45 protein-coding genes, 1 tRNA gene and 1 pseudogene are annotated in these 41109 nt (G+C 69.3%); 20 read left to right on the top strand and 27 right to left on the bottom strand.

From position 1 onward, the window contains the following. Positions 1-402: pseudogene (locus FHR97_RS19425) on the top strand (hypothetical protein); the annotation flags it as partial. Positions 403-476: 74 nt separating this feature from the next. Here the strand turns inward: FHR97_RS19425 and FHR97_RS20780 are convergent. From FHR97_RS20780 to ffh, 12 genes are all read right to left on the bottom strand, one after another. After that, complete coding sequence (locus FHR97_RS20780) at positions 477-626, bottom strand: hypothetical protein (RefSeq protein ID WP_425486109.1); 150 nt, start codon at positions 624-626, stop codon at positions 477-479. Continuing rightward, the gene (locus FHR97_RS20775) at positions 627-746 is read right to left on the bottom strand and encodes a YitT family protein (protein ID WP_425486108.1); all 120 of its coding nucleotides are present in this window, start codon (positions 744-746) and stop codon (positions 627-629) included. Between the two features lie 389 nt (positions 747-1135). After that, on the bottom strand, positions 1136-2941 hold the full coding sequence (locus FHR97_RS19415; RefSeq protein ID WP_183385443.1) for a DHH family phosphoesterase: 1806 nt from the start codon (positions 2939-2941) through the stop codon (positions 1136-1138). A gap of 66 nt (positions 2942-3007) precedes the next feature. Continuing rightward, entirely contained in the window at positions 3008-4396 is a 1389-nt protein-coding gene (gene thrC, locus FHR97_RS19410) for a threonine synthase (RefSeq protein ID WP_183385442.1), read from the bottom strand. Positions 4397-4551: 155 nt separating this feature from the next. Further along, complete coding sequence (locus FHR97_RS19405) at positions 4552-5868, bottom strand: homoserine dehydrogenase (protein ID WP_183385446.1); 1317 nt, start codon at positions 5866-5868, stop codon at positions 4552-4554. 162 nt (positions 5869-6030) lie between these two features. Then, positions 6031-6756: a DsbC family protein gene (locus FHR97_RS19400; protein WP_183385441.1), complete on the bottom strand. Its 726-nt coding sequence runs from the start codon at positions 6754-6756 to the stop codon at positions 6031-6033. 3 nt (positions 6757-6759) lie between these two features. Next, positions 6760-7662 (bottom strand): site-specific tyrosine recombinase XerD, encoded by a 903-nt coding sequence (gene xerD, locus FHR97_RS19395; RefSeq protein ID WP_183385440.1) that lies wholly within the window; start codon positions 7660-7662, stop codon positions 6760-6762. Between the two features lie 119 nt (positions 7663-7781). Next, positions 7782-8138: a 50S ribosomal protein L19 gene (rplS, locus tag FHR97_RS19390; RefSeq protein WP_023005502.1), complete on the bottom strand. Its 357-nt coding sequence runs from the start codon at positions 8136-8138 to the stop codon at positions 7782-7784. A gap of 154 nt (positions 8139-8292) precedes the next feature. Continuing rightward, positions 8293-9054 (bottom strand): tRNA (guanosine(37)-N1)-methyltransferase TrmD, encoded by a 762-nt coding sequence (trmD, locus tag FHR97_RS19385; protein WP_183385445.1) that lies wholly within the window; start codon positions 9052-9054, stop codon positions 8293-8295. Positions 9055-9071: 17 nt separating this feature from the next. Further along, complete coding sequence (gene rimM / locus FHR97_RS19380; RefSeq protein WP_183385439.1) at positions 9072-9623, bottom strand: ribosome maturation factor RimM; 552 nt, start codon at positions 9621-9623, stop codon at positions 9072-9074. A 38-nt stretch (positions 9624-9661) separates the two neighbouring features. Next, a complete protein-coding gene (rpsP, locus tag FHR97_RS19375; protein WP_126483793.1) occupies positions 9662-9910 on the bottom strand; it encodes a 30S ribosomal protein S16 in 249 nt (82 codons plus the stop codon). Positions 9911-10126: 216 nt separating this feature from the next. Further along, positions 10127-11545: a signal recognition particle protein gene (gene ffh, locus FHR97_RS19370; protein ID WP_183385438.1), complete on the bottom strand. Its 1419-nt coding sequence runs from the start codon at positions 11543-11545 to the stop codon at positions 10127-10129. Between the two features lie 220 nt (positions 11546-11765). On the opposite strand from ffh, the gene FHR97_RS19365 reads away from it, so the two are divergent. Together FHR97_RS19365 and FHR97_RS19360 are read left to right on the top strand one after the other, a co-directional pair. Beyond that, a complete protein-coding gene (locus tag FHR97_RS19365) occupies positions 11766-12566 on the top strand; it encodes a cytochrome C assembly family protein (protein ID WP_183385437.1) in 801 nt (266 codons plus the stop codon). Positions 12567-12640: 74 nt separating this feature from the next. Further along, the gene (locus FHR97_RS19360) at positions 12641-13930 is read left to right on the top strand and encodes an HlyC/CorC family transporter (protein WP_183385436.1); all 1290 of its coding nucleotides are present in this window, start codon (positions 12641-12643) and stop codon (positions 13928-13930) included. Positions 13931-13932: 2 nt separating this feature from the next. Here the strand turns inward: FHR97_RS19360 and FHR97_RS19355 are convergent, their stop codons facing one another. Next, the gene (locus FHR97_RS19355) at positions 13933-14631 is read right to left on the bottom strand and encodes a 1-acyl-sn-glycerol-3-phosphate acyltransferase (protein WP_246404138.1); all 699 of its coding nucleotides are present in this window, start codon (positions 14629-14631) and stop codon (positions 13933-13935) included. Between the two features lie 2 nt (positions 14632-14633). Next, positions 14634-15251 (bottom strand): TetR/AcrR family transcriptional regulator, encoded by a 618-nt coding sequence (locus tag FHR97_RS19350; protein ID WP_183385434.1) that lies wholly within the window; start codon positions 15249-15251, stop codon positions 14634-14636. 187 nt (positions 15252-15438) lie between these two features. On the opposite strand from FHR97_RS19350, the gene FHR97_RS19345 reads away from it, so the two are divergent. Then, a complete protein-coding gene (locus FHR97_RS19345) occupies positions 15439-16128 on the top strand; it encodes an SOS response-associated peptidase (protein WP_183385433.1) in 690 nt (229 codons plus the stop codon). Beyond that, complete coding sequence (locus FHR97_RS19340) at positions 16125-18971, top strand: insulinase family protein (RefSeq protein WP_183385432.1); 2847 nt, start codon at positions 16125-16127, stop codon at positions 18969-18971. The genes FHR97_RS19345 and FHR97_RS19340 overlap by 4 nt, the downstream gene beginning before the upstream one ends. Before the next feature lie 69 nt (positions 18972-19040). Here the strand turns inward: FHR97_RS19340 and sbcB are convergent, their stop codons facing one another. From sbcB to minC, 4 genes are all read right to left on the bottom strand, one after another. After that, complete coding sequence (sbcB, locus tag FHR97_RS19335) at positions 19041-20531, bottom strand: exodeoxyribonuclease I (RefSeq protein ID WP_183385431.1); 1491 nt, start codon at positions 20529-20531, stop codon at positions 19041-19043. Positions 20532-20595: 64 nt separating this feature from the next. Further along, complete coding sequence (minE, locus tag FHR97_RS19330) at positions 20596-20859, bottom strand: cell division topological specificity factor MinE (protein WP_126483775.1); 264 nt, start codon at positions 20857-20859, stop codon at positions 20596-20598. Then, positions 20856-21674 (bottom strand): septum site-determining protein MinD, encoded by an 819-nt coding sequence (gene minD / locus FHR97_RS19325; protein WP_183385430.1) that lies wholly within the window; start codon positions 21672-21674, stop codon positions 20856-20858. Before minD ends, minE begins: the two co-directional genes overlap by 4 nt. Before the next feature lie 81 nt (positions 21675-21755). Then, a complete protein-coding gene (minC, locus tag FHR97_RS19320; protein ID WP_183385429.1) occupies positions 21756-22511 on the bottom strand; it encodes a septum site-determining protein MinC in 756 nt (251 codons plus the stop codon). Positions 22512-22767: 256 nt separating this feature from the next. Here minC and FHR97_RS19315 point away from each other — a divergent pair, with 256 nt between their 5' ends. Further along, a complete protein-coding gene (locus tag FHR97_RS19315) occupies positions 22768-25551 on the top strand; it encodes a DUF349 domain-containing protein (protein WP_183385428.1) in 2784 nt (927 codons plus the stop codon). An 81-nt stretch (positions 25552-25632) separates the two neighbouring features. Here the strand turns inward: FHR97_RS19315 and phbB are convergent, their stop codons facing one another. Continuing rightward, a complete protein-coding gene (gene phbB / locus FHR97_RS19310) occupies positions 25633-26379 on the bottom strand; it encodes an acetoacetyl-CoA reductase (protein WP_183385427.1) in 747 nt (248 codons plus the stop codon). A gap of 206 nt (positions 26380-26585) precedes the next feature. Here phbB and FHR97_RS19305 point away from each other — a divergent pair. Beyond that, positions 26586-26662, top strand: a tRNA-Met gene (locus FHR97_RS19305). Between the two features lie 474 nt (positions 26663-27136). On the opposite strand, the gene FHR97_RS19300 is transcribed toward FHR97_RS19305, so the two are convergent. Then, on the bottom strand, positions 27137-27292 hold the full coding sequence (locus tag FHR97_RS19300) for a hypothetical protein (RefSeq protein ID WP_221187878.1): 156 nt from the start codon (positions 27290-27292) through the stop codon (positions 27137-27139). Between the two features lie 80 nt (positions 27293-27372). Here FHR97_RS19300 and FHR97_RS19295 point away from each other — a divergent pair, with 80 nt between their 5' ends. After that, positions 27373-28308, top strand: coding sequence for a thioredoxin family protein (locus tag FHR97_RS19295; protein WP_183385426.1), 936 nt, complete (start codon positions 27373-27375; stop codon positions 28306-28308). A 38-nt stretch (positions 28309-28346) separates the two neighbouring features. Here FHR97_RS19295 and FHR97_RS19290 read toward each other — a convergent pair whose 3' ends face one another. Then, positions 28347-29537, bottom strand: coding sequence for a MalY/PatB family protein (locus FHR97_RS19290; protein ID WP_183385425.1), 1191 nt, complete (start codon positions 29535-29537; stop codon positions 28347-28349). Between the two features lie 42 nt (positions 29538-29579). Between FHR97_RS19290 and FHR97_RS19285 the strand changes: the two genes are divergently transcribed. After that, entirely contained in the window at positions 29580-30014 is a 435-nt protein-coding gene (locus tag FHR97_RS19285) for a hypothetical protein (protein ID WP_183385444.1), read from the top strand. Between the two features lie 17 nt (positions 30015-30031). Here the strand turns inward: FHR97_RS19285 and FHR97_RS19280 are convergent, their stop codons facing one another. Continuing rightward, positions 30032-30370, bottom strand: coding sequence for a hypothetical protein (locus FHR97_RS19280; RefSeq protein ID WP_183385424.1), 339 nt, complete (start codon positions 30368-30370; stop codon positions 30032-30034). A 45-nt stretch (positions 30371-30415) separates the two neighbouring features. Between FHR97_RS19280 and FHR97_RS19275 the strand changes: the two genes are divergently transcribed. The 8 genes from FHR97_RS19275 (at position 30416) to FHR97_RS19245 (ending at position 34918) form a co-directional block, all read left to right on the top strand. Next, positions 30416-31228, top strand: coding sequence for a hypothetical protein (locus FHR97_RS19275; RefSeq protein ID WP_183385423.1), 813 nt, complete (start codon positions 30416-30418; stop codon positions 31226-31228). 66 nt (positions 31229-31294) lie between these two features. Further along, positions 31295-31705 carry an acyl-CoA thioesterase gene (locus FHR97_RS19270; protein WP_183385422.1) on the top strand — a complete coding sequence of 137 codons (411 nt, stop codon included), beginning with the start codon at positions 31295-31297 and terminating at the stop codon, positions 31703-31705. Then, on the top strand, positions 31702-32172 hold the full coding sequence (gene ybaK, locus FHR97_RS19265; RefSeq protein ID WP_183385421.1) for a Cys-tRNA(Pro) deacylase: 471 nt from the start codon (positions 31702-31704) through the stop codon (positions 32170-32172). Before FHR97_RS19270 ends, ybaK begins: the two co-directional genes overlap by 4 nt. Before the next feature lie 87 nt (positions 32173-32259). Next, positions 32260-32586 (top strand): hypothetical protein, encoded by a 327-nt coding sequence (locus FHR97_RS19260; RefSeq protein WP_183385420.1) that lies wholly within the window; start codon positions 32260-32262, stop codon positions 32584-32586. Continuing rightward, positions 32558-33079 carry a DUF501 domain-containing protein gene (locus FHR97_RS19255; RefSeq protein ID WP_183385419.1) on the top strand — a complete coding sequence of 174 codons (522 nt, stop codon included), beginning with the start codon at positions 32558-32560 and terminating at the stop codon, positions 33077-33079. The genes FHR97_RS19260 and FHR97_RS19255 overlap by 29 nt, the downstream gene beginning before the upstream one ends. Before the next feature lie 53 nt (positions 33080-33132). Then, positions 33133-33255, top strand: a complete 123-nt coding sequence (locus FHR97_RS20575) for a hypothetical protein (protein WP_281380511.1) — start codon at positions 33133-33135, stop codon at positions 33253-33255. Between the two features lie 119 nt (positions 33256-33374). Continuing rightward, the gene (locus tag FHR97_RS19250; protein ID WP_183385418.1) at positions 33375-33929 is read left to right on the top strand and encodes an LOG family protein; all 555 of its coding nucleotides are present in this window, start codon (positions 33375-33377) and stop codon (positions 33927-33929) included. Positions 33930-33946: 17 nt separating this feature from the next. Then, entirely contained in the window at positions 33947-34918 is a 972-nt protein-coding gene (locus tag FHR97_RS19245; protein ID WP_183385417.1) for an NAD(P)H-quinone oxidoreductase, read from the top strand. On the opposite strand, the gene FHR97_RS19240 is transcribed toward FHR97_RS19245, so the two are convergent. Continuing rightward, on the bottom strand, positions 34915-35415 hold the full coding sequence (locus tag FHR97_RS19240) for a hypothetical protein (protein WP_183385416.1): 501 nt from the start codon (positions 35413-35415) through the stop codon (positions 34915-34917). The genes FHR97_RS19245 and FHR97_RS19240 overlap by 4 nt on opposite strands. Positions 35416-35500: 85 nt before the next feature. Continuing rightward, a complete protein-coding gene (locus tag FHR97_RS19235) occupies positions 35501-36016 on the bottom strand; it encodes a tetratricopeptide repeat protein (protein WP_183385415.1) in 516 nt (171 codons plus the stop codon). A gap of 225 nt (positions 36017-36241) precedes the next feature. Here FHR97_RS19235 and FHR97_RS19230 point away from each other — a divergent pair, with 225 nt between their 5' ends. Both FHR97_RS19230 and yaaA read left to right on the top strand, forming a co-directional pair. Next, a complete protein-coding gene (locus FHR97_RS19230) occupies positions 36242-37273 on the top strand; it encodes an NADP(H)-dependent aldo-keto reductase (protein WP_183385414.1) in 1032 nt (343 codons plus the stop codon). 93 nt (positions 37274-37366) lie between these two features. After that, positions 37367-38146 (top strand): peroxide stress protein YaaA, encoded by a 780-nt coding sequence (gene yaaA, locus FHR97_RS19225; protein WP_183385413.1) that lies wholly within the window; start codon positions 37367-37369, stop codon positions 38144-38146. 4 nt (positions 38147-38150) lie between these two features. Here yaaA and FHR97_RS19220 read toward each other — a convergent pair whose 3' ends face one another. Beyond that, positions 38151-38726: an isochorismatase family protein gene (locus FHR97_RS19220; RefSeq protein WP_183385412.1), complete on the bottom strand. Its 576-nt coding sequence runs from the start codon at positions 38724-38726 to the stop codon at positions 38151-38153. Positions 38727-38838: 112 nt separating this feature from the next. Here FHR97_RS19220 and FHR97_RS19215 point away from each other — a divergent pair, with 112 nt between their 5' ends. After that, entirely contained in the window at positions 38839-39660 is an 822-nt protein-coding gene (locus FHR97_RS19215; protein ID WP_183385411.1) for a Tim44 domain-containing protein, read from the top strand. 71 nt (positions 39661-39731) lie between these two features. Here the strand turns inward: FHR97_RS19215 and FHR97_RS19210 are convergent, their stop codons facing one another. Both FHR97_RS19210 and FHR97_RS19205 read right to left on the bottom strand, forming a co-directional pair. After that, positions 39732-39962, bottom strand: coding sequence for a hypothetical protein (locus tag FHR97_RS19210; protein WP_183385410.1), 231 nt, complete (start codon positions 39960-39962; stop codon positions 39732-39734). A gap of 130 nt (positions 39963-40092) precedes the next feature. After that, complete coding sequence (locus FHR97_RS19205) at positions 40093-40842, bottom strand: carbonic anhydrase (protein WP_183385409.1); 750 nt, start codon at positions 40840-40842, stop codon at positions 40093-40095. Positions 40843-41109: the final 267 nt, after the last annotated feature.

Here is a 41109-nt window from a genome sequence, read left to right as displayed (position 1 = left end):
GGCGGGGTGTTCTACAAGTTGATGCTGGTACATCGCTACACGGGGAAAGAGTTCCACCATACCTCATTCAGTCAGACGGTAACGCACAAGCAGGAGGTGCACGCCCAGTGGGATATGCTGCAACGCTATATGGATGTCTCCCAGCCGCTGCCCGATGTACCACGCCTCGAGCCCTTCCGTGACCATGAACCCGTGACCGCAGCGCAGGATCGCAAGACGGGTCGCGACCCGCGTTACTGGCGTGATCTCGATATCGAGGCCTGGAAAGAGGGAGAGGGGGCTGCCCTGCTCAAGGCCCAGATGGACTACCCCTGGCAGCAGCAACAGTGCCGGCTCACGCCGAGGCTCGGTCGGGTCGAGATGGCGGCGTATCGGCAGCAGCGTGCCGCCGCCATGGGATAAGGCGGGACGACGACCCTCCTGCATGGGGGTCGCAGTCCTCGATCACGCGGCCTGCCCCGGGGGCGTCCCTGCGCTCAGCTGACGCCCAGGTAGCGCCCCGGCTTGTGGTTCAGGGCGATGATCATGTTCAGGGCCAAGGCGCCGAAAACCGACAGCGCCACCCGGTCCAGGGGGAGCATGAAGAAGGCCACCAGCAGGATCCCCCCATCGATGCCCAGCTGCACCTAGCCGGCGCGCCAGCCATGGCGCTGCTGCAGGAAGAGCGCGAGGATATTGATGCCCCCGAGGCTGGTACGGTGGCGGAACAGCACCCGCATGCCCAGGCCGATCAGGCTGCCGCCCATCAGGGCCGCATACAGTGGCTGCAGCTGGTCGATCGCGATCCAGCGAGACCAGGCCGATGGCCACGAAGGTACGCAGGGTGAATCCAGCCCATCCGGCGGATCGCCAGGGCATAGAACGGCAGGTTGATCAGGAAGAACAGCTGCCCGAAGCTCCAGCCGGTACCGCACTGCAGCAGCGCCATGCCGGCGGTGCTGCCCGTGAGCAGCGTCGCCGCGGTATAGCAGTGGCGCCGGGGGCCACGCACCAAGTCCCCAGCAGCATGGCCAGAAGATTTCGGCGAACGTCAGCGGGTCGCCGGGCAGCGCCTGGGGGGCCATGGGGTGTCCTTCGCGAGCGGGATGGGTGGCCGGCGGTTACCCGGCGCCAGTTGCGCCGCAGTCAATCAGGCTCAGCCCAGGGGCTCGGCGTGCTCGATCATCAACTGCAGGGATTCGCGCCCCCGCCAGCGGTTGCGATTGAGCTTGAAGGCACAGTGCAGCCGGTCGCCGACGCCGAAGGCCGGCACCTCCCCCGGCGTCAGCGCCCGGAACCAGATCGCCCGCACGGCGCCGGCGCCGGCTGACAGCTCGAGCATCAAATGGCTGCCGTCGGCGCCCACCGGACGCAGCCGCTCCACCAGGAAGCTTCCCTCGAACAGCGGCGCGTCGAACTCCCGGCCATAGGGCCCCAGGGCCTCGAGCTCGTCCAGGGTCGACAGGGCCAGCTGGTCCGCGGCGAGCTCGCCATCGGTGAACACCCGTGGGCCGAGCTCGGCGTCGCCCAGCTGCTCCCCCACGGCCCGCAGGAAGGCCTCGCGGAAGGCTTCGAGCGCCTCCCGCGGCACGCCCACCCCAGCGGCGCCACGGTGTCCGCCGAAGCGGGGCAGCGCCTGTGGCGCCAGCTCGAAGGTACGCTGCAGGGCATCGCGCAGGTGCAGCGCCTCGATGGAGCGGCCGGAGCCGGTGAGCATGCCCGGCTGGGCCGCCGGGGTGAGCACCAGGGTCGGCCGGCCGTAGGCCTGCACCAGGCGCGAGGCCACGATGCCCTGCACGCCGGGATGTCCCTCCTCGAGGAACACCACCAGTGCCGGGGCGTCGGCGGCGAGCTGGGGCATCGCCAGCACCTTGGCCTGCTCGGTCATCTCCGCCTCGATGGCCTTGCGCGACTGGTTGTCCTGATCCAGCGTCTCCAGGTGGCGCGCCGCCGTGGCGTCATCGGTGGCGAGCATAAAGTGCAGGGCGGCGTAGGGATCGTCCAGCCGCGAGCGGGCGTTGATGCGCGGGCCCATCTGGAAGGCTAGGGTCTCGGCATCGAAGGGCACGCTGTCGGCGCCCAGCCGCTCGGCCATGGCTCGCCAGCAGGCCGCCTCCATGCGGTTGATCAGGGTCAGCCCCTGGGCCACCACCGCGCGATTGGCGGCGCTGCCGCCGAGCGACACGCAGTCCGCCACCGTGCCCAGCGCCACGTAGGACAGCCAGGGCGAGAGCTTGGGCGTGGCGCCCGGCAGCACGCCCCACTCGATCAGCACGCCGCGGGCCAGCGACATCACCAGCCAGGCGACCATGCAGCCGGCGATGGTCGGGTCGGGGTAGTCGCAGTCCTCGCGGGTCGGATTGACGGTGGCATAGGCCGAGGCCGGGGGCCCCTCCACCGGCAGCGCATGGTGGTCGCTGACCACCACGTCGATGCCGGCCTCTCTGAGCCTTGCGATGCGCGGCTCGTCGGAGCTGCCGCAGTCGGCGGTGATCACCACACTCGGCCGTGGCGAGAGCTTCAGGGTGCGTTCCACCAGCGGCAGGCTGATGCCGTAGCCGTCATGAATGCGATGGCCGATCAGGCTGTGCAGCCGCGACTCGGGCACCCCGAACAGCTCGTGCAGGGTGCGCCGGATCACCACATGGGAGGTGATGCCGTCCACGTCGTAGTCGGTGAGGATGCCGATATGCTCGCCCTCGACCACCGCCTGGGCGATGCGCTCGGCGGCGCGGCGGGCGTCCTTGAGCCGCTCGGGGTGCGCCAGGTGACGCAGGCTCGGCGAGACCAGCGGTGCGAGCTCGCCGGTATGGCCGGGCAATCGGCCGGCCAGCACCCGAGCCTGCAGCGGCGTGAGCCCCTCCGCCAGGGCACGGGCCTCGACGGCCGCGTCCCGGGGACGTGGCAGGATGCGTGGCTTGAGCGAGGCGGCGGGAACGGACGGGGGCGATGCGATATCCACGGGCTCTCCGGGGCGTGACGGCAAGACGCCCGGCGTACCGGGCGTCTCGGGGGGACGGGCGATGCCTCAGCGACGCTGTTCGGCGACGAACTTCTGCACCTCGGCGAGTTCCGCCGTCAGCACCGTGTAGCGCTCCTCGCGCTCCAGCAGGTCGTCCATGTGCGGCGGCAGCGGCACGCCGGGGAAGCCGGCCTTGACCACGGCCTCGGCGAACTTGGCCGGGTGGGCGGTGGCCAGCGTCACCATCGGCACTCCGGGCTCGCCGCGCTCGCACTCGGCGGCGCGATAACCCGTGGCGGTGTGCGGGTCGAGGATCTCCTGGGTACGGTGATGCGCCTCGCGGATCACCTCCAGGATGGTAGCGTCATCGACGCTGTGGCTGACGAAACGCTCGCGCAGCCGCGACAGCGGCGCCTCGGCCAGCGCCGCGGGCTCGCTCTGGAAGCGCTCGAGCAACTCGCGAACGGCGTCGCCATCGCGCTCGTAGGCCTCGAACAGCAGGCGCTCGAAGTTCGACGACACCACGATGTCCATGGACGGCGCCAGGGTGGCGACCAGGTCGCGCTTGGAGAAGTCGTTGTCGGCCAGCGTCCGGTGCAGGATGTCGTTGGCGTTGGTGGCGATCACGAAGCGCTCCACCGGCAGGCCCATGCGGTGGGCCATGTAGCCGGCGAAGACGTTGCCGAAGTTGGCAGAGGGGACGCAGAAGTTCACCGGCCGCTGCGGCGCGCCCAGCGCCACGGCGGAGGCCACGTAGTAGACGATCTGGGCCATTATGCGCGCCCAGTTGATCGAGTTCACCGCCACCAGCCGGGTGCCGTTCAGGAAGCCCTGATCGGCGAAGCTGGCCTTGACCATGGCCTGGGCGTCGTCGAAGTTGCCCTCGATGGCCACGTTGAAGACGTTGTCGGCCAGCACCGTGGTCATCTGGCGGCGTTGCACCTCCGAGACCCGCTGGTGCGGATGCAGGATGAAGATGTCGAGGTTGTCGCAGTGACGGCAGCCCTCGATGGCGGCGGAGCCGGTGTCGCCGGAGGTGGCCCCCATGATCACCGCACGCTCGCCACGCTTCTTCAGGAAGTGATCGAGGATCCGGCCGAGCAGCTGCAGCGCCACGTCCTTGAAGGCCAGCGTCGGCCCATGGAACAGCTCGAGCAGGAAGTGGCTGGCGTCGAGCTGGTTGAGCGGCACCACGGCGTCGTGGCTGAAGGTGGCATAAGCGTCGCGGACGATGGTCCGGAAGGTGTCGTCGTCGATCTCGCCGCCCACGTAGGGCCGCATCACCCGGAAGGCGATCTCGGCGTAAGGGAGCCCGGCCATGTCGGCGAGCTCATCGGTGGTGAACCGGGGAATCCTCTCCGGCACATAGAGGCCACCGTCGCTGGCCATGCCGGTGAGCACGACCTCCTCGAAGGACAGCGCGGGCGCCTGCCCGCGGGTACTGATATAGCGCATTCTCTGATCCCTTACCCGAAAGAAGAGCGCGGCTTCGCCGCTTGAAGAGAGAAGAACGGCGCTCCGCGCCTCGAAGAAGGAAGGAAGCCCGAACTGCCGCACCTCTCCCCTTTCCTGGCCCTTCCCTCTTACGTCTTACATCTTCCCTCTTTGGGTTATTCGTTCTCGTCCAGCGACTCGACGCGAATCCGCGTCACCGAGCCGGCGATGTCGGCCATCGACTCGATCTTGCGGATCGCCTCGTTCATGTGCTTCTCGCGGGTGCGATGGGTCAGCAGGATGATCGGCACCAGTTCGCCCTCGGTGGCCTCCTTCTGGATCAGCGCCTCGATGGAGATGCCCTCCTCGGAGAGGATGGTCGCCACCCGGGCCAGCACGCCGGGACGGTCCACCGCCAGCAGGCGCAGGTAGTAGGCGGTGCTGATCTCCTCCATGGCCAGGATCGGCGGCTGGTCGGCGTTCTCGCCGATGCCGCTGAAGGCCAGGTAGGGCACCCGGTAGTGGTGGTCGGTGGTGATGTCCCGGGCCACGTCGAGCACGTCGGCCACCACCGCCGAGGCGGTGGGCTCGGCGCCGGCGCCGGCGCCGTAGTAGAGGGTCGGGCCCACGGCGTCGCCCATCACGGCGATGGCGTTCTTGACGCCGTGGACGTTGGCCAGCAGCCGCTCCTTGGGAATCAGGGTCGGATGCACGCGCAGCTCGAGGCCCGCCTCGGTGCGCTTGGAGATGCCCAGGTGCTTGATGATGTAGCCCAGGTTGTCGGCCTGCTCGACGTCCTCGGCGGTCACCCGGGAGATGCCCTCGGTGTAGGCCTTCTCGAACTGCAGCGGCACGCCATAGGCGATGGAGGCCAGGATGGTCAGCTTGTGGGCGGCATCGATGCCTTCCACGTCGAAGGTCGGGTCGGCCTCGGCATAGCCCAGCGCCTGGGCCTCGGCGAGCACGTCCTCGAAGGCCCGGCCCTCGTCGCGCATGTGGGTGAGGATGTAGTTGCCGGTGCCGTTGATGATGCCGGCCAGCCACTCGATGCGGTTGGCGCCCAGGCCCTCGCGCAGCGACTTGATCACCGGGATGCCGCCGGCCACCGCCGCCTCGAAGGCCACGATCACGCCCTTCTCGTGGGCCGCCTGGAAGATCTCGTTGCCGTGCACCGCGATCAGCGCCTTGTTGGCGGTGACCACGTGCTTGCCGTTCTCGATGGCGGTGAGCACCAGGTCGCGAGCCACGTCATAGCCACCGATCAGTTCGACGACGACGTCGATGTCGGGATTGGAGGCCACCTCGAAGACGTCCTGGGTGGTCTTGATGCCGGTGACGTCACACTCGGGGTTGGGCGTGCGGTAGGCCACCTGCTCGATCACGATGGGCCGCCCCGCACGACGGGCGATGTCGTCGGCGTTGCGTGTCAGCACGTTGAAGGTCCCGCCCCCGACGGTGCCCAGGCCACAGATTCCCACTCTCACCGGTTTCAATGTCATTCCCCCTCGTCTGGCGTGTGTCTCAGCATAATGGAGGCCCCTGGGGGCCCGCCGCCGGCGCTCGTCGGCGCGGCGTTCAGTCGTTCAGTCGTTCAGTCGTTCAGTCGTTCAGTCGTTCAGTCGTTCAGTCGTTCAGTCGTTCAGTCGTTCAGTCGTTCAGTCGTTCAGTCCAAGCATGGCGGCCAGGCGCTCCGCCGGCACGTAGCCGGGCACCAGGCGTCCATCGGGCAGGACGATGGCCGGTGTCCCCTGGACACCGAGTTCCATGCCCAGATGATACTGTTCCTCGACCGGATTGTCGCAGTCTGCGTCGCCCTCGAGGGCGACATCGCGCTTGGCGGCCGACATCGCCTCGCTGGGGTTGGCGGCGCACCAGACCCGCTGCATCTGCCGGGCACCGGGCGAGTTCATGCCCGACCGCGGGAAGGCCAGGTAGTCCACCTCGATACCCATCTCGTTGAGCCGCGGCACTTCCTCGTGCAGCCGCCGGCAATAGGGGCAGGTGGTATCGGTGAACACCACCAGCCGGGCGCGGGGCTCGACGGTACTGCGAAAGATCACCCGCTCCGCCTCCGGGATCTCGGCGAGGCGCGCAGCACGCTCGGCGTTGCGGGCCTGCTCGGTGAGGTTGACCAGCCCGCCCTCGGCGTTCTCGTAGAGGTCGCCGACCAGGAAGTAGTCGCCCGTGGCATCGGTGTAGAAGGTCTCGCCGGTTGCCAGGCGCACCTGGAAGAAGCCGGCCAGCGGCGTCTCCTCCACCTGCTCCACCGGCATGCGTTGGCCATTGACCTCGAGCCGCTCGGCCAGGCGTTCGGCGGCATCGGCCTGGGCCAGGATGGGCAATGCCAGGGCGGCGACGAAGACTAGGGTCGATACTCTCATGATTCAGCCTCGGGGATGATGGTCAGCGTGCAGGGCCTCGAGCCGGACCTGCGCCACATGGGTGTAGATCTGCGTGGTCGAGAGGTCGCTGTGGCCCAGCAGCAGCTGTACGACACGCAGATTGGCCCCATGATTCAACAAGTGGGTGGCAAAGGCGTGCCGCAGGGTATGCGGCGAGAGCGGCCGGTCGATGCCGGCGGCGCGGGCGTGGGCCTTGATGCGGTGCCAGAAGGCCTGGCGGGTCAGGCAGGCATCGCCGCGCCCGGGGAACAGTGCCGGGCGGGTGATATCGTGCATCAGGGCGCCACGGCTGGTGCGCAGGTAGCGTGACACCCAGTCCACGGCCTCCTCGCCCAGCGGCACCAGCCGGTCCTTGTCGCCCTTGCCGCGGACCCGGACCACCCCCTGGCGCAGGTTCAGGGCATCGGTGGTCAGGCCCACCAGTTCGGAGACCCGCAGGCCGGCGCCGTAGAGCACCTCCAGCATGGCCCGATCGCGCATTCCCAGGTCGGTGTCGAGATCGGGGGCCTCGAGCAGCCGCTCGACCTCGGCCTCCTCCAGGGTATCGGGCAACGAGGGCCTGACCCGGGGCAGGCGCACCTCGGCCAGCGGATCCTGGCCGATACGCTGCTCGGCCAGGGCCCAGCGATAGAACCGCCTCAGGCTGGAGAGCAGCCGGGCGTTGCTGCGCAGCTGGTAACCGGCCTCGCGGCGGCTCTCGAGCCAGGCCGTCAGGGTCATGGGCCCGGGCGCCAGCAGTTCCTCGTGCTGCTCCGCCAGCCAGGCCACCCAGGCGAGAAGGTCGCGGCGGTAGGCCACCAGGGTGTTGTCACTGACGCCCTGCTCCAGCCAGAGGCCGTCGAGGAAGGCGTCGATCAAGGCCTGGTCATCAGGCTTGGCCGTCATGGCACTCCTCCGTGCAGGGGCCCGGAACGACGAAACCCCGCCCCGCGGTCGCGGTGACGGGGTTTCGCTGTCGATGCGGGCTAGGACGCCACGTCACCGCATGCCGGCGGGCGCCTGCCTCAGGCCAGCTTTTCCTTGATGCGGGCGGACTTGCCGCTGCGCTCGCGGAGGTAGTACAGCTTGGCCTGGCGCACGTCACCGCGACGCTTGACGCTGATGGAGTCGACCAGCGGGCTGTAGGTCTGGAAGGTCCGCTCGACGCCGACACCGTGGGAGATCTTGCGCACGGTGAAGGCGGAGTTCAGGCCGCGGTTGCGCTTGCCGATGACCACGCCCTCGAACGCCTGCAGGCGCTCGCGGTTGCCTTCCTTGACCTTGACCTGGACGACCACGGTGTCGCCCGGGGCGAAGGCGGGGACTTCCTTGCTCATCTGCTCGGCTTCGAGCGCCTGGATCACCTTGTTCTTGCTGCTCATGACGATAACTCCTCGATAACATTCATTGACGCGCCGGTCCGGTTGCTGGCCGGCGAGTCGTGATCCCGGCGCTCGAGCGAATCGAGGCGCGGGAGTCCTGTTGGTGACACAGGTCCGCCGCCCCTCAGGGCACGTCCTGCACCTCCGCCCTGACCTACCTGGTGGACAGCGCGTATTCCTCGATGAACTCCTTGAGCAAGGCCTGCTGCTCGGCCGTCAACGTCCTGCCTTCCAGCAGGTCGGGCCGCCTGAGCCAGGTTCGCCCCAGGGACTGCTTCAGCCGCCAGCGCCGGATGGCGCCATGGTGACCGCTGAGCAGGACCTCCGGCACCCGCCGCCCGTCGATGACCTCGGGGCGAGTATAGTGCGGACAGTCCAGCAGTCCGTCGTTGAAGGAGTCCTCGAGCGCGGAATCCTGATGCCCCAGCACCCCGGGGACCAGCCTTGCCGCGGCATCGATCAGTACCATGGCCGGCAGCTCGCCGCCGCTCAGCACATAGTCGCCGATCGACCACTCCTCATCGATGTCGGCTTCCACTACCCGCTCATCGATGCCTTCGTAGCGTCCGGCCACCACCACCAGCGGGGGGCCTTCCGCCAGTTCCCGCGCGCCATGCTGATCCAGCCGCCGCCCCTGGGGGGACAGATAGATCACCCTCGGGCACCGCCCGGTGGCCTCCTCGGCCCGCGCGCGGGCGTCGTGGATGGCCGAGCGCAGGGTATCGACCTTCATCAGCATCCCCGGGCCGCCGCCATAGGGGCGGTCGTCCACGGTGCGATGCCGGTCGGTGGCATAGTCCCGGGGGTTCCAGAACTCCAGGGCGATGCGCCCCTTTTCCACCGCCCTGCCCGTCACGCCCTGCCCCGTCAGGGCCTCGAACATCTCGGGAAACAGCGACACCACGCCGATCCACATCGCCGCGTCGCTCCGGCTCAAAACTCCGGATCCCAGTCGACGGTCATCACGCCGGCCTCGAGGTCCACGTCCCGCACGACCTCGCCGGGCAGGAAGGGCAGCAGCCGCTCGCGGCTGTCGACGGCGTCGCCGTCGCGTCCCTTGACGACCATGACGTCGTTGGCGCCGGTCTCGAACAGGTAGCTGATACGCCCCAGCGGCACGCCGCCGTCGGTCACCACCCTCAGGCCCTCGAGCTGATACCAGTAGAACTCGTCGTCGCCGTCGAGTTCGGGCAGCTCGGCCTTGGGCAGCAGGATCTCGGCACCGGCCAGGGCCTCGGCCTGTTCACGCCCGTCGACCCCCTCGAGGTGGGCCACCAGGCCCTTGCCATGGGGGCGCCCCTGGGCGAGACGATAGCGGACCAGGCGTCCCTGATGACGCAGCACCCAGGCGTCGTAGTCGAGGATGCCTTCCATGGGACTGGTGTACGAATACACCTTGAGCCAGCCCTTGACGCCGTAGGGGCTGGTCAGCTTGCCCAGCACCACGTGATCGTCGGCCGGGCATCGCTCGGCGCTTGCGCTCATCGGCGATCCTGCGTCAGACATTCGGGCGCGTCAGGCACTCAGGCCTGCTTGCGGGCTTCCTTGACCAGCTCGGCGACGCGGCCGGACAGCTGGGCGCCCTGCTCCTGCCAGTGGCTGATGCGGTCGAGGTCGATGCGCAGACGCTCTTCCTGGCCACGGGCCACCGGGTTGAAGAAGCCCAGACGCTCGATGAAACGACCGTCGCGCGACTTGCGGGAATCGGTCACGGTCAGGTGGTAGAAGGGACGCTTCTTGGCGCCACCACGTGCCAGACGAATGGTAACCATGCGTTGACTGTCCTTCGGTTGAGTTACGGAGGTTGTCGGTCGGGGCCTGCGCCCTCGACAAGCAATTCGACCGCGAGCCGGAGGCTCGCCGCCGGGTCGTTCGGTCACGACGATGACCGCGACACATCGCGGTCCTGCCAGTGAAGACGCCGCATTCTACGGAAATCTCCCCGGCTTGGAAACCTTTTTAGCCCCGAGGGGCCATCGCCGGCCGCCTCAGCGCCACGGCATGCCGCCCGGGCCACCCATGCCTCCCGGACCGCCGGGGCCGCCGGGGCCGCCGGGGCCGCCGCCGCCCATCATGCCGGACATGCCACGCATCATCTTCTGCATGCCGCCCTTCTTGCCGGCCTTCTTCATCATCTTCTGCATCTGCTTGTGCTGCTTGAGCAGACGATTGAGGTCGGGCACCTGCAGGCCGGCGCCGGCGGCGATGCGGCGCTTGCGCGAGCCGTTGATGATCTCCGGCTTGCGGCGCTCCTGGGGCGTCATCGAGTTGATCAGCGCCTCGAGCTTGCCCATCTCCTTCTCGGGCCCCGGCCCCTGGGCCATCTCGGCCATCTGGCCCATGCCGGGCAGCTTGCCCAGCAGCCCGCCCATGCCGCCCATCTTCTTGAGCTGCTGGAGCTGGTCGCGGAAGTCCTCGAGGTCGAAGCCGTCGCCCTTCTTGACCTTCTTGGCCAGTTGCTCGGCCTTGCCCTTGTCGACGGTGCGCTCGGCCTCCTCGATCAGCGACAGCATGTCGCCCATGCCGAGGATGCGCGAGGCCACGCGGTCCGGGTGGAAGGGCTCCAGGGCATCGACCTTCTCGCCCACGCCCATGAACTTGATCGGCTTGCCGGTGATGTGGCGCACCGACAGGGCCGCGCCGCCGCGGGCGTCGCCGTCGGCCTTGGTGAGGATCACCCCGGTCAGCGGCAGCGCCTCGTGGAAGGCCTTGGCGGTATTGGCGGCGTCCTGGCCGGTCATGGCGTCGACCACGAACAGCGTCTCGTCGGGGGGCACGGCCCGATGCAGCGCCTGGATCTCGGCCATCATGGCCTCGTCGATGGCCAGCCGGCCGGCGGTATCGACCAGCACCACGTCGTGGAACTGGATCCTGGCGTGCTTGATCGCCGCCTCGGCGATGGCCACCGGCTGCTGGTCGCTGCGCGACGGGAAGAAGTCGACCCCCACCTCGCCGGCCAGGGTCTCCAGCTGGTCGATGGCCGCCGGCCGATAGACGTCCGCCGAGACCACCAGTACCTTCTTCTTCTCGCGCTCGCGCAGGTAGCGCGCCAGCTTGGCCACGGAGGTGGTCTTGCCCGCGCCCTGCAGGCCGGCCATCAACACCACCGCGGGTGCGCTCTTCAGGGTCAGGCCCTCGTTGGCCTCGCCCATGATCGCCTCGAGCTCCTGCTGGACGATCTTGACGAACTGCTGGCCCGGGGAGAGGCTCTTCGACACCTCCTGGCCCACGGCGCGCTCGCGCACCCGGTCGATGAACGCCTTGACCACCGGCAGGGAGACATCCGCCTCCAGCAGGGCACGGCGCACCTCGCGCAGGGTGTCCTTGACGTTGTCCTCGGTCAGGCGCGCCTGACCCTTGATCGATTTGAGCGTCTGGGACAGACGATCGCTGAGATTCTGGAACATGGGGCCTCTCCGCAAACGATGGCCGGGAAAACCGCCGGAATGGTCCGTGCCGACACGGGCGTGGGGTTTTCCTGCAATGGCCGAAAATTATACGCCTTGTGGCCGCGAGTCTCCATGCCGCGAGCGCCGCGCCCGGCTGTGCGCCGCGGGGAGGATTCGGTATAGTGGCCGCTCCATTCCACCTCGTCAGGCGCTGGCGAAGGCGCACGGACAGCAATCGATGCACGCGCTCCCCCTTGCCATCATGGCCTTCATCCTCTACATCGCGGCCGCCTCCTGGCAGGCGCTGAGCCTGGCCCGACGGGTGCCGCCGCGGGCCGCCCTGGTGCGCAGCTTCGGCGCGCTGGGCCTGCTCTTCCACCTGCCGCTGGCCATCGGCCTGCTCGACCGGGGCCAGTCGCTGCTGCCGGGCCTGTCCACCAGCGCCGTGCTGGTCAGCGCCCTGGCGGTACTGATGCTGCTCGTCGTCAGCCTGTTCAAGCCGGTGCTCAATGTCGCCGCCGGCCTGTTCCCCGTGGCCGGCCTGACCCTGCTGCTGGCCACCGAGCTGCCGAGCCCGGAGCGCGCCACGGGCATGACCCCCGGCATCGCCCTGCACGCCCTGAGCTCGGCGCTGGCCTTCGCGCTGCTGGCCATCGCCGCCGTCCAGGCGATCCTGCTCGGCGTGCAGAACCAGGCGCTGCGCCACCACCATATCCGCGGCGTGGTCCAGTCGCTGCCGCCACTGACCACCATGGAGCGCATCCTCTTCGAGCTGATCTGGGCCGGCATGGCGCTGCTGACCCTGTCGATCGCCAGCGGCTTCGCGTTCGTCGACAGCATGTTCGCCCAGCACCTGGTCCACAAGACGGTCCTGTCGCTGATCGCCTGGGTGCTCTTCGCCACCCTGCTGGCCGGCCATCACTGGCTGGGCTGGCGCGGGATGCGCGCGGTGCGCTGGACGCTGGGCGGCTACCTGGCGCTGCTGCTCGCCTACTTCGGCACCAAGTTCGTCCTCGAGGTGCTGCTCGGCCGCGGCTGAGGCCGGTGATCCTTGACACCGTGGGGCCCAATCCCTACAACTCGAGCCTGATACGCGATTGAGGACCCTTCGACTTGAGCGACGACTTCCCTCTGGGATTGCTGTTCGGCCTGCTGCTGCTGCTCATCTGCCTTTCCGCCTTCTTCTCGAGTTCCGAGACCGGCATGATGTCGATCAACCGCTATCGCCTGAGCCACCGGGCCAACAGCGGCGAGAGTCGGGCCCGGCGCGTGATGCGCCTGCTGAGCCGCCCGGACCGGTTGATCGGCGTGATCCTGATCGGCAACAACCTGGTCAACAACCTGGCGGCGGCGATCGCCACGGTGCTGGCCATCCACTATTTCGGCGAAGTGACCGGCCCCGCCGTGGCGCCACTGATCCTGACCATCGTGATCCTGATCTTCGCCGAGGTCACCCCCAAGACCTATGCCGCGGTGAAGCCCGAGCGCATCGCCTACCCGGCCTCGCTGGTGCTGGAGCCGCTGCTCAAGCTGCTCTACCCGCTGGTCTGGCTGGTCAATGCCATCTCCAACGGCCTGCTGCGCCTGCTCGGCGTGAAGACCCTGGAGGCCGGCGGCGACAACCTGACCCGGGACGAGCTGCGCACCGTGGTCCACGAGGCCGGGCCGCTGATCCCCCGTCGTCACCAGGCCATGCTGGTGTCGATCCTCGATCTCGAGAACGTCACGGTGAATGACATCATGGTGCCACGCCACGAGGTGGCGGGCATCGACCTGGACGACGACCTGGAGGACATCCTCACCCAGATCCGTACCAGCCAGCACACCCGGGTGCCGATCTACAAGGGCGACATCAACAACATCATCGGCATGCTGCACCTGCGCAATGCGGCGCGCTTCCTGTCACGGAGCGAGGTGACCAAGGCGGCCATCGTCCAGGAGGCCCGCGAGCCCTACTTCATCCCCGAGTCCACCCCCCTGCACACCCAGTTGCTCAACTTCCAGAAGCAGAAGCGCCGCATCGGCATCGTGGTGGACGAGTACGGTGACGTGGAGGGGCTGGTGACCCTGGAGGACATCCTCGAGGAGATCGTCGGCGAGTTCACCACCGACGTGGCCGGCCAGGACCGGGAGATCCACCCCCAGGAGGACGGCAGCCACGTCATCGACGGCACCGCCAACATCCGCGACATCAACAAGTCGCTGGGCTGGCAGCTGCCCACCGACGGCCCCAAGACCCTCAATGGCCTGATCCTCGAGCACCTGGAATCCTTCCCGGACGGCCCGGCCTGCCTGCAGATCGGCGCGGTTCGCATGGAGATCCTCGAGGTGCGCGACAACCTGGTCACCTCGGCCCGCTGCTGGCAGGCGCTGCGTCGCCCCGTGGCGGCCGCCCAGGCCTGAACTCAGCGCCCGGCGACCCAGCCATCGGCCTCGGCCTCGGCCTTGAGCGCCCGGACCCGCGCCTCGACCCGGTCACGCGCCGCCGCCTCGGGGGGCAGGGGGTCGCCGAAGTAGAGAGCCACCCGCGCCCGGAAGCGCCGCGGCCACTTGGACAGCGCCCGCCCGCCGTGATTGGAGGTCCATGACCCCCAGAGCCCGGCCAGCCCCGCCGGCACCACCGGCACCGCATCCCGGGCCAGGATCAGTTCCAGGCCGCGACGAAAGGGCTGGACCTCGCCATCCGGCGTCAGGCGCCCCTCGGGGAACAGCATCACCACCTCGCCCTGGCGCAGGGCCTGGCTGACCTGCGCCAGGGCCCGGCGCAGCTCGCCCGGGTCCCGCCGCTCGGAATCCACGGGAATCGCCCCGACCAGCTTGAACAGCCAGTGCAGCCCCCGGGACTCGTAGATCGGCCGGTCCATCAGGAAGCGCAGCGGGCGTGGGCTGGCCCCGCCCACCACCAGGGCGTCGACGAAGCTGACATGGTTGCAGACCACCAGGGCGGGGCCGTAGGCGGGAATATGCCGGCGGCCGCGAAAGCGCAACCGGTAGAGCAGGTGCACGACGAAGAACACCAGCCGGCGGATGGCCGGCCGGGGGGCGCGCGCCAGCCGCCAGCAGCCGGCGGCCAGCAAGGCGGCCGGCGCCCCCCACAGCAGCAGCGTCACGAGCCGCCGGGCCTCGCCTTCAGGCCGGCGAGCAGGGTCGAGAGCAGCTGGTCGAGGAGCTCGTCCACCTCCAGGGGCTCGCTCTGCCAGTAGCCCAGGCGCTCGTTGAGCCCCAGTTGCACGAGCCCGTGGACGCTGCCCCAGAGCGTGCGCCCCAGCCGCCGTGCCTCGAGGTCTCCCAGGGCCGGCTGGTACTCCTTGAGGGTGTTTTCCACCCGCAGGAAGAGCGCCTCGATCATGTCGCTCTGGCGACGGTCCAGATCGCCCTCCTGGGCCAGGGGGTAGTCGAACAGCAGCTGCCAGCGGTAGGCGTCATCCCTGGCGAACTGCCAGTAGGCCATCGCCAGGGCCTTGAGCCGCGCCTCCGGGAGCTGCTCGTCGAGCAGCGGGTCGATGGCGGTGCGCAGGCGCGCCAGGGACTCGAGGTTCACATGCTGCAGGAGATTGCCGAAACTGCCGTACAGCTTGAGCAGGGTACTGGGCGCACAGCCGACGTCCCGGGCCAGGGAGCGCAGGGACAACGTATGCACCGGCTGGTCCTGTAGCCAGGCGTCACAGGCGGCCATCACCTGGGCATGAAGGGCCTCGGGGGCGTGCTGTCTGGGACGAGCCATCGAATTCCTCGCGGAACGGGGGAGGGAGGGGGTGGCAATCGACCACCCCACAGTACCATATCGCGTCAGTCGAACACTGTTTCCGATAGCATATCGTGCCTGTGGACCAACGCAAGCCCAGCGGCAACGGCGCTTTCCTCGGCGAGAGCTCTTGGTTACTCTGGCGCCCCATCTCTCCGGAGGTTCCATGGCCGGCCGACTCTATATCCCCCCGCTCGACCTCGACCGCCTGCTGCCGGGCCTGGCGGTGGACGAGACGCCGATCACCGGGGCGAACCTGGCGCCGCGTCGAGCGCTGTCGCTGATCCGCCTCGAGGCCGGGCGCCTGCGCCTGGCCCGTGCCTTCTGGGGGCTCACGCCGCCCTGGCTCAAGGTGCTCGACCATGCGCCCCACTGCGCCCGAGCCGAGTCCCTGGAATCCCGCGCCATGTTCCGCGAGGCCTTCGCGGCCCGACGCTGCCTGGTACCCGCCGGCGGCGTCTATGTCTGGAAGGCGCAGCCCCGGGCCAAGCAACCCTTCCTGGTCACCCGGACCGACCGCGGCCCGCTGCTGCTGGCCGGGCTCTGGTGCCGCTTTCATACCAGCCTGACCGAGCACGCGGACTCCCTGGCCCTGATCACGGTGCCCACCAACGACCTGCTGGCGCCCCTCACCGACCGCCTGCCGGCGGTGATCGCGGCGGACGATGCCGGGCGCTGGCTCGCCCCGGACACGCCCGCCGAGGAGCGGCGCGCCCTGCTGACCCCGGCTCCCGGGGAACTGTTGGGCGCCTTTCCGGTATCAAGACGAGTGAATGATCCCGGCAACCAGGATGCCGCCTGCGCCCACCCCATCGGCCCCATGCTGCGCCTGACATCCGAACAGGAGAGACGATGACCCGACCACTGTGCATTCCCCTGGCCGCCTCGCTGGCCCTCGTCCCAGTGCTGCTGCCGGGGCTCGCCGCCGCCCAGCCGGAGACGGACAGCGTCGAGGCCGTGATCATGCCGCGCGTCAGCCCGGCGGACGAGCGTGACTACCGCGTGCTGAGCCTCGAGAACGGCCTCACCGTCCTGCTGGTCAGCGACCCCGAGGCCGACAAGGCCGCCGCCTCGCTGAACGTGGATGTCGGCAGCGCCCAGGACCCGGAGGACCTGCCCGGCCTGGCGCACTACCTCGAGCACATGCTGTTCCTGGGGACCGAGACCTACCCGGCGGCCGATGCCTACCAGGGGTTCCTGTCCCGCCATGGCGGCCAGCACAACGCCTTCACCGCCCCCCGCGACACCAACTACTTCTTCTCGGTGGAGCCCGACGCCCTGGCCGGTGCCCTGGACCGCTTCAGCCGCTTCTTCGTCGACCCGCTGTTCAACGCCGACCGGCTCGAGAGCGAGCGCCAGGTGGTCCACTCGGAGTACATGGCCCGCAAGCGCGACGAGGCCCGCCGCCACAATGACGTCCTCGACCGACTGCTCAACCCGGCCCACCCCACCACCGGCTTCTCGGTGGGCAGCCGCGACACCCTGGCCGAACGTCCCGCGGGCGATCCCGACCTGCGCGAGCGGGTGATCGACTTCTACCGCTCCCACTACGGCGCCAATGTCATGCACCTGGCCGTGGTCGCCCCCCAGCCCCTGGACGAACTGACTGCCCTGGTCAGCGAGCGCTTCGCCGACGTCCCCGACCGCGGGTTGTCCCGCCCGGAGATCGCCACGCCCCTGGTGACCCCCGAGCAGTTGCCCGCCGCCGCCGAGCTGCGCTCGCTGCGCGACAGTCGCCAGTTGACCTTCTACTTCCCGGTGCCGGATCCCCAGACGGCCTATCGTCACAAGCCGGCCAGCTATCTCGCCAACCTGCTGGGTCACGAGGGCGACGGCAGCCTGCTGGACGTGCTGCGCGAGGCCGGCTGGGCCGACGGCCTCTCCGCCGGGGTGACCCACGGCGACGGCCGCCAGGCGCTGTTCCGCATCGACATCAGCCTGACGCCGGCCGGGGCCGAGCACATCCCCCGCATCCAGGCGACGCTGTTCGACGCCATCGCGGCCATCCGCCGCGACGGCGTCGAGGCCTGGCGCTACGACGAGCAGGCCCGGCTCGCCGAACAGGAGTTCCGCTTCCAGCAACATGGCGCGCCGCTGCAGGATGCCATGGGCCTGTCGATGAACCTGGCCTACTATCCCCTCGAGGACGTCAACTACGCGCCCTACCGCATGGACGCCTTCGACGAGGCGCGGATCGAGACCTGGCTCTCGGCCCTGCGGCCGGACAACATGCTGCGCCTGTATGCGGGCCCCGAGGTGGAAGGCGAGCGCACCTCGCCCTGGTTCGACACCCCCTGGACACCGCTCGCTCCCCGCCGCGACACGACGGCCGAGCCGCTGGCCGGGCTGCAGTTGCCCGCCCCCAACCCCTATATCGCCGAGGACCTGACGCTGCTGGCCGGCCAGGACGACACCCCGGTGCAACGGATCGACGCGCCCGAGTTCGCCTTCTGGCACATGCACGATGCCAGCTTCGACACGCCCCGGGTGGAGTGGCGCTTCAGCCTGCAGCATCCCGCCTCGGGCCGCGATGCCCGCCAGGCCGCCATGGCGTGGCTGCTGGCCGGCTGGCTCCAGGACAGCCTCAACGGGGCGCTGTATCCGGCACGCCTAGCCGGACACGGCTTCGAGGCCTACGCCCATGCCCGCGGCATCACCCTGTCGTTCTCCGGGTGGCGTGACCGCCAGGATCGCCTGATCGGGCGCGTGCTCGAGCAGCTCACCGAGGGCGAGATCGCCGCCGACAGCGTGGCGCGGGTCCGCCACCGGCTGCAGCGCGAGTGGCGCAACGCCCCCCAGGAATCCCTCTACCGCCAGGCCGACCGCACCCTGGCCGAGACACTGATCCGCCCCCAGTGGCCCACCGAGGCCCTGCTGGCGGCCCTCGAGGACGTCGATGCCCGGGCGCTGCGCGACTATCGCGAGGCCTTCCTCGGCGACCTGCACCTGGAGGCCATGGCGGTGGGCAACCTCGGCCGCGAGGCGGCGACCCGGCAGGCACGCCGGGTCGCCGAGGCCCTGGCCCCACAGCTGGCGGAGAGCGCCATTCCCGACCTGACCCCGCTGCAGGCCAGTCGCGACCTCCCCGAGCTGACACCGGACACCGCCCGGGACGAATCCCTGGTGATGCGCTACCTGCAGGGCCCGGACCGCTCGCTGGACAGCCAGGCCCGGCTGGCGGTGCTGGGCCGCCTGCTCGAGACGCCCTTCTACCAGCAGCTGCGTACCGAGCAGCAGCTGGGCTATGTGGTCAACGCCGGCTATCGGCCGCTGCTCGACGCCCCCGGCATCGGCCTGCTGGTGCAGTCCCCGGACACCGACAGCACCACCATCCAGTCCCGCATCGACGCCTTCCTGGAGGCCTTCGGCGCACGCCTCGAGGAGCTGGACGAGGCGGCCCTGGCCCCCTACCGCCAGGCGGTACACGATGACCTGCTGCGCCGCGACACCGGCCTGCCCGAGCGCACCAACCGGCTGTGGCGAGCGCTGGCCATGGACGACACCACCTTCGACGAGCGCCAGCGACTCGCCGAGCGGGTACTGGCCGTGACCCCGGCGGCCCTGCGCGACGCCTGGCCAGGCCTGCTCAACGACGCCGTGGTCCATATCACCCATGACCCCGGCGATCCCCCCAGCGACATCATGGCGCTCAAGGACGACCTCCCTCCCCTGCCCCCCGGTGACGGCAGCGGCGACTGATACGCCCCGATGCAAGCGCCCGGCCAATGGGCCGGGCGCTTGGGGATCTCGGCTGCCGTGAGGCGAGGCCTAGCCGAAGGCCTGGGCCGGCATGATCGCCTCCACGTGCATCACCAGTTCCTCGAGGATCTGGCGCTGCCGGTCCCCCAGCGACTGCTGGTTGAGCCGCTCGATCTCCCGGGCGAAATCCTTGAGGGCGAAGCCGGCGATGGTCGGGTCGTTCATGCGCTCCCAGCGGAAGGCCTCCCAGCGGGCCTGCTCCTCGCCGGTCAGGGTGTCGGGATAGCTGCGGGCCCGGTAGCGAAACACCATCTCCTCGAGGCGTGGATCCTGGAAGGCGAAGCTGGCGCCCACCAGGTCCCAAGGATCGCTGTCGCGGACCCGCTGCATCTGCTGGCGATCGGACGGCGAGAAGAAGCCGCCGGAGTAGAGCATCAGGTCGGGGTCCCGGGGCGGCTCGGGAGGCGGCGAGGCGAAGGCCTCACTGACCCGGGCGACGACCTCGGGATGCTGCGCCAGCACCTTCCAGTGGCGCCGGCAGGTCGCCACGTCGAGGCGCAGCCGCTCGACGAGCTCGCCATACTCGCCCCGATGCGGCCCCTCGGTGTCCTTGAGGGCGTTCGCCGGCAGGATCACCGGGCACTTGTTGATATGGATGACCTTCAGCGGGATGCGCGTCTCGCCCTCGGCGAGGTCGTCGTTGCTGACGAAGACCCGCTCGCGGATCTGCTCGGGCGCGAGGCTCAGCAGGGGCTCGGGGTCCACCGAGAGGTCGTAGACGATGACCCCGTTGGGGTTGGTGGGGTGCTCGGCCAGCGGCATCACCAGAGCGCTGCAGCCGCGACTCGCCGGGTAGCGCCGGGAGATGTGCAGCACCGGCTTGCGCCCCGGCACGTCGAGCTGCCTGGCCACCTGGCGCTTGCCGCGCATGCCCAGCAGATAGTCGAACAGCTTGGCGTTGCTGTCGCGCAGGCGTTTCGCCAGGGCGATGGTGGCCCGCACGTCGGCCAGGGCGTCGTGGGCCCCGGCATGCTCGATGCCGTTGGCGGCGGTCAGGTCCTCGAGCCGGAAGCTGGGCGAGCCGTCCTCGCGCCTCGGCCACTCGATGCCCTCGGGGCGCAACGCATGGAAGGCCCGCACCACGTCGATCAGGTCCCAGCGGGAGTTGCCGTTCTGCCACTCCCGGGCATAGGGATCGATGAGGTTGCGGTAGAAGAGGTGGCGGCTGACCTCGTCATCGAAGCGCAGGCTGTTGTAGCCCAGGGCACAGGTGCCGGGCTCGCTCATCGCGGCCTCGACCCGGCCGGCGAACTCGGCCTCGGGCAGGCCGCGCCGCCGGGCCTGCTGGGGGGTGATGCCGGTGATCAGGCAGGCCTGCGGATGCGGCAGGTAATCGTCGGCGGGCCTGCAGAACAGCTCGAGAGGCTCGCCGATCTCGTTGAAATCGGCATCGGTGCGGATGGCCGCGAACTGGGAGGGACGGTCCCGACGCGGGTCGGCGCCGAACGTCTCGTAGTCGTGCCACAGGAAGGTCAGCGGGGCGGCTTTCTGCTGCGCCATGGGCGAGGCTCTCCGAGCAGGCGATGGGACAAGGCGCCCAGCCTAGCACAGGCCCGCCCGCGACTCAGCCGCCCTCCCCGGCCCTCGGCAGGGTGACGTTCAGCTCCAGCACCGAGCAGTTGTCCTCGCTGTCCAGGCTGATGTTGATGGCATCGTCATCGACCTGGACATAGCGCCTGATCACTTCCAGCAGTTCACGCTCGAGCATCGGCATGTAGTCCGGTTGCCCACGCTGGCTGCGCTGGTGGGCGACGATGATCTGCAGCCGCTCCTTGGCGACGGAGGCAGACTTCTTGCGCTCGCGCTTCAGGAAATCGAGTAGCTTCACCGGCGGACTCCTCCGAACATTCGGCTCAACAGGCTCTTCTTCTGGAACTCGTGGAACCGCAGGGGCACCTCCTCGCCCAGCAGCCGGGACACGGTATCGGCATAGGCCTGGCCGGCATCGCTGCTGTCGTCATGGGTCACCGGTACCCCCTGGTTGGAGGCCCGCAGTACCGCCTCGGACTCCGGGATCAGGCCGACCAGATCGATGGCCAGGATCTCGCGGATGTCCTCGAGGTTGAGCATATCGCCCAGATCCACGCGATTCGGGTTGTAGCGGGTGATCAGCAGGTGCTCCTTGATCGGGTCATCGCCTCGCTCGCCACGCCGGGTCTTGGACGACAGCAGGCCGAGGATGCGGTCGGAGTCACGCACCGAGGAGACCTCGGGGTTGGTCACCACGATCGCCTCGTCGGCGAAGTACATGGCCAGCTGGGCGCCGCGCTCGATGCCCGCCGGCGAGTCGCAGATGATGTAGTCGAAGTCCTTGTTGAGGGTGTTGAGCACGGTCTCGACCCCTTCCAGGGTCAGCGCATCCTTGTCCCGGGTCTGGGAGGCCGGAAGGATGTGCAGGTTGTCCACGCGCTTGTCGCGGATCAGCGCCTGGTTGAGGCCGGCCTCGCCCTGGATGACGTTGACCAGGTCATAGACCACGCGTCGCTCGCAGCCCATGATCAGGTCGAGGTTGCGCAGCCCGACATCGAAATCGATAACCACGGTCTTCTGGCCGCGCAGCGCCAGGCCCGTCGCGATGGCGGCAGCACTGGTTGTCTTACCGACCCCACCCTTGCCGGAGGTCACAACAATGATCTTGGCCAAGTGTCGCATCCTGTCTGTCATGGTGATGGAAAGGCGGCGGGCCATGGCCACTCCGCCGAATCGTCGTTGTTCGTCGCACTGTCAGTCCAGCGACATGATGCTCAGCTGGTCGTCACTCAGGCGCACCTGCACGGTCGTGCCGAGCAGTCGCGGGTCGATGTCCTCGAGACGCTTGTAGTTGCCGGCGACCGACAGCAGTTCGGCGCGCAGCTCGCGGCAGAAGATGGCCGCCTGGGGATCGCCGTGGATGCCCGCCAGGGCGCGTCCGCGCAGGGCGCCATAGACATGCACGCTGCCGCCGGCCAGCACCTCGGCGCCGGCATTGACGGCCCCCACCACCACCAGGTCGCCCTCGGGGGCGGTGATCTGCTGGCCGGAGCGTACCGTGCCGCGGAAGATGCGCCCGCCGGCGGCAACGGCCGGCGGCGCCAGCGCTTCCGCTGGCTCCTCCCCGGCCGGGGAGGAGCCGGCGTCGCCGGCCGGCACGCTCTCGAGCGCACGGGGGCGCGCCGCCTCCTGGGGAGGGAACCAGCCGAGCCCCAGGGCCCAGGCCGACTGCTTGACCGGGTCGGGACCACCGCGCACCGCTACCGGCAACAGCTTGTGGGCCCGGCAGACCGCGCAGATCCGCTCGAGCGCCAGGTGCGGCTCGTCGAGGCGTTCGACGCTGAGGACCACCGGGGTGTGCTGGAAGAAAGCGGGGGACTGACTGAGCTTGCCGGCGAGTTGTTCGCGTATGCGCTCGGGATCGGCGCTCGTCAACTCCATGACCGTCATCGGCAGCATGCCGCCCTTGAAGGTGAATGCCATGCCGTCCCTGTCCACTTTGAGACTCATTGCCGAACTCCACGTCGGGTGATGGTCGGGGTGCTCCACCAAAGCTAAGCGAGTGCCCCGGACCCTGCAACTGATGATAAGCCCAGCACCGCCCCCTTGTCAGTGTCTCGTCTCGGCAACACCCCGTTGCATCGCCCTTTTCTGCCAGATCGCCGCATGCTTAGATAAGCCCATGACCCGGCGTCTTCCACGCCGACCGTCCATCTCGTTCGCCGGCGCGCCAGCGACACCTGCCGCGCCCCTCTCAGGAAGCTCCATGTCAGGATTCCTTCGCCGACTCTTCGCCCCTCGCTGGCAGCACCCCGATCCCGATGTGCGGCGCCAGGCCATCGCGCGGCTCGACCCCGCCCAGGATGGCCAGCGCCAGCAGCTCGAGCGCCTCGTGCGGGATCCCGATGCCGGCGTCCGTCGGGCCGCCCTGGCCGGCCTGACCGACCCGGAACGCCTGCTGACCCTGCGCCGTCGGGGTGATGACTCTCACGAACTCCGCGAACGCCTGATCACCCTGCTGTGTGGCCGCGAGACCTCGCTCGACCTGCCACACCGCATCGCCCTGACCGAGGACCTCGACGACTCCGAGCTGCTCGAGCGGGTGGCCCTGGAGGGCGATAACCAGCAGCTGCGCCTGGCCGCCCTGGCGCGCCTGGACGGCGAGGAGGCGCTGATCCGCCAGGCCTGCGAGAATGGCATCGCCGCCGTGCGCCACGCCGCCGCGGCCCGAGTCGAGAGCGAGCAGGGACTGACGCGCTTGACCCAGGAGGCCCGCCGCGACCGCCAGGTGGTTCGCCAGGCCCGGGAGCGCCTGAACCGCCTGCGCGCCGATGCCGCCTCGCTGGTCGAGGCCCGGGCCCGTCGCGAGGCCCTGCTGGCGTCTCTCGAGGCCCATGCCAGGGCCGCCTGGGAGCCGCTCTATGCCGGCCGCTTCCGCCACCTGATGCGCGAATGGGCCCGTCTCGACGACCTGCCGGATGGCGCGCAGGAACGGCGCTACCAGGATGCCTGCCAGCGCTGCCGCAAGGTGATCAGCGACCATGAGGCCCATGAACAGGCCCAGGACGAGGCCGAACGCCATCGCGAGCAGGCCGACCGTTCCCGCGAGGCCCTGGTCGAGGCCCTCGAGGAAAGCCTGCAGGCCCTGCGACACGGCGAGCGCCTGGCCGACCAGGATATCGCCAGCCTGCGCTCCCAGAAGCACCTGCTCGCCAGCCGCTGGCAGGCGCTGTCCGACCAGCACCTGGCCGATGACGAACTGCGCCGCCGCTATGACGCGGCCCTGGCCGGCTACGATCATATCGTCAAGGCCCGGGTGCGCCTGGACGAGCGCGCCGGTGCCATCGAGCAGGCCCTGCAGGAGGGCGATGACGAGCGCCTGGCCAGCCTGGTCGAGGCCTGCGGCTGGCCCCCGGACCTGCCGCCCTCGCCCCTGCTGCAGCGCGCCCACGAGCGTCTTCATGCCGCGGACACCCCGCGCGACCTGGACGTCGAGACCCGCCTGACCCGCTTCGCCGAGGAACTCGACGAGCTGGAGCGACTGCTCGAGAGCGGGGCCTTCAAGGGGGCCAGTCGGCTGCACCAGCGCTTGCGTCACCAGGCGGAAGCACTGCCGGCCGACCGCCTCGGCACGCTGCGGGGCCGCCTCAAGCGGCTCGGCGCCCGACTGGCGGAGCTGCGCGACTGGCGCGGCTTCGTTGCCGGCCCCAAGCGCGATCAGCTATGCGATGCCATCGCCGCCCTGGCCGACGACGACAGCCTCGGCGACGCTGAGCTGGACCGCCGGCACCGCCGACTGGTGAAGGAGTGGAAGGACCTCGGCGACGCGGCCGCCAACCGCGAACAATCCGCGGCCTTCCGGGCGGCCTCGGACCGGATCCACGAACGCCTGGCCGACTGGCGGGACCGGCGCCAGGCCGCGCGCCAGCAGAACCTGGCCGCCCGGGAGGCCCTCTGCGAGCAGCTGGAGACACTGCTCGCCCAGCCGGCCGAGCAGGCCGACCCGGACGCCCTGCGCGAGATTCGCGACCGCGCCCGCCAGCAGTGGCGGCGCCACTCGCCGGTACCCCGGGACGCCGCGGAGGCCATCGGCCGACGCTTCGGCCGCATTCGCCATGCCCTGCAGGCGCTGATCGAGCAACGGGCCCACGAGATCGCCGAGGCCAAGCGCGCCCTGATCGAGGAGGCACGCGCCCTGCGCGACCGCGACCAGGCGCCCGCCCGGCAGGCGGAAGCGGCCAAGGCCCTGCAGCATCGCTGGCGGGCCCTCGGTCGCGCCCCCAAGGGCGAGGAGCAGGCCCTGTGGCGGGAGTTTCGTCACCTCTGCGACGAGATCTTCGCGCGCCGGGACGCCGCCCGTAGCGACCAGACACAACGCGCCAGGTCGCGACTGGACGCCATGCAGCAGCTGATCGACCGCCTGGATGCCTGGCATCCCGCCAACAGCGGCGAGGCCACCGACCTGGAGGCGGCCATCCAGGAGGCCGCCGCCCTGGAGCCGCTGCCGGCCGGCCGGCGCAGTGAGGGCATGCGTCGCCGCTGGTCGGGCATCGTCCGAGCACGACGCGAACGGCTGGCACGCCTGGCCCTGGCCGAGGAGGTCCATCGCTGGCGCCGGGTGCGACCGCTGCTGGAGGCCCACCTGGCGGCGGATGCCGCCTGCCTGGCCGGCGGTGCCCCCGACGAGGTGCCCGGTACCGAAGCCGACGCCCTGCCGGACGACCTGCGGCGGGCCCATGCCCAGCGCAACGCGGCCCGCCAGACGCCGCCGGCGCCGGAAGACGTCGAGGAATGCCTGGCCCGCCTGCGGGTTCACCTCTCGCTGCTGGCCGGCGACCCGGTCAACCGGCAGGACGATCCCCTGCGCCTGGCCATCCAGGTGGAACGGCTCAACGAGAACCTGGGACGGGAGCCGTCCCGAGCCGAGGAGCTTCGCGGCGTGCTGGCCGACCTGCTGGCCACCGGCCCGATCTCCCCGGCCCTCTGGGAACGCGAGGTCGGCGATCTGGACCGCACCCTGGAGAGCCTCACGCAGCTGCCACCGCCCTGACGCCCCGGAGGCCCTTCCAACGCAAAGCGCGAGGCCATGGCCTCGCGCTTTGCGTATCGAGTGAGCGACGTCGGGGGCGGTTCAGCCCATGAACTGGCCACCATTGATGTCGATGTTGGCCCCGGTGATGAAGCCGGATTCCTTGTCGGCCAGGAAGGTCACCAGCCGGCCGATCTCCTCGGGGGTGCCGTAGCGCTTGACCGGGATGGCCTCGCGAATCGCCTCGCGGACCTTCTCCGGGATCTTCATGATCATGTCGGTGGCGATGTACCCCGGTGAGACGGTGTTGACGGTGATGCCCTTGGTGGCCGTCTCCTGCGCCAGGGACATGGTCAGGCCATGCATGCCCGCCTTGGCCGCCGCATAGTTCACCTGGCCGAACTGGCCCTTGCGCCCGTTGATGGACGAGATGTTGATGATGCGCCCGTAACCCTGCTCGAGCATGTCCTCGATGACGCTGCGACAGGTGTTGAACACGCTATTGAGGTTGGTGTCGATGACCTCGCTCCACTGATCCGAGGTCATCTTCTTCAGGGTCCCGTCACGGGTGATCCCCGCACAGTTGACCAGCACGCTGATCGGTCCGTAGGTGTCGTGGATCTCCTTGGCCCCCGCCATGCAGGCCTCGTAGTCGGAAAGGTCGGCCCCGGACAGGGCGATGTTGTCGTATCCATCGGCTTGCTGGGTCTCGAGCCAGGCCTTGGCCTTCTCGGGATTGTGGTAGCCCGCGACCACCTGGTAACCGGCATCGGCCAGCGCACGGCAGATGGCCGTTCCGATGCCACCGGTTCCACCAGTCACCCAGGCGACGGAAGATGATGTTGTCATTGACGAACTCCCTGATGATTCACGATATCCACTTCTTGTTGGACGCGGTGTCCAGCCGCTCGGCAACGTCATTGTCGCCAGGGAAGGTGTCACTTTTTTGACACCTCCCAATGCTCGAGTATGGACCAGGGCCCCGGGGGAATACGAGCCCCGAAAACTCGCTATTGACGCGGGACAGAATCCCTGTAGAATACGTCTCACGTTGATGCGGGGTGGAGCAGTCTGGTAGCTCGTCGGGCTCATAACCCGAAGGTCATCGGTTCAAATCCGGTCCCCGCTACCAAATACCGAAAAAGGCCAGAATCGAAAGATTCTGGGCTTTTTCTTGCCTATGGTAGACCTTCTGGTAGCTCGTCGGGCTCGGCTCTCTACAGCCCCTGGAAGGTCATCGGCCCGAATCCGGTCCCCGCTACCAAATACCGAAAAAGGCCAGAATCGAAAGATTCTGGCCTTTTTCTTGCCTACGGTAGACCTTCTGCTAGCTCGACGGGCTCGGCTCTCTACAGCCCCAGGAAGGTCATCGGCCCGAATCCGGTCCCCGCTACCAAATACCGAGAAAGGCCAGGACCGAGAGGTTCTGGCCTTTTTCTTGCCTACGGTAGACCTTCTGGTAGCTCGTCGGGCTCGGCTCTCTACAGCCCCTGGAAGGCCATCGACCCGAATCCGGTCCCCGCTACCAAATACCGAGAAAGGCCAGGAACCGAGAGGTTCTGGCCTTTTTCATGCCCGGGATGTCAACGCCGAGCCGCTCGTCACGTCACTCGCCGCCTGCCCTGGGTGCCTCGGCCATGCCCAGCCGACCGGTGCCGGGGAGCTTGAGCGCCGGGCGGCGCAGGTCGACCCCGAGCGAGGACCCCAGCAGCATCACGAGCAGCAGCCCGACGCCGGTCACCCACCGCCGGAGTCGCCTCATCGTCGCCCACCCCCTTGAATCTCGCCGCGATCACCCGCATCTGAGTTACAAATTCACCATCATTTCAAGGCCAGCCCATCATGCCGATCGTCGACCCCCGCACCGGGGAGCCGCTCACCGCCGATAGCGGCCCCGAGCCATCGTCCAGCACCGCCGAAAGCCAGCAGGGCGCCGAGCTGATCATCGATGTCGACCGCAGCAACATCCAGCAGTTGCTCGAGACCTCCATGCAGGTGCCGGTGCTCCTCGACTGCTGGGCCCCCTGGTGCGAGCCGTGCAAGAACCTGATGCCGGTACTCGAGAAGCTCGCCCGGGAGTACAACGGTGCCTTCATCCTGGCCAAGCTCAACATCGACGATAACCAGGATATCGCCGGGCAGCTCGGCGTGCGCTCGGTCCCGGACGTCAAGCTGATCAGCCAGGGCGGCCTGGTCGACCAGTTCCAGGGCGCCCTGCCCGAGAAGGAGATCCGCGAGTGGCTGGGGCGCTACTTCCAGGCCCCGGCCGAGGCTCAACTGAGTCCCGAGGAGCAGGCCGCCGCCGCCCTCGAGGCCGGCGATACCACCACCGCCCGGCAGATCTACGAGGAACTGGTCCAGCAGTGGCCGGAGCATGCCCCCTACCAGGTGGCGCTCGCCCGGACCCTGGTCGCCGCCGGCGAGCCTCAGCAGGCACGGGCCCTGCTCGACGCCCTGCCGCCGGAGGAGCGGGACTCGGCGCCGGCCCGCGGCGTGCGCGCCAGCATCGAGTTCGGTGAGGAGGCGCCCTCCGCCGAGGAGCTCGCCGCCCTCGAGGGCCGCGACGACAGCGAGGCCCGCTACCAGCGGGCGCTGTGCCAGGTCGCCGACGGCCAGTACGAGGCCGGCCTGGAGGCCCTGCTGGCGCTGATGAAGAGCGACCGTGCCTACGGTGACGACGCCGCCCGCAAGACCCTGTTGCGAGCCTTCGATGCGCTCGGCTCTGACCACCCGCTGACCGTTGCCTACCGTCGCAAGCTCTTCGCCCAGCTCTACTGACGTCCGCTCGGCCGCTCCCTCGGGGCGGCCGGGTCGTGTCAGGCGCCGAGCACACCCTCCAGACGATCGAGGGCCGCCTCGAGCTGCCGGGCGGTGGTGCCGAAGTTGAGCCGCACGAACCCCGGCCAGCCGAAGGCGACGCCATCGGACAATGCCACCCCGGCCCACTCCAGCAAGGCCTGCTGGGGCGACTTGCCAGTATCCTGCAGGGCCGGCGCCTCGCGCAGGTCCAGCCAGGCCAGGTAGGTGGAGGCCGGCGAGGCCATCACCACCCCGGGCCAGCGCGCCACCCGCTCGACCAGCCGCCGGCGATTGTCGCGCAGCGTCTCGAGCAGGGCCCGCCGCCAGGGGTCGCCATGGCGATAGGCGGCCTCGGCGGCCACCAGGCCAAGCACGTTACCGTCCGGCTGCAGCCCCCTGGTCCGGGCGGCGAAGCGGCGACGCAGGCCGGCATCGGGGATCACCGCGCAGGCCGCGGTCAGGCCGGCGAGGTTGAAGGTCTTGGAGGGCGCCCAGAGCGTCAGGATCCGCTCGGCGAGGGCCGGATAGGCCGCCGCCAGGGGGCGGTGGCGGGCGCCGTCGTCGAGCAGCAGGTCGCAGTGCAGCTCATCCGAGGCGACGATCAGATCATGGCGCTCGACCAGCGCCGCCAGGCCGTCCAGTTCCTCGGTGGTCCAGACCCGGCCGGTCGGATTGTGGGGCTGGCACCACAGCAGCAGCCGCGTCTCGGGCGTGATGGCCGCCTCCAGCGCCGCCAGGTCCAGCGTCCAGTCGCCGTCGGGGCCGTCGGGGGGACGCAGGGCGACCTGCTGCGGCAGGCGCCCGGTATGCTCGGCCACCTTGAGGAAGGGAGGGTAGATGGGGGTCACCGTCAATACGCCCTCGCCCGGCTCGGTCAAGGCCAGGCTGGCGAGGTGCAGGGCCGGGACCACCCCCGGCAGCCACAGCTGCCAGTCCGGCTCGATCTCCCAGCCATAGTGCTCGGCGCTCCAGGCACAGAGGGCCTGCCTGAGGCTGTCCGGCACCAGCCCATAGCCGAAGACGCCGTGCGCGACCCGGGCATGCAGCGCCTCGATCACCGCCGGGGGCGAGCGGAAGTCCATGTCGGCCACCCAGAGCGGCAAGACGTCCTCGCCGTAGCGATGCCACTTCTGGGACGGCCAGTCGGATGGCTCTTCCCCCACGGACGGGTGGCGGCGCTCGACGGGCGTGGCAAAATCGAATTCCATATACAGTCCTGCTTCCAAGGGGCCAGACCAATGCCTGAGACCATGCCGCAAAGCGGCTTCTATGCCAAGGTACGCCGCGGCCTGCCCGCCGTCATCGCCCGCTGGCTGACACTCGGCCAGGGCGATGCGGATCGCCTGGCGCTGATCCTGGCCGAGACCGCCCGGGTCGCCAAGCTGGGGGCGCCGGAGGCCACACCCAGCGGCGCCACCCTCTCCGCCTGGAGCCGGGCAGACACCGGCGAGGAGATCCCCCTCTGGGCCGGCCGCACGGCGGTCTTCCTGCTCGTCCAGATGCCCGCCCGGCCGGTGCCGGCCGACGACGACGAGGCCTGCGCCTGGGCCTATTGCTGGCTGCGCAACCGAGCCGATGAGGATTACGGGAGCGCCGCGGGCGCCCTGCCGGAGCACCTGCGGGAGCCGCTGGCCGCCGCCCTCAAGGCGGCCTGGACGGACCGCCAGGGACTGCGGCTGGTCTGAGATATCCCGGCCGCCGCCTAGCGGCGGCGACTCGGCCGCTTGGGGCGGAAACCCGGAGGCTTGGTGGACAGCCATTCGACGAAGGCCCGAATCTCCGGGTGGCGCATCAGCGCCTCACGGCTGCGATAATGCTCGGCCAACTCGCGCTCGCCGAGCACCCCATGGATGTGCTTGTGACAGGCATGGCAGACCCACAGGATGGACGTGAGCCGCTCGACGCGATCGAACCGGCGGCGATAGCGCGCCTTGCCATGCAGCGCGCGGGGAATCAGGTGGTGGCGCGTGAGGGGCGCCGCCCGTCCGCACAGTTCGCAGGCCTCGGGGCGCGGCGGGGGCGAAAGGTCGTGACCGGCCATGGGCACCTCGCTGGCAGGCTGTCACTCTAGGATAAAGGAGACTCGATGGACGTTCCGCTCAGCTGGCAACTGGCCAAGCTTCTGGTGTCGATCGGCGTGGTGCTGGGCCTGTCGGTGGTCGCCGAGCGCCTCAGCACCCGCATGGCGGGGCTGCTCTCGGGCTATCCCCTGGGCACCGCCATCGCGCTGTTCTTCATCGGCCTGGAGCTCTCGCCGGGCTTCGCCGCCGAGAGTGCGGTGCACACCCTGGCGGGGTTCTCCGCCACCCTGGCGCTGGGCGGCGGCTACCTGCTCTGCGCCCGCCGCGACGGCCTGCGGGGGGTGCTGATGGGCACCGTCGGCGGCCTGGCCGCCTGGCTGGTGGTCAGCCTGCTGCTGACCCGCATCGAGTTCACTCGAGTCAGCGGCACCCTGACCACCCTGGTGGCGATCCTCGTCTTCATTCGCCTCTACCGCCGCGTGCCGGATATCGCCGCCCAGCCCAAGGGCGGCTTCAGCTGGCCGGCACTGGGGCTGCGCGCCGGGCTGGCCGCCGCCATCATCTTCCTGATCACCGGCCTCGCCCATGTGGTGCCGACGGCCTGGGCCGGGGTCATGGCCGCCTTCCCGGTGACCATGTACCCCTTCCTGGTGATCCTCCATCTGACCCATGGCGCCGCCCCGGTGGCCACGGTGATCAAGCACTATCCGGCCGGCCTCGGCTCGCTGCTGTGCTATGCCCTGAGTGTCTCCCTCACCTACGACAGCTTGGGCCTGGTGACGGGCACCCTGACCGGCTTCGCCGCCGCCACCGCCTGGCTGCTGGCCTGGACGCGCGGTCAAGCCTGGTGGCAGGCCCGCCGCGCCGCCACGACTTGACCGAGCGCTTGCTCGGGGTAATGCTGGGACACTTGGCCAGCCGATCACCGCCCACGAGGAGCCCGCATGTTCGTCCGCACCATCGAGCCCGCCTTCTACGACACCGATGCCCTGGGCCATATCAACAATACCCGCCTGCCGGCCTGGTTCGAGTTGGCCCGCAACGACCTCTTCCGGCTGTTCACGCCGGACCTCGACCCGCGCCGGTGGCGGCTGATCATGGCACGCATGGAAATCGACTACCGGGCGGAGCTCTACTATGGCCACAACATCGAGATCCGCACCTACCTCTCGCGACTCGGCACCAGTTCCTTCACCGTGACCCAGGAGGCCCGCCAGAACGGCGTACTCGCCAACCTGGGGCACACGGTGCTGGTACAGTTCGACCATGACACCAAGCGTGCCGTGCCCATCGAGGGCGAGCTGCGCCGGGCACTGGAGGCGCACCTGCAGGAGCCGGAGGCCCTCGACGCATGACACCGGCCGTGAAGGTGCTGGAACGGGCCGGTGTGGCCTTCGCCCTGGCCAGCTACGAGCATGACCCGCGCCGTCCGGCCTACGGCGAGGAGGCGGCCGAGGCCCTGGGACTGTCGCCCTGGGAGGTCTTCAAGACCCTGCTGGCCCGGCTCGACGATGGCCGGCTGGCGATGGCCATCGTGCCGGTGGCAAGCCAGCTCGACCTCAAGGCCCTGGCACGGGCCGCCGGCACCCGCAAGGCGGTGATGGCCGACACCGCGGAAGCCGAACGGGCCACGGGCTATGTGGTGGGCGGCATCAGCCCCCTGGGCCAGAAGAAGCGCCTGGCCGCCTTCGTCGACGACAGCGCCGAGCCACTCGCCGCCATCCATGTCAGCGGCGGCCGGCGGGGACTGGAGATCCGCCTCGCCCCCCGGGACCTGGCCCGGCTGCTCGATGCCTGCTTCGCGCCCCTGGCCCGGCGCTGACCGGCACGCCGAGCCGAACGGCACGGGGTGCGGTCTCATGCATACCGCCTCGGCATCGCCGAGCCCGTCCACCCGAGGGAGCCGCCGATGGGCATCCGCTACGATCTCTGGCTCGACCCCGATGATGTCGCCCGCCACCGCGCCGTCGAGGCCGACCTGGAACGCTTCTTCATGGAGCGTTTCGCCGACTTTCCGCACATCCGCTTGTTCGGGGAAGACCCTTACGATTATGATGCGCCGTTCAATCGCCTCTATGACGTGCTGATGGCGCGGGCCGGCGAGTACTGCGAACGGCAGTGGGGCTACGTGCCCACCCCCGAGCAACTCAACCGGACCTTCTTTCGTGCCGTGGGCCGTTCGAACAAGTTCATACGAGACCCCGACGATGGTGATCCGTCCCGACACGATGCCTGACGAGCGCCAACTGAGCGTCATTGCCGAGCAGCTCGGCCGTGCGCCCCGCGGCATCGAGGCCCTGGCCGCCACCGATGGCGAGGGCACGCCGCTGGTGCTGCGCATGGCGCCCATCGTCGACGGCAAGCCCTTCCCGACCCTCTACTGGCTCAGTTCCGAGTCCCTGAAGGTCGAGCTGTCGCGCATCGAGGCCGCCGGCGTCATCAAGGCCCTCGAGACCCGCCTCCGGGACGACGCCGAGTTCCTGGCCGCCTACCACCGCAGCCATGCCGACTACGTGGACGCCCGCTGGCGGCACATGAGCGCGACGCAGCGGGCCGAGGTCGAGCGCCTGGGCTATGGCGACGTGCTGCGCGAACGCGGCATCGGCGGCATCGCCAACTGGGACCAGGTACGCTGCCTGCACACCCAGTACGCCCACCACCTGTGCGGCGACAATGTCATCGGCCGCTGGCTCGACGCCGAGTACGGCGTGATCGACGGCCTGCCCTGAGCCGGCGTCTCGACGCTTTCCCCTCCCCCGACAACACACCCAAGGAGTCCCCGATGTACCTCGATACCCATGTAATCGCCAGTCTCGCCCTGATCGCCAGTCTGGTCGGCATCAGCGTCGGCGGCATCGCCTTGCTGCGCCAGGCCATGAAGCGCGACGCCGCCCGCGCGCGCTGAACGCTCCGCTCCGGCCATCACAGCGAAGGGCGCCCTGCGGCGCCTTTTTTCGTTGCGCCGGCGCTTTGCCGGGAGCGGCTCCCCACCGCTAGGATAAGAGACCCATCAAGGAGGACACCATGGCGACTATGTGCGTCTATCTGGGCTCGCGGGAAGGCCGCGACCCGCGCTTCCTCGAGGCCGCCCGGGCGCTGGGCGTGGCCCTGGCCCGGCGCGGCCATGCCCTGGTCTACGGTGGTGCCCGGGTGGGCATGATGGGGGCGCTGGCCGACAGCGCCCTGGCCGCCGGCGGCCAGGTCACCGGGGTGATGCCCGACCACCTGGTCGAGCGCGAGCAGGCCCACCACGGGCTGACCCGGCTGATCCGGGTGCGCAACATGCACGAGCGCAAGGCCAGCATGGCCGCCCACAGCGATGCCTTCATCGCCCTGCCCGGCGGTATCGGCACCCTCGAGGAGCTCTTCGAGGCCTGGACCTGGCAGTACCTGGGGCTCCACGACAAGCCCATCGGGGTGCTCGACACCGACGGCTTCTACTCGCCCCTGCTGACCTTCCTCGACTCCACCGTCGACCACGGCTTCCTCGACGCCCGCACCCGGACCCGCCTGCTCGCGGCGAGCGAGCCGGATGGCCTGTTGGCGGTCATGGAGGCCCGCCTCGCCGATGATCACTGACTCCCCGGAGCCCTGCCATGCATGCCATTCACCATGACCAGGACCGCCTCGTCTGGGACGAGGCGGAGGCCCCCGCCGGACCCGGCCACCGGGAGGTGCGCCTTCAGGTGGCCTGGGCCGGCGTCAACCGCGCCGACCTGATGCAGCGCGCGGGCCAGTACCCACCCCCGCCCGGTGCCTCGACGACCCTCGGCCTGGAAGTCAGCGGCACCGTGGTGGCGGTGGGCGAGGGCGTCACCGGGCTCGCGGTCGGCCAACCGGTCTGCGCCCTGCTGGCGGGCGGTGGCTACGCCGAGGAGGTGGTCGTCGACGCCCGACAGGTGCTGCCGGTCCCGGCGGGCCTCGGGCTGCGCGAGGCCGCCGCCCTGCCCGAGGTGTTCGCCACGGCCTGGCTCAATCTGTTCATGGAAGGCGCCTTGGCGCCGGGGGAACGCGTCCTGCTGCATGCCGGGGCGAGTGGCGTCGGCACCGCCGCCCTCCAGCTGTGCCGCGCCTTCGCCCACCCCTGCTTCGTCACCGTGGGCAGCGAGGCCAAGCTCGCCGCCTGTCGCGAGCTGGGGGCGGACGCCGGCTGGAACCGCCACGATGGCAGCTTCGTGGACGCGGTGAAGGCCTGGGGCGGCGCCGAGATGATCCTCGACCCGGTGGGCGCGAGCTATCTCGCCGACAACCAGCAGGTGCTCAATGCCGATGGCCGGCTGGTGGTGATCGGCCTGATGGGCGGACGCCGGGCGGAGCTGGACCTGGGGCGACTGTTGATGAAGCGCCAGCGAGTGATCGGCTCCACCCTGCGTGCCCGGCCCCCGGCGGCCAAGGGCGAGATCCTCGCGGCCCTGCGGGACCATGTCTGGCCACGCCTGGCCAGCGGCGAGCTGGCGCCCCTGGTGGACTGGACCTGGCCCATCGCCGAGGCCGAGGCGGCCCATGACCATGTCCGGCGCGATGCCAACATCGGCAAGGTGCTGCTGGAGGTGGGCGGCGAGGCCTAGCCGGTCGCGTCGTCCGCCAGGGTGCGCTGATAGGTGAGCTGCAACAGCAGGGCATCCTCGCCGGCGCGATGCCGGTGGATGCCCTGTTCGCGGATGATCGCTTCCTTGGTGGCACTCCAGCGCGCGAGCTGGACCTCACTGAGCAGTCGCCGCAGGGCCTCGAGGCGGAACGCCGGGAGCATGCCGGCATGGTGGAAGAGCAGTGACAGCCAGGTGTTGTCGTACCCCCAGCTGTCGCTGTAGGCGATGCCGATCTCGCCGAGCTCGTCATTGAGCCAGCGAGCCACCTGACGCACGGGGTAGCCTTCCCGCTGCAGGCGCCCGCGGGAGATGCCATGCAGCAGCTCGGCCTTGGGGTCCCAGTGGGTCCATTCGGCGAGGGGCTGAACGAGGAAGGCACAGGAACTGCCATCGGACCGGGCCAGGCCGACCTCGATGGGGTAGCTGCCGCGCCCGAATCCGGACGCTTCGATATCCAGCAGTGTCGGTAGCGTCACGGGCTGGGGAGTCCTTGGTGATGAAAGCCACCGGCTTCGACAGGGTGACTGCTTTCACCGCCTCGTCATGAGGCGAGCCATCATCCTAGTGTCGCGTTCCGGCTTCGCTCGTGTCCAGTGACTCGTCAAGCCCGATGAAGCGATCGGCCAGGGTCTGCCAATGCGCCTGGCGCTCGACGTCGACCGGCAGGCCGAGCTCACCGTCACGGTAGGCGCGAGCCAGCCGTGCGGCGGCCAGGGCATGCCCCGCCTCGCCGGCCCGGGCGTACCAGGTCACCGCATGGTCATCGCGGCGCGGATACAGGGCGCAACCGTACTCGTAGATCTGGCCGGCCTGGTACTGCGCCCGGGTGTCGCCGCCCTGGGCGGCCTCGAGCACATAGCGGGCCCCCCGCGCCTTGTCCTGAGGCGTAATGCCGCGATGGAAGAGCATATGCCCGTACACCGACAGCGCCGCCGGATGGCCGGCATCGGCACAGCGCTGGAAGAGGTGCATGGTCAGTCGCTGGGTACGCGGCGAGCGCGGCAGCCAGCGCGTATGGAACAGCTGCTGTGCCAGACGGTACTCGAGCCGAGTGAACAGTGATGATGCCTGCTGCATGGCAAACAACCTTGCGTCCAGTGGTCCGAAAAATGACGTCGAGCACCACCCTGTGTCCGGCGCCGCTTCCTAGGATGACAGCCGCCCTGCGGACTCTACCGGGGCAACGGGTGGGCAAGCATACGCCCGCCCCGGCGGGGACTCAACCCCCGGGCCGTTTACGGGGCCTGGCCCCCTCGCTACCATGCGGAGCGAAACGCCCCCCAACCTCACGAGGAGTGACGGATGCAGACGCGGCCCCTGGGCACGACCGGTATCGACGTCAGCCGACTGTGCCTCGGCACCATGACCTTCGGCGAGCAGAACACCGAGGCCGAGGCCCATGAGCAGCTCGACCGTGCCGTGGCCTTCGGCATCAACTTTATCGACACCGCCGAGATGTATCCGGTGCCGTCCAAGGCGGAGACCCAGGGGCGCACCGAGGCCTATATCGGCAGCTGGCTCAAGGCACGCGGCTCCCGGGATGACGTCATCATCGCCACCAAGGCCAGCGGGCCCGGCCTCGAGCACGTCCGTGGCGGCCCCCGGCTGACCCGCGAGCACCTCCACCAGGCCATCGACGACAGCCTGGCACGCCTGCAGACCGACTACGTCGACCTCTATCAGCTCCACTGGCCCGACCGCCGCACCAATTTCTTCGGCCAGCTCGGTTACCAGCACGACGACGAGGAGGACGCCACCGACCTGGAGGAGAGCCTCTCGGCGCTCCAGGAGCTGGTCCAGGCCGGCAAGGTCCGCGCCGTGGGCCTGTCCAACGAGACCCCCTGGGGTGTGATGCGCTCCCTCCAGTTGGCCGAGACCCTGGGACTGCCGCGGGTCGCCTCGGTGCAGAACCCCTACAGCCTGCTCAACCGCACCTTCGAGGTGGGCCTGGCCGAGATCGCCCACCGCGAGAGCCTCGGCCTGCTGGCGTACTCGCCGCTGGCCTTCGGCAAGCTGTCCGGCAAGTACCTCGACGGGGCGCGACCGGCGAACGCCCGCCTGACGCTCTTCGAACGCTTCCAGCGCTACAACACGCCGCTGGCCGACGAGGCCACCCGGGCCTATGTGGATCTCGCCCGGGAGCACGGCCTCGACCCGGCGCAGATGGCCCTGGCCTTCGTCAACTCGCGCCGCTTCCTGACCAGCAACATCATCGGCGCCACGACCATGGAGCAGCTCGAGAGCGACCTGGCCAGCGAGTCCCTGCGCCTCGAGGACGACGTGATTGACGCCATCGAGGCCATCCACCAGCGCTACCCCAACCCCTGCCCCTGACGCGGCGGGCCCGGGGCTATGAGGGCGATAGCCCCGGGCCCGTCGCCGACTTGGTATACTGCCCCGAACTTCCCCCAGGTACAGGAGCGCCCCATGCTCAGCGTGATCTCGCCCGCCAAGACGCTGGACTTCGAGACCCCGGCCACGACCGCCCGCCATACCCAGCCGGACTTCCTCACTCGCAGTCGCGAGCTGATCGGCATCCTGCGCGACCTCTCGCCCCAGCAGATCAGCGACCTGATGGGGGTGAGCGACAAGATCGCCGGACTCAACGCGGCGCGTTTCGCCGAGTGGCAGACGCCCTTCACGCCGGACAACGCCAAGCCGGCGGCCCAGGCCTTCCAGGGCGATGTCTATGTGGGGCTCGAGGCCGATCGCTTCGATGACGACGACAACGCCTTCGCCCAGGATCACCTGCGCATCCTCTCCGGCCTCTACGGCCTGCTGCGGCCCCTGGACCTGATCCAGCCCTATCGCCTCGAGATGGGCACCAAGCTGGCCAACCCGGCCGGCAAGGACCTCTACGCCTACTGGAAGGCAGAGCTGACCGCGGCCCTCGACCAGGCGGTGGCCGCCAGCGGCAGCCCGGTGCTGGTCAACCTGGCCTCCAACGAGTACTTCAAGGCCATCGATACGAAACGGCTGAAGGCCCGGGTCATCACGCCGGTGTTCAAGGACGAGAAGAACGGTCAGTACAAGATCATCAGCTTCTACGCCAAGAAGGCCCGGGGACTGATGGCCGCCTGGATGATCCGCCAGCGCCTGGACGATGCCGAGGCGCTCAAGGACTTCGACGTGGCCGGCTACCGCTTCAACGCCGCCCTCTCCGAGGGCGATACCCTGGTGTTCTGCCGCGCCGAGCGTGACCGCTGAGCCACTAGAAGAAGCGCAGGGGGCGCGCCGAGCGCTCCTTGAGGAAACGCCGGTGGACGTCCTTGAAGGCGGCATCGTCACAGCGCTCCAGCCACTCATAGGCGACCATGTCGGCGCTGACCACCAGGGCGCCGGCCTGGGCCATCCGGCGCCGGGCCAGCACCGCTTCCTCCCGGCGCCGGCTCACCGCCGCCTCCGCCAGCCAGGCCACCTCGTAGCCGGCCTCGAGCAGGGCCAGGCCGGTCTGCAGCACGCAGATATGCGCCTCGGCACCGCACAGCACGACCTGGTGACGCCCGCTCTCGACCAGCGCCCGGGCGAACTCCGTCTCGGCGTGGGCACTGAAATGCACCTTCTCCCAGCGCCGGTGCTCGCCCAGCGCGTCCAGAAGGCCGGGCGCGGTACCGCCCAGCCCGGCCGGATACTGCTCGGTGAGCCACACCGGCACGTCCAGGGCCTCGGCCACGCCTCCCAACCAGCCCGCCTCGCTGACCGCCTGGTCGCCGCCGTCGATCACCGGCAACAGCCCGGCCTGCAGATCGACGATCAGCAACAGGCTCGCCTCCCGTTTCAGGCGCATGGCATTCCTCCACGATGAGTTGAATAGACAGTGCCCGGCTTCAGCTTAGCCGCTAGAATGGTCGCTTCGAAAGCCCGATGGCTGCCCGCAGCCTCCAGATGGAGATCCCTCGATGCGTCACCTTCTCATCATGCTCGTCGTCGGCGTCCTGGGCTTCGGCCTGGCCGTCGACCATGCCGACGCTCGCCGCCTGGGAGGCGGCAAGAGCGTCGGCAGCTACTCTCGCTCTGCGGACTCCGGCACCGCCACGACCCCTCGCGCCACCGGCACCACGGCCGGCCAGCGCAAGCCCTCGAGCGGCCTGTCGCGCTTCGCCGGCCCCTTCGCCGGGATGCTGGCCGGCGGCCTGCTGGCATCGCTGTTCTTCGGTGGCGCCTTCGACGAGTTGCGTCTGTTCGACATCCTGCTGATCGGTGGCGCGATCTTCCTGCTGGTGCGTCTGTTTGCGCGACGCCGCCCGTCCCTGGCCGGCGGACCGGCCGCCTCCCCCCAGGCCGCCCCGCAGGGCCAGCCGCAGGCCTTCCAGGCCAGCGCCCCGGGCGGTGCCAATGGTCTCGCGGCGGAACCGGCCTGGTTCGACCGCGAACGCTTCCTGGGCGGTGCCAAGGAGCATTTCATGACCCTGCAGCGCGCCTGGGACAACAACGACTTCTCGCAGATCCAGGACTACGTCACGCCCGAGCTCTACAACCTGCTGCGCCAGGAGCGCGACCAACAGCCTGCCAACAACCACACCGAGATCGTGCGCCTGTTCGCCGAGCTGGGCAGCGTCCGGGAGGTGGGCGCCCAGGCCGAGGCCACCGTGCTCTTCCATGGCATCATCGACGAGAACGGCGAGCAGAACGCCTTCAACGAGACCTGGCACCTGGTGCGCGAGTTGCGCGACGGGGCGCCCTGGTACGTCCAGGGCATCGAGCAGAATCCCGGCGCCTGACCGGGCGCGAGCCCCCAGACGCGGAAGGCCGGGCAACATGCCCGGCCTTCCGCGTTCCTGAAGGGTACCGTTCAGTAGTTCGACTCGTCCTCTGCCTCCTCGACGTTCTCTCCCATTTCCTCGACGGACTCGCCTGCCTCATCCATGGCCTCGTCGACATTCTCGCCGGTTTCATCCATGGCCTCGTCGACATTCTCTCCGGCCTGCTCCGCCGGCGCCTCCTCTTCGCAGGCGGCAAGGCCCAGTGACATCATGCCGATGAGCAGTGACAGCGCGAACGTACGCAACAGTTGCAACTTCATGGTATCTCCTCCTGAGATGGCGGTATCCAGCGACTTTCTCCTCACAGGCTAGCCGTCATGGCGGCGCCTGACTACCGGGATCCGCGCGATTCCATATCTTCTTGTATGCATATACCGACACCCATCGGCGCTATTCGAGGACCCGGCGGGCATTCAACGGCTGCAGCGGCCGATTGTTGGCCTCGCCCAGCAGCCGGGACATGGCCTGCAACTGGGTCTCGCTGGCCGACAGGGGCGCCTTGGCCACCAGCCAGAGGACACCCTCCGAGCAGGGCGGCGTCGTCAGGGAGCCGTTCAGCCGGTAATAGTCCGCCGCATCCGGCAGCAAGGCATCGGCCTCGAGCCCCGCGTCGAGGGTCACCTGCTGCCCGGAGGTGGCGGGCGCCTGGCGCAGCAGCGTCTCCAGGGCCGGCTCGGCCTGGCCCTCCTCGAAGAGCAGCGCCAGGACGGCCAGGCGGCCGTCCCCGGCCTCGTGCACGAGGTGGGCCTCCATCGGGAAGGCCTGGCCGTTCAGGTGGTGCTCGCTGGGGGCGTGGAAGTGCAGCTGTCGCAGCCGATAGCGCTTCCCCTCGTACTCGATGGCATTGCCCGGCGGGAAGGTAACCTTCACCGTATGCCCATCGTGGCGCACCTGGTAGCCGGCATGGGGGTACTCGATGGAGGGGCCGCCTAACGATGTCTCCAGCGAGGTGGCGATATCGACCGGCGACTGGTTGTGGCCCGCCCCGCAGGCGGCATAGTCGGGGGACAGCTCGGCCCAGTGGCCCGGGCCTCGATCGGCAGTATAGGACCAGGACGCGCCGTCGCTGGCGACGGCGGGAATGGTGATCAGGGCGCTGACGAGCGCGACGGCGGAGACCGCCAGGTGACGACGGATCATGTCACTGAGACTCCTTTCTCTCGGGTGAAACGGCCGCTGCCCGGCCCCCTTGCCGGGCAGACGATCCCCCTTATACCCAACGGAACCTGAGATTGCCAATCGACACCGGTGGCGCCCTCTCCCCCTTTCCCCTGACGGAGGTCTCGCCACCCAGCCATGAAAAACCCCCGCTGTAAGCGAACGGCGAACACCTCTTGTCAGTGATCAGGCATTGTGCTGCCAGTGCTGAGGCAGGAGCTCGTGGAGCTGGCTGGCCTTGTGGGTCGG

The organism is Halomonas stenophila, from assembly GCF_014192275.1.
Classification (GTDB): domain Bacteria; phylum Pseudomonadota; class Gammaproteobacteria; order Pseudomonadales; family Halomonadaceae; genus Halomonas; species Halomonas stenophila.
This window is presented reverse-complemented; position numbering and strand designations above follow the sequence as displayed.

Coding starts and splice junctions, on each gene's coding strand:
- FHR97_RS19270 (WP_183385422.1), top strand. CDS start 31,295: ATGTTCGTCCGCACCATCGAGCCCGCCTTCTACGACACCGATGCCCTG.
- FHR97_RS20775 (WP_425486108.1), bottom strand. CDS start 746: ATGGGCGGCAGCCTGATCGGCCTGGGCATGCGGGTGCTGTTCCGCCAC.
- FHR97_RS19250 (WP_183385418.1), top strand. CDS start 33,375: ATGGCGACTATGTGCGTCTATCTGGGCTCGCGGGAAGGCCGCGACCCG.
- minC (WP_183385429.1), bottom strand. CDS start 22,511: ATGAGTCTCAAAGTGGACAGGGACGGCATGGCATTCACCTTCAAGGGC.
- FHR97_RS19295 (WP_183385426.1), top strand. CDS start 27,373: ATGCCGATCGTCGACCCCCGCACCGGGGAGCCGCTCACCGCCGATAGC.
- phbB (WP_183385427.1), bottom strand. CDS start 26,379: ATGACAACATCATCTTCCGTCGCCTGGGTGACTGGTGGAACCGGTGGC.
- rplS (WP_023005502.1), bottom strand. CDS start 8,138: ATGAGCAGCAAGAACAAGGTGATCCAGGCGCTCGAAGCCGAGCAGATG.
- sbcB (WP_183385431.1), bottom strand. CDS start 20,531: ATGGCGCAGCAGAAAGCCGCCCCGCTGACCTTCCTGTGGCACGACTAC.
- FHR97_RS19215 (WP_183385411.1), top strand. CDS start 38,839: ATGCGTCACCTTCTCATCATGCTCGTCGTCGGCGTCCTGGGCTTCGGC.
- thrC (WP_183385442.1), bottom strand. CDS start 4,396: ATGCGCTATATCAGTACCCGCGGGCAGGCGCCCGCGCTGTCCTTCGAG.
- FHR97_RS19300 (WP_221187878.1), bottom strand. CDS start 27,292: ATGAGGCGACTCCGGCGGTGGGTGACCGGCGTCGGGCTGCTGCTCGTG.
- FHR97_RS19365 (WP_183385437.1), top strand. CDS start 11,766: ATGCACGCGCTCCCCCTTGCCATCATGGCCTTCATCCTCTACATCGCG.
- FHR97_RS19285 (WP_183385444.1), top strand. CDS start 29,580: ATGCCGCAAAGCGGCTTCTATGCCAAGGTACGCCGCGGCCTGCCCGCC.
- FHR97_RS20575 (WP_281380511.1), top strand. CDS start 33,133: ATGTACCTCGATACCCATGTAATCGCCAGTCTCGCCCTGATCGCCAGT.
- FHR97_RS19340 (WP_183385432.1), top strand. CDS start 16,125: ATGACCCGACCACTGTGCATTCCCCTGGCCGCCTCGCTGGCCCTCGTC.
- FHR97_RS19275 (WP_183385423.1), top strand. CDS start 30,416: ATGGACGTTCCGCTCAGCTGGCAACTGGCCAAGCTTCTGGTGTCGATC.
- FHR97_RS19400 (WP_183385441.1), bottom strand. CDS start 6,756: ATGAGAGTATCGACCCTAGTCTTCGTCGCCGCCCTGGCATTGCCCATC.
- ffh (WP_183385438.1), bottom strand. CDS start 11,545: ATGTTCCAGAATCTCAGCGATCGTCTGTCCCAGACGCTCAAATCGATC.
- ybaK (WP_183385421.1), top strand. CDS start 31,702: ATGACACCGGCCGTGAAGGTGCTGGAACGGGCCGGTGTGGCCTTCGCC.
- FHR97_RS19235 (WP_183385415.1), bottom strand. CDS start 36,016: ATGCAGCAGGCATCATCACTGTTCACTCGGCTCGAGTACCGTCTGGCA.
- FHR97_RS19205 (WP_183385409.1), bottom strand. CDS start 40,842: ATGATCCGTCGTCACCTGGCGGTCTCCGCCGTCGCGCTCGTCAGCGCC.
- FHR97_RS19245 (WP_183385417.1), top strand. CDS start 33,947: ATGCATGCCATTCACCATGACCAGGACCGCCTCGTCTGGGACGAGGCG.
- rpsP (WP_126483793.1), bottom strand. CDS start 9,910: ATGGTTACCATTCGTCTGGCACGTGGTGGCGCCAAGAAGCGTCCCTTC.
- FHR97_RS19255 (WP_183385419.1), top strand. CDS start 32,558: ATGGTGATCCGTCCCGACACGATGCCTGACGAGCGCCAACTGAGCGTC.
- FHR97_RS19210 (WP_183385410.1), bottom strand. CDS start 39,962: ATGAAGTTGCAACTGTTGCGTACGTTCGCGCTGTCACTGCTCATCGGC.
- FHR97_RS19345 (WP_183385433.1), top strand. CDS start 15,439: ATGGCCGGCCGACTCTATATCCCCCCGCTCGACCTCGACCGCCTGCTG.
- rimM (WP_183385439.1), bottom strand. CDS start 9,623: ATGAGCGCAAGCGCCGAGCGATGCCCGGCCGACGATCACGTGGTGCTG.
- xerD (WP_183385440.1), bottom strand. CDS start 7,662: ATGACGGCCAAGCCTGATGACCAGGCCTTGATCGACGCCTTCCTCGAC.
- FHR97_RS19290 (WP_183385425.1), bottom strand. CDS start 29,537: ATGGAATTCGATTTTGCCACGCCCGTCGAGCGCCGCCACCCGTCCGTG.
- FHR97_RS19220 (WP_183385412.1), bottom strand. CDS start 38,726: ATGCGCCTGAAACGGGAGGCGAGCCTGTTGCTGATCGTCGATCTGCAG.
- FHR97_RS19280 (WP_183385424.1), bottom strand. CDS start 30,370: ATGGCCGGTCACGACCTTTCGCCCCCGCCGCGCCCCGAGGCCTGCGAA.
- FHR97_RS19350 (WP_183385434.1), bottom strand. CDS start 15,251: ATGGCTCGTCCCAGACAGCACGCCCCCGAGGCCCTTCATGCCCAGGTG.
- yaaA (WP_183385413.1), top strand. CDS start 37,367: ATGCTCAGCGTGATCTCGCCCGCCAAGACGCTGGACTTCGAGACCCCG.
- FHR97_RS19260 (WP_183385420.1), top strand. CDS start 32,260: ATGGGCATCCGCTACGATCTCTGGCTCGACCCCGATGATGTCGCCCGC.
- FHR97_RS19315 (WP_183385428.1), top strand. CDS start 22,768: ATGTCAGGATTCCTTCGCCGACTCTTCGCCCCTCGCTGGCAGCACCCC.
- FHR97_RS19230 (WP_183385414.1), top strand. CDS start 36,242: ATGCAGACGCGGCCCCTGGGCACGACCGGTATCGACGTCAGCCGACTG.
- trmD (WP_183385445.1), bottom strand. CDS start 9,054: ATGTGGATCGGCGTGGTGTCGCTGTTTCCCGAGATGTTCGAGGCCCTG.